Here is a 57671-nt window from a genome sequence, read left to right on the forward strand (position 1 = left end):
GATCATCTGAAAACCTGCCGGAACGACGGCGCAGCGACCGGCCCATCAAGCGGTCGCTGCGCGCGCCCTTCAGATATAGCCGCGCCGCGATCGATAGGCGGCGAACCGTTCCTCCAGCCCCGCGCGGGTCAGGCCGAAATCCTCCGGGCTGTGCTTGGGCCCGGTGCCGGGCCTGTGGGGATGCGCATCGAGCCAGGCCTGCATCGCGCCTTCGGTTTCGGCCGTCAGCGTCAGGCCGAGGCGATCATAGATGGAGCGGATCGTGCTCATCTGGTCACGCGTGAAGTCGCGAAACTCGACATCGATGAAAGTGGCGTCGCTTTTCGCCCGCACCGCTTCGGCACGTTCCAGCGCCTGCGCCCACATCTCCGCTTCCCGCCGTCCGACATCGGCGCGGTTCGCCTTGTCGCCGCAAAAGGCCCTGCGCGCCGAGAAGATAAGGTTGCTGACGGAGGGCGTCGAATCCACCGGGTCACGGTGGGTCTGGATGATCTTCGCGTCCGGAAAGACGTTCAGCACCTCCTGCAGGGAAAAGAGATCCGTGGGATTCTTGAGCAGCCACCGGCGATCGTCCCCTGCGCCGATCAGGCGCAGCACGTCGGCAAGCCAGCGATAGCTGTCGGTGTCGTCCCGGCCCCGGTACCAGCGGTCGTAATTCGGCACGTCCCACATGGACGGCCACATGTTGCTGGCGAAGCTGGAGCCCAGGATGAACAGGGATTCCTCGATCCCTTCCGCCGTCATCATATGGTCGTCGGCCGATTCCGGCGACGCCTCCAGATAGGCGTCGAGCGACGCCTTTTCGGTCCGGTATTCGGCAATGGCGTCCCAGCTGTCCCGCGGCGGGCGGGGCATGGGGTAGACGGTCAGCCAATGTTCCGGTCCCTGGAATTGCGGATCGAGCGACATCAGCAGGTGCAGCGCGGTCGTACCCGAACGGACCAGGCCGGCGATGATGATCGGTTCCCTGATCGGCGTCTCCAGCACCTCCGGCCGCGCCTTCAGCCCCTTGACGGCCAAGGCGCGGGTATCGAGCGACTGACCGATGCGCCATGCGGTCGCCTGCACGCAGGCAGGTTCCAGGTCCAGCGCGCGGATGTCGGACAGCAGCAGGTCCAGCCCTTCCCGGAAAGCAGGGTCGCCAAAGTCGCTGAGGCCGGTGCGGGCCGTCGAGCCAGCCAGCAGGACATCGAGGGTCAGTTGCGGCTGGTCCTGCAAAACGGCTTCGCTGCTCATCAGGCGACGCTCCACGGATCGACGTGAATCTTGGTCTCGTTGGCGCCCGCCCGCAATTGTTCGAACAGGTCGGGAAAGGCGTCCAGGCCCACCGTCCTCGACACCATCAGGCGCGGCTCGACATGCCCGGCGTCCAGTGCATTGGCGCTATGTTCGAATTCGCGCAGGTCATAGGCGAAGGAGAATTTGATCGTGACCTGCTTCCATGTGGCGAGCGAAGGCAGGATCGGATCGGGCGAGGAGCAGAAGCCCAGCGACACGACTGTCCCGCCGGGGGCGACCAGCTCTACCGCCTTCTGCGTCATGCCGACCGCGCCGACGCATTCCAGCACGATGTCAGGCATACCTCCCAGGGCAGCGGAGACGCGTTCCATTTCGCCCTCGCCCAGTGCCTCGAAACTGTTGGCGCCCATCTGGATCGCCAGATCGGCGCGTCGCGCGGAGCGGGAAATGGCCACGATCTTCCCAGCGCCCAGCAGGCGCGCCCAGTAGATGACGGCAAGGCCGATCGATCCGGCACCCAGCACCGCGACCTTCGCCCCCGGCTGCATCTGCGCCAGCCGCACGCCGCGCAGGCCGACGGCCAGAGGCTCGATCAGCGCGCCATCGGCAGGCGTCAGGGTTTCGGGCAACAGCACCGAACTTGCGGCGGCGATCCGCATATATTCGCCGAAACCGCCGACAAGTCCCTGCATCTGCGCGCAGGCCATCGGATAGCCGGCAAGGCAGGGCGGACAACGGCCGCAGCCGGCGACCGGCATCGCGGTGACGAACTGGCCGACCTTCAGCCTTTCGACGCCCTTGCCCAGGGCGACGACCTCGCCGCAATATTCATGGCCGATGACGCTGTTGACGGGGAAATCATTGCCCTTGCCGGATGTCATGCTCAGATCCGTGCCGCAGACGCCGCAACGCGTCACCTTGATCACCGCCTCGCCCTCGCCGGGTTCGGGATCCGCCACGTTTTCGACGACTAACGGCGTACCAGCGCCCTTGAATATCGCTGCCCGCATCGCTCTCTCCCAAAATCTTGTGCCACGTTATATAGATACTAACGGGTATCTAAATTAACAAGCTATCGGCTTTGAAAATGTCGGCCTCCGGCCGAACCTGCCCGCAGCGGCAAGGCTGGCGCAAGAGCGCGCCGGAGGGATCGCAGACATGATGCCGGACGCCGATTCTTTCCGATGGCGCCAGCCTGGCTTAACGCCCTAAGACAAGGGGACCGCGCGTTTCACCACGCCGGTCATGTGTCCAAGGCCGGGGAAATCATCATGGTCCATGTCACCTTCATCACCCCCTCCGGCGTCGTCACCACGCTGGACGGCGATGTCGGCCAGTCGGTCATGGACATCGGCAAGCGCGCGGGCGTCGAGAATATCATCGGCGAATGCGGCGGCAGCGCGGCCTGCGCGACATGCCATGTCCATGTCGATCCGGCATGGATCGACATGGTGGGGCCGCCGTCCCAGGATGAATGGGACATGCTGGATTTCGCGCATGGAAAGCGCGAGGATTCGCGGCTTTCCTGCCAGATCCGTCTGCGCCCGGCGCTGGATGGCCTGATCGTGCATACGCCCGAACGACAGGGTTGAAGTCAGCCGATCGCTTTCAATGCGGCGATGGCGGCGGCTTCTCCCTCGACGCCCTTCACCTTTGGCATAAATTCCGCCTCGACCAGGCCGGTCCAGCCAATCCGGCGCAGCGCCGCCATGATCGGCGCAAATTCGATGACGCCCGCGCCGGGCTGAACGCGGCCGGGCATGTCGGCGATCTGTACCGCGGCAAGGATGTCCGCATGCGCCAGGATCATCGCCGCCATGTCCTCCCCGCTACAATGGCAATGGCAACTGTCGAGGATCAGCCCCACGCCTGCCGATCGGGCCATGGCGGCCACCGCGTCCACATGCTCCACCAGCACCTGCGGCACGCGTGCCCGGCTCGCCACCTCGACCGCCAGCGCGACGCCGCGTTCCCGTGCCAGCGTCACGGCGCTCGCGAAATTCTCGGTCGCTCGCGCCAATTGTTCCGCCTGGGGTGCACCGCAATCCAGCAGGATCATGTTGATGCAGCCGCCGCCAATGCGCTCCGCTGCGGCCAGGCCGGGAGCCATTGCCGCTTCCATGTCCGCAATGGTCGCCCCCCAGAAAAAGGGCGGCTCCAGCCCTAGCGGATTATGGGTGAAACTGCCCATCGCCATTCCATGATCGCGCAGCGCCATACCCATGGCCTGCTGCACCATCGGCGGGCGTAGCTTCAGTCCATTGTCGGTGATGCCGGCAAAGCCCAGTCGCGCGGCGCATTCGATCTGCGCAACCGGATCGATCGACCCGGCCGTCGCCGCAAGCAAGGGCGCCGCGGGATCGACTATGCCCAGATGCGCCGCCAGCCGGATCAACGCGCCCTCACCTTTCGGCCCAGCGCTTCAGCACCGGCTCGACATCGGTGTGCAGCGGCGGGTTCACCTCCCCGATCCGCCCCGGCGTTTCCGACAGGCGCGGCGCAGGCGCGGCGAGCGCCAGATCGCCCAAGGCATCGTCCGAAACATGAACCAGGCTGGCGCGGGCGCGCACATGGGGGTCAGCCAGCATATCATCCAGGCTGTTGACGGGCGTCACGGGGATGCGCCGGGCGACAAGTTGCTCGACCAGCGCGGACTGCGGCACGGTGGCGATCCAGGCCGCCACCTGCGCGTCGGGGTCGGCGTCGTCTCCCGCTCCACCCGCCCCCTCGCCCGCCGCCAGCGCCACCAGGTCCGCGGCATGGCGTGCGGTGCTGGCGGAGATCGCGACATATCGCCGATCGGCCGTCCGATAGACGTTGCGCAGCACGCCCGGCAGGCGCGACCCCGTCCGTTCGGGCGACCGGCCCGGCTCCCATCTTTGCGCCGCATGGGCGACGATCTGGAGGATCGGTTCATAGAGGCTGGCGTCCACCTGCTGCCCCTGTCCGTTGCGGTCGCGCCAGTACAATGCGGACAGGGTTCCGATCACGGCGCTCATCGCGCCCACGGCATCGCCCAGCGCCACCGACGGCAGCATCGGCGCGCCGTCGGCTGCCCCCATCAGTTCCGTCAGGCCGCCAAAGCCTTCGCCGATCGTGCCCGAACCGGGACGGCCCGCATAGGGGCCGGTTCCCCCGAAGCAGGACAGGGAAAGCATGACGAGGCGGGGGTTGATGGCCGAGAGGACATTCCAGCCGATGCCGCGTCTGGCCAGCACGTCGGCGGGGTAATTTTCAACCACCACATCGGCATGTTCGACCAGCGATTTGAGCCGCGCAATTCCTTCGGCCGAACGCAGGTCCATCGCAACACAGCGCTTCCCGCGCGCGACGAGCGGCCACATCTTGCTGTTGCGGAACAGATCGCCTTCCGGCGGCTCGATCTTCAGGACGTCGGCACCGAAATCCGCCATGATCGTCGCCGCCAGCGGCGCGGCATAGAGCGACGCCATGTCGATGACCTTCAATCCCGCCAGCGCGCCGGGCGGGATGGCGCTGCTCCCCTGTCCGCTCATCCCTTGATGCTCTCCCCTGATGCGTCGGCGAGGAAATTGTCCCGCAGCCGCCGTTTCATGATCTTGCCCGTCTCTTCCCGGGGCAGGACATCGCTTATGACGACATGCCGTGGAACCTTGTATCCCGCGATCCGCGCACGCAGAAACGCCTTCAGCTCGTCGGGCTTCACCCCGTCTTCAGCCTCGACATACGCCACCAGCGCCTCGCCAAATTCGGGATCGGGAATCCCGAACACGGCACAGTCGGCCACGCCGGGATGTTCCAGCAGGGCGGCCTCGACTTCCGCCGGGTAGATGTTGACGCCGCCGGAAATCACCATGTCGACGCGGCGGTCGCAGAGGAAGAGATAGCCCTCTTCATCCAGCCATCCCATGTCGCCGCATGTGATGAGCCCGTCATATTCCACGGCGGCGCGCTTTTCGGGATCGCCGTGAAAGGTGAAGTCAGGCGTGCCGTGGATACGCAGATAGATGTCGCCCGTCTGCCCCGGTCCTGCCCACTGGCCGTCTCCGCCGCGAATACGAACCTCCCCGGTCAGCACGGGTCGTCCGACACTGCCGGGCTTTGCCAACCACTCCTCCGGGCTGATCTTCGTAACGACGCCGGTCTCCGTCGATCCATAGGTCTCGTAGAGCACAGGACCCCACCATTTCAGCATCGCGCGCTTCACCTCCGGCGCGCAGGGGGCACCGGAATGGACGACATGTCGAAGGGTGGAAAGATCATATCGTGTCCGCGCCTCCGGGGGCAGGCGCAGCAGCCTTACGAACAGGGTCGGCACCAGCGCGCTATGGGTGACGCGATGCTTCTCGATGAGGCGCAGGCACTCCTCCGGATCAAACCGCTCCATCACGACCACCGTGCCACCCGCGCCGAAGGTCGCCATCAGGATCGCCTGACTGAAGAGATGATAAAGCGGCCCGGTGACCAGCGCGACATTTCCCGGGGCCGTATCATGGATGATCGAGAGAACCCGCGCGCGCTGCGCCGATTCCTCGCCCGTCGCGGGCAGGCGCCGGACCGCCTTGGGTTTGCCGGTGGTGCCCGAGGTGTAGACCATCGAGGAGCCGAGACCATTGCCATTGCCGGCATGGGGTTCGTGCGCGCCGATCCAGTCGTCATAATCCGGCCAATTGCCCTTCCCGCCCACGGCGATGACGGGCAGGTGGTCCGGAATCTCGTTCCTTATCCCTTCCAGCAGATCGGCATGTCCGATCAGCAGCCGGGGCGTGGCGTCACGCAGCACGTAGCCGATCTCCGCCCCGTGCCAGTGCCAGTTGATCGGCACGCCATAGGCATCCAGCCGGCGAACGGCGAGATTGGCCTCCAGCACGGCAAAATCATTGCGCAGCAGCAGCGCGACCGCGTCGCCGGCGACCACCCCTGCCGCCGCCATGGCGCTTGCCAGCCGCGCTGCCCTGTCAAGCAATTCGGCCCGCCCGCGAACGCGATCGCCGATGATGACGTCACCGTTCATGCAGACGCGACCGGACGCGTAACCGTAAGGCAGGTGCCCCAACTGTGCAGCATCGCCGCGTGCAGGCCGCCCTCTCCTCCCGCAACCATCACCAGAACATCATCGGGACTGGGCACCAGATGAACGCGCCCGTCGGGCTTGATCCGGCCGAGATTGCCGATGGGGTCGCGATATTCGGGCCGAAACCAGTCGATGGGCAATGCGCATTTGTCCCAGATATAGGCCTGCACATCCTCCATCCGGGGATAGGCCCGCGCGATCACCTCTGCCCAGATCGGGTTGATCACGCACAGCGTTTCGGCAAAGGCGGAGGAAGGCAGGAAGCCGTTGGCGCCGGGATAGGCCATGGACTTGGCGATCATGTCCAGGAAGCCGTCGGCGCTGTTCGCCACGACATCGCAGATATTGGCCGTGCCCATCGCGCCATAGGCGGTGACGGCATCCCCCTGAACCCCGCGCCGTTCCGCCAGCGGCGCCCAGGGGGACCGTTCCTCCCATTCGCCGAAGAGGATGCCGGCAACCCGCCCCGGCGTGCCGTAGACGCTTTGCGACGTGGCGCCGATCAACTGGCCCGCCACATTGCGCATGATCAGACGAATGGCTCGGCCGATGGCCACTGCGGGTCCGGCGACTCCACCCAGGCAGCCGGCCTGGCAGGGAATGTCCAGCCGGTTGCGGATCTGGCCGTTGACGATCAGCGCCGGCACCACCGACCCGGTGGTGGCGTTGAGGCCCGCAAGATCGAATTTCGGGTCCGCCATGGCTTCGATCGCGGCGCACAAGAGCGGCATGGACTCGCCCGTACAGCCCGCCATGACGGCGTTGATCGCGATCTTTTCCACCGTGCATTCGGCGCGCAGCGGCGGCAGCACGGCAATCAGCTCGTCTGGAAATCGCCCGCCTGCGATCAGGAAATCCTGCACCCGCGCCTGCGTCGGCGGGATCAGCGGCAGCCCGTCCCCCCACCCCTGCGCCATGGCGAAATTGTTGAAGGCGACAATATCGTCGTCGACCTCATGCCGCCGACTGCTCAGCCAGTCCGCTTCGCACCCCGAAATCCCGCAGGAACGATCGATAGTGGTTTCTTGCAATGTCATGGACCTGCTCTTTCGGAAGGATATCGAGAGGATAGGGAAGGATGTGAAGGCGCAGACCCGATCGTCCGCCGCGCTTCGCCAGATTCCTGGCCAGACCTTCGAAATGGGCGGTGGCCACCGCGATGGTCGGCATTCCGGTGGCGGCCGCCGTCAGCGCGTCAGCGATGGTCCAGCTTGTGCAGGACCCGCAATTGCCCAGGCCGACAATGGCCATGTCGCTCTGCGCCAGCAACGCCTGATATTCACGGTCGGCCTGTTCGCCTTCCTCGCCGGTGCGGCCGCAGCTTCGCCAGAAGGTCACCTCCGCGCCTTCGGCGCGCAGCCTTTCGGCCCATATTTCACTGACCCAGTCCCAACTGCGCCACAGCATGTCGATGCGGATCGCGATCTTCCTGCCTTGAAGATCGCCCGCAGGGGGACCGGGATCGGCAATATCGTGGACCAGCGATGCGGTAGGATCGAGAATAATCGTCATGGGAACACCTCCAGCACTTATTTGCATGTTGCATGCAAAATATCAAGCCTGTTGATGATATATGTCAGGACGAGGCTGGTGCCGTGCCCCTCCGGTCAGCGGTCATAGAAGGCACGCCCTCCGTCCACGTGCAGTGTGCGGCTGGTGATGTAGCCGGCATTCTCGCTTGCCAGAAAGACGATGAGGCCGCCGACATCCTGCTCCCCCTCGCCCATTCGGCGCATCGGGATCATCGATAGCTGATGTTCGCGCTCGGCCTCGCTCAGGCTTTGCCACCAGCTGTCGAACAGCGGCGTCGCAACCATGGGGCAGACGGTATTGACCGTGATTCCATATTTGCCCCAGCCTGTAGCCGCAGTCTTGGTAAGCCCCCGGACGCCCTCCTTGGCGATCGCATAGGCGCCCACTTCCGGCAGGCCCATGGTCGCCCCGCCAGAGCCGAAATTCACGATCCGGCCGCCCCGCGCCTTCATCGTGGGGAAGCACGCCTGCATCATGTAGAGCGAGCCGTGGATCGCCGACCGCAGGACGAGGTCGAGATTGGCGTCATCCACATCCTCGATCGGCCGGTTGTCGGTCGATACGGCGTTGTTCACCAACAGCCAGATGGGGCCGAGTTCCGCCTGGGCGCGCGCCACGGTGGCGTCGACCTGCGCGCGGTCGGTGACGTCGCACGGCGCGACCATCGCGCGCCCACCGGCCGCCTCGATCTGCGCCCGCGTGCGTTCCAGCGTCTCAACCGTCCGTCCCACCAAGACGACGGCCGCTCCCGCCTTGGCGACTGCAAGCGCGATGCCCACGCCCATGCCCGATCCACTGCCGGTGATGAGCGCGACCTTTCCTTTGAGCGGTCCTTCCATATCTTGTCCTCCTGCTGTTCAGAACAGCCCCGCCCTGCCGCCCGTCCAGGGAATGTAGGCGAAATAGCGCTCTGTCTGCGCCCACAGGGTGGGGATGATGGTGGGTTGGCTCAGGTCGCGGATCAGGTCGATATTCGCGGCGATGCTCTCCGGCGTGATCGCCGGATCGAACAGACCGTCATTGTCGAAGATGGCCAGCCGCGCGACGCGCCCTCCCCCGACGTTGAAGACTTCGCCGCTGAAATCCAGTTCCTCGCTGCTCAGATAGGCGATCAGCGCCGATACCTTTTCCGGCTGGAAATGGGTTCGGTACCAGAGCGCCAGATCCTCATGCGATGTTTCCGTCAGGCGGGAGGCGCCGGTCGGGAAGACTCCGTTCACCAGGATATTATGCGGTCGCCCGTCAAAGGCGGCGTCATGGGTCAGCCCCAGCAACCCGGCCTTGCCCGCCGCATATGGGCCCAAATGCCCCGCCCCCAGCACCGCCGATGACATGACATTGACGATCCGGCCGAAACCCTGATCGCGCATCAGCGGCCAGACACGCCGCAACAGCATGTAGGGTCCGATGAAATTGGTCCGCAAAACACCTTCGATCTCTTCATCGGCGAAGGCATCGGGTTCGCCGATCAACGATCCCCCGGCATTGTTGACCAATATGTCGATACGGCCGAAAGCATCCAGCGCGTGCTGGACAATGTCCCTCGCGGATTCGCCCGTGCCGACCATGGCGGCATCCGCCTCCGCCTCGCCCCCTGCCGCACGGATTTCTTCCACCACCGACTGCGCATGGGAAATGCTGCCCGGAGTCAGGGTCGATTGCGCGCCGCCATAGTCGTTCACCAGCACCTTTGCTCCGCGCGCGGCGAGCAGGAGCGCATGGGTCCGTCCCATTCCCCGTCCGGCGCCGGTGACAATCGCGACGCGTCCATCCAGTCGAATCATCCCCGGTTCCTCCTGTCAGTCGCATCAGTATACATGCAACATGCAGAGGATCGACTGGCCCGGCGCATGGGCGTTCAAGCATCGCCTATGCGGTGAACACGCTGTGGACCGTTATTCAGCCTGTCCGGCTGACCGTTGCTGGAAAGTGCGCGTTCGCTCGATATGGGCGCGCATGTGGCGTTCGGCAGCGTCGGGATTGCCTGCCTCTATGGCATCGATGATCGCCTTGTGATCACGCAATACTGCACGGCCGCTCCATCCCCGCGCGCGCGACAGGCGGCTGTTGAGAACCCGCAACTGCTGATCGATCTGCACCAGTTGACGCGCCAGACGCCCATTGCACGCCCCCTCGCGGATCATGCCGTGAAAGGTAGCGTCCAGTTCGACATGGCCGGCCAGATCATTTTGCGCGACCACCGCCTCATGCTGCGCGAACAGCGCCTTGAGTTTGGCGATGCCATCCGCATCCATGCGCTCGGCTGCGCGGCGCACCGTGACGATCTCCAGCCCTTCGCGAATATCCAGCAGGTCGAGAATGTCGCGGGTACCGCCCGCGATCACGGCGACGCCGGCGCTCGCCCGCGGCTCCACCAGCCCCTCCCGTTCCAGGGCGATCAGCCCTTCCCGCGCCGGGGTCCGGCTGACGCCAAGCCGCTTGGCGATTTCCGGCACGCTAAGATGCGTGCCGGGAGCGAGGGCGCCCGACAGGATCGCGCTGCGAAGTCGATCAGCCACCATTTCCGTCAGGGCTTCCGGCCGAGCCAGGGGTTCAAGCTGTCCCGACGCATCGGCATGTCGCTGTTCATTATGCATGCAGGTTCCATGCTCTGAAACCCGACGAAATTCAATGCCGACATCGCCGCCCAGCCCGCCGCTGCAAGGCCGGCCGGCAGCATCGTTCATATAGGTGATCGCTTGGCGGCAACCGCGCTTTGATTTTGTTCCCGCCCGAACAACATGATAGCAGCCCGCCAGATCAGTTATGAGGCATATATGAAATATCTTTTCTCGCTTGCGGCCGCCCTTTCCCTTTCCTCCGTCGCGATCGCGCAGGAGGCTCCCGCCATCAAGACGCGCACCATGGTCAAGACCGCCGATGGCGTCCGCGTCGGATTCATCGACCGGATCATCCAGAATGGCGAAGGCGCGCCGGCATCGGTTCAGATCATCTACAGGGGCCGCTTCGTCTCCATCCCGGCCGCGACCCTGTCCGCCGGCGACAAGGGACTGGTCACAAGCCTGACCGCTGAGGATCTCAAGAAGCTCTGAAGCCACGAGCTACCGCATTGGCGCAGGCGATCGGCCACGGCCGGCCGCCTGTCATGCATCAGGGGAAGGAGCTGGACGGCCTCGCCCAGCTGTTCGCGGCCATGCTGGTCCAGCCCTTCGTCACCGCTCCGCGCCGGGTTCGAAGATCGCGGCCGTCAGATGCTGCCCGCCATCGGCCAGCACGCGGTGGCCCAGAATGAAGCAGGCTTCGTCCGACACCAGGAACATCGCCGCGCCGCCAACATCCTCCACCGGATCGGCGAGGCGCGGCATCGCCGTATTGGCGATCAGCGTCTCGACGCTTCTGCCCTTCTTCGCCCGATACTCCGCAAAGACCCCGATATCGGGCACTGCCGCCTGCAGGAAATTGACGAGTATGCCGTCCTTCCCCCATTCGACGCCCGCCGACCGGCTGAGCCCGGTCAGCGCGAAATCCATGGTGACGGCATCCGACACGCCCTCGTTCGCCGTCGGACCATAGATCGACCCCAGATTGACGATGCGTCCGGTGCCTGCCGCCTTCATATGAGGATAGGCGGCCTGCATCATGTTGAGCGCGCTGAGCAGCACGTCGTTGAACGCCGCCGTGAAGTCCGGCGCCGCCTGCCTGTCTGCCAGCCGGTCCCACTTCAGAGCCGCGTGGGCGCCGTTCAGCACTATGTCGATCCGGCCATGCGCCTGCACCACGGCATCGGCCAGCGCCCGCGCGGCGGCTGGATCGGCAAGGTCCGCGCTGCGCGCTTCCGCATCCGGGATGGCGCGCGCAGCCGCCTGCGCGGCGTCCTGATCGCGGTCCACCAGCACAACCTTCGCACCTTCCCGGGCGAAGCGGCGGGCAATGCCCTGGGTCAATTCATTGGCCGCGCCCGTGACGATCGCGACCTGCCCTTCGATCAATCCCATCCTGTCCTCCCCGCGCTCAAACCGTCAGTTCGACGGCGGCCTGGCTGTGGCCCTTGTGGATATCCGTGCCCTCCTCATGCATCTGGAGCGGTGCGGTCGCCCATACGCCGCCGTCGACGCAGAAGACCTGCCCGGTGATGAAGCGGCCATTGTCGCTGCAAAGACCCAGCACCGCGCCGGCAATGTCGACCTCGCAATCGCCCATGCGACGCATCGGGAACTGCCGCACGCTCGCTTCGGCCATTTCCCGGTTCTGGTCGGCCCAACTCTTGTAGGCCCAGCTATCGCCCGCCGGCGTGATGCAGTTGGCCGTGATATTGTCCTTGCCAAACTCCCGCGCGGCGCTGCGCGTCAGCGCCTCATTGGCAGACTTGGTGATGTTGTAGTCGCTGGCATAGGGTTGCCCCCAGATGTTCCAGTGGCTGGAAAAATAGATCAGCCTCCCGCCGCCCACCTTGCGCATGTGTGGAACCGCCGCACGACTGGTCCAGAGCGACTGGTAGAAACCAGTCATCAGCGTCATCGTATAGTCAGCATCCGGCTTGTTCTCTATCGATCGGACCGGCGCGATCCCCTGAGCATTGTTGACGACGATGTCCAGTCGGCCGAATTGTTCGGCCGCATTGTTCACCAGATCTTCCATCTGCTGCCGATTGCCGACATCGGCGGCGACGAAGCGGGCCCGATCCGCCGCGCCGGGGATGCTGGCGATCAGCGCCTCATTCTCCCGGTTATTCTCCGGGCTGCGCGAGCAATAGACCACCGCAGCCCCCTCCTTGAGGAAGCGCAGGACGATGCCCTGCCCTATGCCCTTGGTCCCGCCGGTGACCACCGCCACCTTGCCGTTCAGCCGTCCATGCGTCTGCATCCCGTCTCTCCTCACGCTGTCTCGACCAGCGGCTTGCCCGCCGCCATGCGCCACATATCCGCGACCACCGGCAGGTGGATGGTCTGTCCGCCGTCGACCGCCAGCAACTGACCCGTGATGTAGCGGGCCGCGTCCGACAGCAGGAACAGCGCCGCCTGCGCTATATCGTCCGGCTGACCCAGATAAGGCAGTACATTATTGTCCAGGGTCATCTGAAAGAACTGATCGCCCATGTTCCGCGTCGTGGGCGTATCGATGAAGCCGGGCGCTATCGTGTTGCAGCGGATGCCGCGCCTGCCATAGGCGGTGGCGATCGATTGGCTGAGGCTGTGCACCGCCGCCTTCGACGCCGCATAGGCGGGGACGGTGCCCAGCGACAATATGCCGGCGGTCGACGAGATATTGACGATCGCGCCACCGCCGCGCTTCAGCATCTGGGGTATGCAATATTTGGCGGCCAGCATCGGGCCGCGCAGATTGATCTCCAGCGCCCGGTTCCAGATTGCGGCATCCATCTCGTGGATTTCGCCGTCCGCGCCGGTCTGTTCGGGTGCATTGTAGGACACGGTGTTGTCGAGCAGGTCGACGCCGCCGAAATGTGCGACGGTCGCTTCGATCGCCGCCCGCACCTGGCCCTCTTCCCGCATGTCGGCGCGCAATGCCAGCGCCCGCCCGCCCGATGCCGTTATGGCATCCGCCGCCGCGCTCGCATTGCTTTCGTCCAGATCGGCGATCATCACGGCCGCACCTTGCGCCGCGAGCAGTTCCGCCGTCGCCCGGCCGATCCCCGATGCGCCGCCCGTGACGACAGCCACCTTGCCCGCCAATATCGGCTGCACGACTCTCTCCTTGTATATGTTTCGCCAAGTTTATTATATTTTCAGCGAATACAGTCAATATGCCAATTATTCGTGCAAATATTCGTATTCAATTCAGAGATGTTCGCGCATCGAAGGAACGATCGTTCTTATCACCCCGTCATGTTACGCGGCACGGCGCCAAAGAAGGCCTTTCCGCCCTCGTCCAGGCGGATAAATTCTGACCAGACTCCCAGATCGCGGCGTGTGTCCGCGTAAATATAGTCGAGAGCGCCCGGCATCGAGCCGGCCATGGGCACATCATAACCCATGTCCCCAAGGCGATCGAGCATCGCCTGATGATCGTCGATCAGATATCCGAAATGGTGCAGCCGGATCGGCCCGGCGACGGGAGGAAGATGATCGTCATAGATCGTCTTCTGCATGGGATCGGGCTCGATGATCTCCGTCATCACATTGTCGATCCAGGCGAGCGCTATGCGTCGGGTGGGCGCTGGCCGGCCGTCGATCGCCGGAGGATCGTTCACCATGAATTCGACCGCGCCGAACCTGTCGCGGAACGCCGCGACGGCCGCCTCCACATCGCGGGTTACATAGCCGAACTGGAAGAAGCCCTTGAAGAAGTTCTGCACCCATGCCTCCATATCCGATGTCGCCATCGAATTTAAAGGTACGCGTAAGAACCTATATTGGCAAGCCGGCGCGGCGTTCCGCTCAGCCGCTCATGCCTGGTCGAGGGCCTGGGCCGGAGGGGAGGAAGTGCCGGCATCTGGCCGCAGGAGCCGGTTCGTGAAGGTCGCGGAAAAGGCCACCAGGCCGATAAGGATGAATATCCCGCTGAAATTGGCCGCGTCCATCGAACCCCGGAGTTCGAGCAGGCTGGCGGCGAAGCAGATGCCCAGCGACAGGCTGATCTGCTGGAATGTCGCATAGAGGCTGGTCGCCGCGCTCATTTTCGACTGGTCGACATCGACAAAGGCCAGCGCATTGTACCCGGTGAACAGCAAGGACGTGAAAAATCCGGATATGAGCAGCACCGCGCCCAGTGCAGGCTGGGGCCAGGCCGGACTGAACAGGGCACAGCCGCTGATGGCGATTGCAGCCGCCACGCTTCCCGCCATCAGGCATGCACGATAGCCGAACCGCTGGATGACCGACGGCGCGATCGGCTTCATGGCCAGGGCGCCGATCGCTGTCGCCGCCATGATCGTGCCCGCCTGGGCTGCGGAAATGCCAAAGCCGATCTGGAAAAGCAGCGGCAGCAGGAAGGGTTGCGCGCCCTGCGCGATGCGGGTCAGCGTGCCGCCCGCCACGGAAAGGCCAAAGGTGCGGATGCGCATGAGCGAAAGATCGAGGATCGGGTCTTTCGTTCGACGGGCATGCACAAGATAGGCGATGAAGAACAACGCGCAGCATCCCAGAAGTGCGATGATGACCGGCAGCCCGACAGCATGGCTGCCAAGTTCCAGACCGAAGATGAGGCATCCGAGCGCCAGTCCCGACAAAACGAAGCCCCGCGCGTCGAACTGCGCCACGTCGTCTTCCCTTATCTGGGGAATGAGCCAGATCGCCAGCGCCAGCCCGGCCGCGCCGATCGGGATGTTGATGTAGAAGATCCAGCGCCAGTCCAGATAGGTCACGATCAGCCCGCCCAGCGGTGGTCCGACGATAGGCCCCACCAGGGCCGGCATGACGAGCCATGACAAGGCGGCGACCAAGTCATCCCGGCTGACGCTGCGCAGCAGGACCAGCCTGCCGACCGGCACCATCATGGCGCCGCCGATACCCTGAAAGAAGCGCGCGCCAACCAGCGTCGGAAGGCTGTTCGACCAGGCGCAGGCAACCGACCCCGCCATGAAGATGGCGATCGCGCTGCAAAAGATGGTGCGTGAGCCGAAACGATCGGCCGCCCAGCCGCTGGCGGGAATGAATGCCGCGAGCGCGACGAGATAGGATGTGAGCGCGAGGCTGAGGCCCGAAGCCGGGATACCGAAATCGCGCGACATGGCCGGCAGCGCGATGGTCAGAACGGTGGCATCCAGTTGCTGCATGAACAGGGCGAAAGCCACCACCAACGCAATGACGCGATAATTCCGCCGGCGCTCAGACACTCTTTTGCAAACTCATGCTTCCAGACCGTCGACCGCCCGAACTGTACCAGTGCCTTCATAGGCCATGTCGCGGCCGAAAGATATGTTCCAGGCGGAAAACCGTTTCCCGCTTTTCCGCACGATGCTGTGGGTTCTTTGTTGTCGCATCCTTTGCGCGGAAAACCGGTTCCCACTTTTCCGCACGATGCTGTGGGTTCTTTGTTGTCGCATCCTTTGCGCGGAAAACCGGTTCCCACTTTTCCGCACGATGCTCTACGTACCGCTCTTGCCCAGGATACGCTGCTCCAGCCGCTCCGCGACGGATTTGCGTATCGGGTCGCCGGCGCGGATCTTTCGCCAGGTATTGTAGCTGATTCCATATTGCATCATCAGCACGTCGCTCGTCTGGCCCAGCATGCCAGAGAGCATATGATCGACCACATGCCTGGATACGGGTCGCATGGTCGCAAGACGGTCGATGGTCATTTTCCATTCCCCGGATTGGCGGGGAGCGCGACGGGCCGGACGCGCTCCCCAAAGGATCAGAAGGATATGCGGACACCCGCCGTGATATAGCGACCTATCGGATCATAAGCGCTGCTGGCGGCCGTGGTGAACGTCGTCACCGGCGGAGGCGACAGCGGGGGATCGCGGTCGAACAGATTGGCCACGGACAGATAGACCTGCTGCTTGCCGCCGCCCATGTGGAGATTATAGGTCGCCGTGACATTGGTGTAGAACACCGCGGGCGTGCTGTTGTCGTTGATGTCGATGCCCTCTATCCGCGTGGCATCCAGCTTTGCTGCGCTGATGAAACGCTCCTGCACGAACAGCGAGAAGGCTTCGTTCGACCAGTTCGCCTGAAGCACGCCGCTCCATTTCGGCGTGATCGTCTCGCCCAGCGCCTCGCGCACCGGAGACCCGGGAGTCTGCGAATTATTTTCCGTCGCATGATTGCCGATCAGACGCACGTTGAGATTGCCGCCGGCAAAATCGGTCTTGTAGCCGATTTCGAAGTCGATGCCGGCGACGGTCTGCTCCGCCAGGTTGAGGTTGGGGCGCAGGATGCTGAGCGATCCCGAAGGCAGCACCGTGATGTTCGCGCACTGGGCCTGGTTGCCCGCCGCGCATTCGTCGACCACCCGCTGTTCCGCCAGCGTGGTGATCGCGTCCTTGAGCTTGATCTTGTAATAGTCGACCGACGCCTGGAAGCCGGGGAGCCAGCTCGGCTGATAGACGCCGCCGAAGGTGATGGTCCTCGCCCGTTCAGGTTTGAGATTGGGGTTGCCGGTGGCGAAATTGACCTGCGGCGTCGTCACGCCATTGTAGACCACATTGCCGTTCAACTGCGTCGCGGGGTTGAACAGTTCGAGCAGGTTGGGCGCGCGAATATCCTGCGACCAGGTGCCGCGGAAGCGGAGCGCGTCGTTCAACTGCCAGCTGCCGCCCAGTTTCCACGTCGTCGCCCCGCCCGACGTGCTGTAGTCGGCATAGCGGACCGCTCCATTGAGGTCCAGCGACTGGGCGATCGGGCTGTCCTTGAGCACGGGCACGGCAATTTCCAGATAGCCTTCGCGAATGTCATATTCGCCGGAAAAAGGCAGCGGATTGAAGAAACGATAGGGCCCTTGCCGCCCCTGAAGCGCGGCCGGGCCACCGCGAATGCCGGTGAAATCGATGCGCGTGGGGGACAGGGCATCAGTCGTCTGCTTCGCCGTCTCCTTGCGATATTCGACGCCGGCCGCGACCGAGATCGGTCCGGCAATTTGCAGATTGTCGCCCAGATCACCCCGGATGTTGATCGCGGCGACCTGCTGGCGCAGTCGCAGGTTCAGGACATTGTCACCGGTCACATAGTCGGTGATCGCCTGATTGGGGGCCTGCGGTCCGAACAGATTGCGCGGGGTGCAGCCCGGATCGAGGCCGGCGAGCGTCGAACGGCAGACAATCTGTCCGGCCTGGTTCCGCACGGCATCGGCCGAAGCATAGAGATTGCGCGCGATGGTGAGGTTGTTCGACCGCAGTTCCTGGTCCGACTGGCCAAAATTATAGGATGCGTCCCATTTCCATGTGCCGTCAAGCTCACCGCGCACGCCGATCGATCCGTGATAGACGTCTATAGTCGATTCATTCTCGACCAGCGGCAATTCGCCCTCGAACCGGCCGAGCTGGAAGGACTGGACATTGGCCGCCACCATGCGGGCCAGGATGTCCGCCGGCAGATAGGCGTTGTCGCGATAGATGGTGTAGGCCGCGTTGGAACCGACATTCTGGCTGACGAAAGCGCCCTGATTGGTATGGCTGCGGGCGTAGAGTCCCTCGACGAACAGCGTCGTGGCGGACGACAGGTCAAATTCGGCGCGGGCAAAGCCGTTATAGCGCTCCTGCGTCGGTTGAAGGCCGATATTCGCCCTCGCGCCGTCGCCGCCGCTCTGGAAAGCCGTGCCGGTGATCGTGCCATAATCGAAAGGCGCCGAAACGCCGTTGGCGAGGAATTGCGTGCCGCGCAGCGGACCGGCGCTGATCAGGCCACCATAGGTGCCGATCGAGCTGCGGATCGAGGGGATGATGAGGTTGAGCGGGCGAGCGCCGGCCACCGGGTTGACGATCTGCCCGGCATTGTCGTCGAACCAGTCGCGATGCGTCCTTTGGTCGGCGCGCAGCCCCTTCTGGTAGAAATAATCGATACCCGCGACGAAACGGAGCCGATCGTCCGCGCCCGCGGTGCCGAAGGCAAAGGAACCGCCGAACGAGGGCAGATCGCCATGGGTGGAAATGCCCGTCAGCGCCTCCGCCTTGAAGCCCCGCAATTTCGTGTCGAGCACGAAGTTCACGACGCCCGCCACCGCGTCGGAACCATAGGCCGCCGAAGCGCCGCCGGTCACGACATCGACGCGGCTGACAAGGCCCTGCGGAATGATGTTGATGTCGACCGAACCGCCGCTGTTGGTGGCGGGCAGGCGCCGGCCGTCGAGCAGGATCAGGGTCCGCTGCGCGCCCAGGCCGCGCAGGTTGAGCAGATTCTGGCCGCTGCTGCCGCCGCGGCTGTTGGTGGTTGACGGACTGGACGTCTTGGTGCTGCCGTTGAAGGCGGGCAACTGGTTAAGGCCGTCGGCAAGGTTGGTCGGCGCGGCCACGCGCAGTTGCTCGGAACTCGCCATGGTGACTGGCGTCGGCGTCTTGAAGCCGTTGGCGACGCGGCTGCCGGTGACGACGATCGATGCGTCGTCGACAGAAGCGGCAGCCGGATCGGCAGCCACATCCTGGGCCGCCACATCCTGCGGCGCCACATCCTGCGTCACGGCCGGATCAGCAGCAGGCGCGGCTGTCGCGTCCTGCGCCGCCGCGCCCGAAGGCGTCATCACGGTCAGCGCCATCGCCAGCGGCATCAACGCCGCCCCTTGCGCGAAAAGGCCCTTCAGTTGCTTGTGCATCAATAGTCTCCCAGATCTTATATTGTCAGGTTGAAGCGAGGAAAGTCTCAGTCCTGTTCGATGGCCTTGCGATTGGCGCGACTGCCGATCAGCAGGGCGAGCAGGGAAAGAAGCGCCGCTGCGGCGCACCAGGCGCCGGGGATCGCCTTGTCCCCGGTCGCGCCGATGAGGGCGGTGCTGATCGCGGGGGTGAAGCCACCGAAGATCGCGGTCGCCGTGCTGTAGGCCAGGCTGAAGCCGACAGTGCGGACATGGCCCGGAATGACTTCGGTCAGATAGACGATGAAGGCGCCGTTATAGGTGGCGTAGATCGCGGCCAGCAGCAGTTCCACCGCCAGCAGCTTGCCGAAGGTCGGATCAGCCACCAGCCAGCTCATCAGCGGATAGGCAAGCGCCGCGCCCAGCAACGTCGCGGTGATCAGCAACGGGCGGCGGCCGACCTTGTCCGACAGCGCACCCATGACGGGCAGCAGAATGAAGTTGGTGAGGCCGACGCAGGCAGTCACGAGCAGGCTGTCGCCCGCGTCCAGGTTCAGCACCTTGCTGCCGAAGGTCGGGGTGTAGGCGGTGATCATGTAGAAAAACACGGTGGTCATGACCGCCATCAGCGCGCCTTGCAGCACGATGCCCCAGTTCGCGCCGATGATGCGCACGATCTGGCCGATCTGCGGATGCTCCTTGCGGTTCAGGAACGCCTCGGTCTCTTCGACATGGCGGCGGATGATGAAGAGGAAGGGGATCATCACGCAGCCGATGATGAAGGGCACGCGCCAGCCCCAGGCCTGCATGGTTTCAGGCGGCAGGCTCGTCGAGACGATGAGGCCGATCAGCGCGGCGAACACCACCGCCGCCTGCTGGCTGGCCGACTGCCAGGATGTGAAGAAGCCCTTGCGATGCGGCGGTGCGATCTCGTTCAGGTAGACCGACACGCCGCCGACCTCGACGCCGGCGGAAAGTCCCTGGACCAGCCGGCCGACCAGGATGATGAGCGGCGCCGCAAGGCCGATCTGCTCATAGGTCGGGGTGATCGCGATGGCGAGCGTACCGAGCGCCATCAGCCCCAGCACGAGCAGCAGCCCCTTGCGGCGGCCATGATGGTCGACATAGGCGCCCAGAACCAGCGCGCCGACCGGCCGCATGAGGAATCCGGCGCCGAAAGTCATCAATGTCAGCAGCAGCGAGGCGAACTCGCTGCCGGTGGGAAAGAACGCCTTCGAGATGTAGGTGGCGTAATAGCCGAACACCATGAAGTCGAACATCTCCAGGAAGTTGCCGCTGGCCACGATGAAGATGGATTTGAAGGCCGACTTCTTCCTGTCGGTTGCCGCTTCAGTGAAATCGGCTGAGGCCGTGTGGGTCTGGGCGGTCATGGGGTCACCTTTTGCGATGCCGGTTCAAGGCCGCTTTCACGAATGATGCTGTAGGCCTTGGGCGAGGAGAGATAGTCGAGCAGGGCCCGCGCCGTTTCGGGCTGGGGCGAATAGGCGACGATGCCGCCGGAAAAGGGTGTCACCTTCTGGAGCGAGTCCGGCAGCAGCCCGACGATGCGGATGCCCTTGACCGGCTTGAGTTCGGAGAGTTGCTGGAAACCGATCTCGGCCTCCCCCCTCGCCACGATCTCGCCGACCGGAGTAGCGGGGATCATCCGCCCTTTGGGACGAACCTGATCAGCGACGCCCAGCCTGTCCAGCATGGTCGTCTGGATGTAGACGCCACTGGCGCTGTCGGACCATGCGACCGACTTCGCGTTGAGCAAGGCAGTCCGGACGGCATCCGCGGTCGAGATGTCGGGAATGGGCGCGCCGTCCTTGACCGCCACGGCGATCTTGGAGAGCCCCAGATCGATCTCCGTGCCGCGGCTGACCTGACCTGCGGCGACCAGCTTATCCAGTGCGGAACGCGCGAGTATGACGACGTCGGCCGGTTCATGGCGGGCAAGGCGCGCGGGAATCGCGTTGCTGGTTTCGCCCATGGATGGCCCATGTTCCGTCACGATCCGGGTGCCGGTTTCGGTGCGATATTGCGCGGCGAGCCTGTCAAAGGCCGCGCTGAAACCGCCCGATGTCAGCACGTGGATTTCGGCGGGCCGGGCGGCCATGTCGGCGGAGGTCTGGCAGGCGGAAAGCAGCAATGCCGCAAAGGTCGCCATGGATACGCGCGACACATTGCGGCGCAGGGCCGACAGCATCGCGGTCACGACGGATCGCTCCATGCCATTTGCATTGCACCTCTCCTTCAAATCCATTCTGTCCGCTGGCAGGAAGAAGATCCTGCCGGCGCCTGCATTCAGTTGACGATAGAAGCGGGTCCGAATATTTTTATCAAATGCAATGAATGGTCCATGTGATGCATTTTACGCATAAATGGGAGGCGGGGCTTGTTGCGACAGCTATATGTTCAGATGATCCTGGGGGTGGTTGCGGGGACCATCCTGGGATATGTCTGGCCCAATGCGGGCGTGGCCCTCGGCCCATTAGGCATAGCCTTCATCAAGACGATGCGCATGATGGTTCCGCCCATCCTGTTCTGCACGATCGTCGACGGCATCGTTTTGCATGGCGGCGCGCTGCGCACCGGTTCAACCATCGTCCGCGCGCTGATCGTCTTTCTAGCGATCACCATCCTGGCGCTTCTTTCCGGAACCGTCGTCGCCGGCCTGATGCAGCCCGGAGCTGGCCTGAACCTGCATGCCGTCGCCATGAACCAGGATATGCATCGGCAATTGGCGGGCCCACCAATCAACGGTCCCGGCGAATTCCTGCTGCGCATGATACCGGACACCTTCTTTTCCGCCTTCACGGCCGGCGACGTGCTGCCGGTCCTTTTCATTGCCGGACTGGTGGGATTCGGACTGGTCCGGATCGGCGCTTCGGGCGAGCCGATCGTCCGGGGCCTGCGGGCGCTCACGCAATTGCAGTTCACGATATTCGGCTTTCTGGTACGCCTCGCCCCCGTCGGCGCCTTTGGCGCGATCGCCTATACCGTTGGCGCCTATGGCATCGGTTTCATCGGTTCGCTCGGCATGCTGATCGCGACCCTCGCCATCGCGTGCCTGATGCTGGCCTCTTGCCTCCTCATGGCCGTTCGGCTCGCGACCGGCATGCCGATATGGAAGCTGATCCGTCATTTCCGCGACGAGTTGCTGATCGTCGTCGGCACATCGTCGAGCGAGGTCGTCCTCCCCCGCCTCATCACCAAACTCGAGCGACTGGGCGCAAGTCCTGCTGTCGTCGGTCTGACCGTGCCGCTGGGCTATACGCTCAACCTTGCCGGCACCGCCGTCTACCTGACCGTCGCCACCCTGTTTCTTGCAGAGGCTCTCGGCATTCCGCTGCCCCCCGACAGGCTCGCCCTGTACCTGCTCGTCATGCTGGTGACGTCGAAGACAGCCGCGGGGGTCACGGGCAGCGGCTTCTCGGCCCTGTTGCTGACATTGTCGCTGCTGCCGGACATTCCGGTGGGGGCTGCCGCCATGCTGATCGCCGTCGATCGCGTGCTGTCCGCCATCAGGGCGACCACCAGCGGCCTTGCCAACATCAGCGCCACATTGCTTCTGGCGCGCTGGGACGGCGCAACGATCGGAGAGGTCAGGCCGAAGCCCATGCCTCCGACAAAAGGGTGACGAGCCGTTCGGCCGCAGGTGAGATGGGGGCTGCAGGGCGCTTCAGCAGTCCGATCGTGCGGACGATCACCGGCTCGCCAAGAGGACGCCACACCAGATCGCGCGCTTCAGGGCCTGCGCAGGCAAGCCTTGGAAGAACGGAGGGGCCAAGGCCTGCGTCCACCAGGGCGAGCGCGGACGTAAGGCGGGTCACCTCGTAAAACCAGCTGAGCTGGATGCCCTGGGCCGCCAGCCCTGCTTCAAGGGTGGTGCGATTACCGCTCGCCCTGTGGACCGTGATCAGCCGCTTACCCACCAGATCGCCCCAGCCGACATTCGGCAGCATGGCAAGCGGATCGTCCCGGTGGCAGACAAGCCCGTAGGGATCATCGTGCAATGGCGAGAAGGAGAGGTCGGCGTCCGTCGAAACCGGCAGCGACAGGCCGAATTCCGCCTCCCCCGTTCTGACTGCCTCAGCACATTCGGTGGCCGACAGGTCCAGGATTCGGACGCGGGTGTTGCGATAATCCTCCCCGAATTTCTGCAGCACCTCAGGCATGAACCGCACCGTGGCGCTGGGCACGCTGGCCAGGGTGATGCGACCCGCCTGCCGCTCCCCCTGGGCCATGAGCCCGATGAGCGAGCCGTCGAATTCGTCCAACATGCGTCGGATCAGCGGAAGCACCTCACGCCCCGACGGGGTCAGCCGCACCGTTCGCGTCGTGCGTTCGATCAGCACCGATCCCACGGCGCTTTCCAGCTTCTGTATCCGCCGGCTGAGCGCGGGTTGCGACAGGTTGAGCTGCTGTGCCGCGCGATGGAAGCTTCGCCCCTCCGCCACCGCGACCAGCGCGCGAAGATCAAGCAATTCGCAATTTATCATTTCCATCGTCCCGCCGGCGAACAAACTCGATCAGCGTTTTAGCGGAGTTTGCCGAACCGGCACGCATTTTCGCGTTTCGAAACCCGCCCTAATGCCCGTCACCGGACGGCCGCTTCACCTTCCTGATCTGGCCGACCCCTATGAAAACGCCGATGATCGTCAGCGGGAAAAGCGCGACGTCGATCCAGCCGGGCAGATGCAATCCCTGATGCTCCAGCGCTTCCTTCAGATGATGCCAAAGGCCCAGTGCATAATAGCTGATCGCCACCACCGACAGCCCTTCAACCGTATGCTGGAGCCGTAATTGCAGCGCCGTCCGGCGATCCATGGATGCCAGCAGATCGCGATTCCGCCGCGCGAGAGCGGTGTCGACCCGGGTGCGCAGCAGGGCGCTGGTCCAGGCGGCGCGCTGCGCCAGATCCTCCAGTCGCCGGTTGAACGCATCGCAGGTCCGCATGGCCGGCAGCAACCGTCGCTCCGTGAAATCGTCGAGCGATCGGTAACCGCGCACGGGCGCGACCGCGAGGCGGCGGATGCGGTCGCGGCAGATTTCCGCATAGGCCTGTGTCGCGCTCATGCGGTAGCGGGTGCGCGCCACGATCTCGGCCAGTTCGGCGCTCAGGGCGGAAAGCAGCTCCAGCACCTGATCAGCGTCGGCATCCTTTTGGGCCACGCGGCTCGTGATCGCCGTCAGCCGCTGTTCAAGCCCGTTCAGCAGAGGCGTCGCCTGCTGCGCCTCGGGCAGGCCCAGCAGGGCGATCTTGCGGTAATTGCCCAATTCCTGAAGCCGCTGGACCAGTTGCGAACTTTCGTCGCCCACCAGTCCCCTATCATGGATGAGCAGTCGGCCAAAACCATCGCCATGCAGGCGAAAGTCGCTCCAGATGCGGGCATGACCGTCCGCCACGTCGGAGATGATAAGGTCTTCGGTGGCAAAATGCGCGGCGATGGCGGCCGGCGGCGGTTCATTCATGACCATCGCGATCTGTGTCGACCGGATCACCCGGCCCGGCATGTCGGCCATCCAGGCGGGCACATTGGCAAATGGCGCGAGGTCGAACAAGCTCGCACCTTCGACCGGCGCGAGGAAACTGTAGGTCATGAATTCGGTATGACGCTCCCAGGAGAAATGGAGGTCACCGACCCGGCCGGCGAGGAAGCGATCGCCGGGCTTGAGGGCAGGAAAACGTTCGGACAGCAGGGCAATGCCCTTTTCGGCCTGCGCTTCGTCCACCAGCAGCACGAACTGAAGCGCGAGGGCAGGCGCATCGAAGCGGGACAGGCCGCGAACATGCATTTCCCGCGAAAGGGATGCGCGCAGCGGATGATTGCGCTGGCCGAGCGCTGCAAAGGGATCGGCCGGGATGCTGGTCATGTCGTCCATGGCATTCCTTGGCGCCCTGCTTCATCAAGTCCGACAATATCGTCGCTGTCGATTCATAATGGCAGGATCGCGGTTGGCAATCCGCCCTGCCCGAAAGGATGAGGGGCGAGTGCAGGCTGCATGCGCACCTCGAAACAGAGGGGATGAACGCGCCGGCGGCTAGTTGAAGAGATCGAGCGGTATCGCCTCGGCCATGGCGCGATAGCCCTCCGGTGAGGGATGCAGCGCGTCGCCCACATCATAGCGCGGGAGCAGGCGGTCAGGACGGGCCGGATCGCGCATCGCCCGATCGAAGTCGACCACACCGTCAAAATTCCCCGGCTCGCGGATCCAGCGGTTCACGGCCTGCCGGTCGGCTTCGTTCCGGGCGTCGGGATGATAATAATCATTGCCCGCGAATGGCAGGATGGTGCCGCCGATCACCTTGATGCCCTTCGCCCGGGCGCGCAGCACGATCTGCCGGTAGGCGCCGATGATGCGCGATACCAGGCGGGCATGCTCCACGTCGCTGACCGGCGTTTCGCGGGTGAGCGTGCCGATGTCGTTAATGCCTTCAAGCAGGATCAGATAACGCACGCCCGGCTGCGCCAGCACATCTCGGTCCAGCCGGGCAAGCGCATTGGGCCCAAGACCGTCGTTCAGCAGGCGGTTGCCGCCGATGCCCTGATTGACGATCACCAGATGGCGCGTCGCCGGATCGGCCTGCAACCGCTGGGCGAGACGGTCGGTCCAGCGATCATTGCCGTTCGTGGTCGAGCCCCGGCCGTCGGTGATGGAATCGCCGAGCGCGACGATCAACTGCGCCGCCGTGCAGCGCTCCACCTCCAGCGCGGCGAGCGAAAACCAATGGTCGACGGCCTGCGCGCCCGCCATGGCGGCATCGCCCAGATGGTCGCCCCTGAGCAGCCAGGATGTCGCCCGCGATCCGGGATGAGAGGTCTGGCCCGACGGTTCCTCGGCAAAGGCGATGGTGATCGCCAGATCGTCAAAGGCGCGGACCGGCAAGCCTATCGGATCGGATAGATAATCGGCACCGGCCGGGATCGTCACTTCGCTGCGCCCGTCGAAGCGGAGCGGGATGACAGTCTTCGCGTCGATCGCCGCTGATCCGGCGCGCAGCGCCCGCGCGATGCTGGCGCCCTTCAAGTGCAGAGGCGCGGTGCCCGTCTGGTTGGAAAGGCGCACCCGCAGCCGGTTCCCCGCAATGGATGGGCGGACGATCTGCCGCAGGCTGCTGTCCGTCAATGTCCCCGGCGCCAGCGCATTGTCCCCGTTCGGCGCCATCTGGGCGGATGCCCAGGCCACGGTCCATTGCCCCCGGCACGGCGCGCCCCAGGCCGGCATCGCGACGAACGCCGCGAGGGGAAGCAGGACGGGAGCAAAGGTCAACCGCATGGACTTGTCCTTGACGATAGAAAAATGGGCCGGTCTTGCAACCGGCCCAGGGTCCTTGGGGGAGGATCAGAAGTTCGCGCGGATGCCCGCCAATATGGTTCGTCCCGGATAATAGATCGAATAGGGCGCATTATCATATTCGAATGTTGTGCGGATGGGCTCGTTCGTGATGTTGAGTACGTCGAGCGTCAGGCGCATCGCCTTGTTGAGGAACGGCAGTTGATAGCCTGCCGACAGATCGAGCTGGCCACGGGCATCATTGCGCAGGGCCGCGCCAGTAATGCCGTTCTGCGGCGCGTTGACTGCGATCGACTTGTCGTTCCAGACATAGTTCAGGCTGATCGAGAGGCCGTTATTTTCATAGAATCCCTGGAGATTATAGGACCATTTGGAAACGCCCGTTGCGACCAGCTTCGTCGCCTGCCCCGGCATCAGCTTCGAAGACTGCTTGAGATAGGTTCCATTGGCCGAGAAGCCGAGCCCCTTCACCAGGAAGTCGAGCGGCTGCACCCAGGTCGCCTCAATGCCCTTGATCTTGAGGTCGCTGAGGTTGATCGGCCGGTCCACGGAAACGGTCAGGTCATTGATCGGCACGCCGGTCGATGCCGCACGGTTGGTCAATGCCTGCTGCTGGGTCGCGAGGAGGCTGTCATAAGGGATATTGAGCGAGGCGAAGGTGACATCCCGCGGATCGATGACAGTGAAACCCTGAACGTTCTTCATGAACAGCGAAAGGCCGACATAGCCAATGCCGCCCGTATAGAACTCACCACCCATGTCATAATTGTCGGAAGTATAGGGCTTGAGATCCGGGTTGCCTGCATTGGCTACCAGTGCCGTAGGATCGGTGAAGGTCACGCCCGGCAGGATCTGGCTCGCATCCGGCCGCGTCATGGTCCGCGAGGCGGAGGCGCGCAGCTTCACATTGTCGGCAATGTCGTAGGTCAGGTTGATGGAGGGAAGGAAATTGTCATATTTCGACCGCGAGGTTATGTCGACGATCGCCGCGCCCACCTGGCTGGGTCCGACCACCAGTTGGTTGGTGGCGGCGTAGCGCATGCCGGCATTGATGTGCAGGTCGCGGTCCGCAATGGTAGTGACGCCGTTCAGTTCGAAATAGGCGCCCCACACCTTCTCATCCATGTCGCCCGTCGCGCCGCCCGTCACCGCGCCGCGCGTTTCCGGCGCGCTGTCGCGATAGCTGTAATAGTCGGTGGCGTCCTTGATCGCGCCGAAATCGGGCATGATGAAGGCGTTGTAGCCGATGTTGCGACCCGCCAGATGCCCGAAATTGCTGACCGTCATCGGCATCAGATATTGCGGAATGGCGCCGGTCGGGATCGATCCGGTGGCACCGGTGCAGCCCGTTCCGCAGACCGAGAGCTGATAGGCCTGGCTGTTATCATAGGCGCGGATGGAGCGGGTCGCCCGGTCATAGGCGGCACCGACCTTCACGTTGAACATCGCGTCGCCCAGGGTGACATCCAGATGCGCGCCCTTGGTCTCCGTCTTGCGGCGGACCAGCGCAACATTCTGGCGATACCATTGCCAACCCAGATTGGGATCGTTCAAGTCGATATTGGTCGTGATCGACGGATAATAGCCGTTGCTGTTGTCATAATAGACGTCCACGCCCGAATTGGGCGGCGTCTGGAACGCAAAGGTCGGCTGTTCGCGGAAGAAACGGCTCTTGGAATAATTGGCGCTGAGGTCGACTTTCAGCGTTTCGGTCGGCTGCCAACTCAGGCTGGGATTGATGTTCCAGAACTTCGTCGTCTGCTTGAACTGGCTCGCCTCCAGAAAGAAGGAAGAGTTGGCGAAGGTACCCGAAGTCACGACCCCGTTGTCGTCGACGGTGAGGTCGATGGGAATCATGCCGCCGGTCGCCTGCGCGCCGGTGCCGGGACCGGAATTGCGGACCTGCCAGTTCATGTTGATACGCGAATAGTCGCGCTTCGACTTGGCCCAGATGCCGTCGAGGGCAAAGTGCAGCGTGTCGCTGGGCCGCCATTCGAGCGAGGCCAGGGCGGAAATGCGCGAACGGTCGCCATCGGTCAGGGTGTTGCGGCCCAGTCGGGGAAGCAATGCCGTGCTGAGTTGGCTGCGGGTCAGGCCCGAAGTCGCGACGACATCGACCGGCTGACCGGGAATGAGGCCATGGCCTGCATTGGCGGGAACCGTCGAGGCCCAGAAGAAATTGTTGCCGCCGGGATCGGCCACGCCATTGACCATTCCCAGATTGCCGTCAGTCCAGCCGACCGTGTCAAAGCCGTCGACGCGCGTCTTCGTCTTGACGCCGGCCACGCCCACCAGGATGCCGAAACTATCCGTCGTGTGGCTGGCGACGATCGCGCCGCGCGGGCTCAGCTTCTCATTGCTGTCGGTATATTGGCCCTGCGCCACCACGGTGACATGGGTGCCCGGCTTGTCGAAGGGACGGGCGTTGCGCAGGTTGACGGTGCCCGCGATGCCGCCTTCCAGCGTCGAGGGCGACGGCGTCTTGGCAAGATCCAGGCGGGTGAAGAGTTCGGAGGGGAAGAAGTCAAGATCGACCTCCCGGTTGGCGCTGCCGCCATTCGTGCCGCCGTCAGAGGCGACCTGAAGCTGGGAGCCGTTTAGGAGAACACGGGTGAAGCTGGCCCCGAGGCCGCGGATCGCGACCTGCGTCCCTTCGCCGCTGATGTCGCGGGTCAGGCGCACGCCGGGCATGCGGTTCAGCGTTTCGGCCAGGTTGGTCGCGGGCAGCTTGCCGATATCTTCCGCAAAGATGGAGTCGCCGAAGGCGACTGCGTTCTTCTTGGCATTGGTGGCGCTTTGCAGGCTGCCGCGGATGCCGGTCACGACGATGTCGGCTGCTTCATCCTGCTGGGCGACGGGCTGAGGAGCGGGCTGGGCCGCGCTGTCCTGGGCGATCGCGGCCTGAGCCAGCGTCAGCGCGCCAAAGGCCGAGGCCGCGCAGAGCGCCAGGCGAAAAGAGCGAATATGAGAATCAACCATTTGAAAATCCCCTCCTGAGCGCGGCTCCCGCCTATCCGGTGAACCTGTCTGGTAGCGCTATCAGTTCGGCGTTGATAAACCCTGAGTTTATTTTGTCAAGACCGGAGCCATGATTATTGGTAACGGTACAAGCGGACCTTCTGGATCTGGAAATCGCCGGTGGGAAGCTGGATATGACGCCCCTGATGGGTCTGGTCGCCGTTCAGCAACCGTCCTGCGATCCAGGTGCCGTGGGCATCAAAATGCCCTTCCCAGGCGCTGTCGATCCCGGCGAGACTCGGGCCTGCTCCCACCGGAGCGAAGGTGACGGTGATGCCCTGCCCGGCGATCAGATAGTCTTCCGGCCCTGTCTGGATGATGATGCCGGCTGCGTTACCGGTATCAGGGGTGGCGACAGGCTTCTGGATATCGGCAAAGGCCACGGTGAAACGGTAATTGCCGATCGTCTCCGTAACCGGCTCATGGACCAGCGTTTCGTCATAGAGCGATTTCGGGCGAAAAGCCGACATGCGACCCATGCCCTGCGCGGCCAGGATATGGGGGCTGAGCTGTTCCAGCAGGTCGTAGGCTTCGCCCAATGCGCCCGGCTTCTCGTCGATCGACTCGATGGAGAAGGGGCCAAAGCCGATCGCGTCCAGCTTGCCTATGGCGTAAAAGGCGTTGCCCGGCACCTGGGGATGGTCGGCATTATTGGCTTCGGGGACGAACAGCGGATTGTCGGGCCGCTTGTAGATGTTCACGATGTCGACGAAGTTCGGGAAATAAATGTCCGGGGCCAGGAAATCTATCGCGGGTGCCCCCGCCTTCCAGATGTCGATCAGATGCGGCAGCGGTCCGCCGCTCGGATATTCGCCGGGCAGGCGGCCAGGGCGGTTGAGCGCCACATTGACATAGAGGGGCATCGGATAAACGGCCTTGCCCGCACGGGCCAGCGCATCGGCAAAGCGGGCATAGTGCCAGGCGGTGAAGATTTCCTCCGCCGCATGGCCTGGGCCAAACACTTCAGACCAGGTGCCGCTGGTCCTGCTCCCCTGTTCCTCCCACAGGCGCTTCATCTGCGGGACCAGAACGTCCCGATGATGCTGCAAATAAGTGGTGAGTTCGGCGGGCACCGGCGCCTTGAACGCCGCATCGGCCAATGCGCCATAGTCGCGGGCAACGGGCAGCATGCCGATCTCATTTTCCACCTGGGTCATGAGGACCGTGTTCTGCCTGTCATCCACCGCCTTGATATGCGCCATCAGCGCGGCGAAGGCTCTCTGATCGGCCTCCAGCGTCGCAGGCTCCATGGCGGAGAGGATTTCGACGCCCTGCCCATTGGGCAGCCGCGCGCGCGGAAAGCGGCCCTGGTCGCGCTTCACCCAGGCGGGCACATAGGTCGACATGCTGTTCTTCCAGGCGCCGAACCAGAGGATGACCAGCTTCAGATCATTGGCCCGCGCATCGCGGATCAGCGCATCCACCGAGGAAAAGTCGAATCTGCCCTCCTCCGGCTCGATCAGTTCCCAGGAGACTGGCGCCAGCACGGTGTTGAGGTGCATGGCCTTCAGCCGCTTCCAGTGCGGCGCCATATAGGCTGCGCTAGACGCGCTGCTGTTGCCCAGCTCGCCTGCGATCAGCAGCATCGGCTTGCCCTGCATGCTGATCTGCGTGGCGCTGCCCTGCCGGACCAGCCGGGGCGGTTCGGCCTGCGCCGCGGCGATCGCAAGCGCGGCGACGGCGGCGCCGATCTTCGCCCATTGCATCATATCTCTCCCTGAAAGGTCGCCAGCGTGGCCAGCGCGCCCTGCGTTTCGAGCATGGCGAGCCAGCGCGTCAGCGCCATGCGGAAGGCCCCATTCTCCGCCAATGCGGGCGGAACGACAGCGTCGACGCGCAGGATCGCGGCGACCCGCTCCTCCGTTGTGCCCGCACCCTTCAGGCGGGCGGCGATCATGCCTGCAAGCGGATCGTCGACGTCATGCGCGTTGCCGAGATCATCCTGTCCCGCCTGCCAACGCAGCCAGGCCGCCACGGCAAGCGAAAGCGCCTTTATCCCCTTCCCGGTTGCCAGCCTCGCAGCGATCGGGGCGAGCAGGCGCTGGGGCAGCTTCTGCGATCCGTCCATGGCGATCTGCCGCGTGCGATGGCGCAGCGTCGGATTGTCGAAACGGGCCATCAGCTCGCGGCGATAGAGGGCGATGTTCAGTTCGGGCGGCGGCGACAGCGTCGTCTGCGCCTCGTCCCACAGGGCCTCGACGAAGGCACGCGCCGCGGGCAGCGCCAGCACCTCATGCACATGCTCGATACCGGCCAGGCCGCCCAGATAGGCAATGCCGCTATGCGCGCCATTCAGCAGGCGCAGCTTCGCCTCTTCCCAGGGGGCGACGGCCGCCGTGAGTTGCACCCCCGCTCCGAATTCCGGACGCGGGCCGCAAAATCGATCCTCGATCACCCATTGGGTGAAGGGTTCGGTCTTGATCATAGCGTGGTCGGCCACATCAAGACGTGCCGCGAGGGCGGCCACATCCTCCGCCGTGGTGGCGGGCACGATCCGGTCGACCATCGTTTCTGGAAAGGCCCCTTCTTCCGCAATCCACTCCGCCAGCGGGGCATCGTGACGGTGCGCGAGCGCCAGTACGGCGTTGCGCAGCCTTCGGCCGTTATGCGGCAGGTTGTCGCAGGAGATCGCCGTGAAGGGCGGCAGGCCCAACGCCTTCCGCTTCGCCAGAGCCGCCACCAGATAGCCCGGCGCCGTCTGCGGCCGGGTGAGCGAGGCCAGATCCGCCGCCAGTTGCGGATCATGCTCGATCAACTCGCCGGTAGCGGGGTCCAGCTTGTAGCCCTTCTCCGTAATGGTCAGCGTCACGATATGCGTGTGAGGCGATGCGAGGGCATCCAGCAGCGCCAGAGGCTCCTCCGGCGCGACGATGACCCGCTGGACTGCGCCGATGATCTGGGCGTGCTCGGACGAGCCGTCCCGCACGAGCATGGTGTAGAGGCCGTCCTGCGGCGCCATCTGGTCGCGCACCCGCGGCGAACGCAAGGACGCGGCGACGATGCCCCAGCGCAGGTCGCCGGCATTCAGCACGTCGTCGAACACCGCCGCCTGATGCGCGCGGTGAAAGGCGCCGATGCCCAGATGAACGACGCCGGGCCTGACCGCAGCGCGATCATAGGCAGGCCGAATCACATCATCGGGCAACGCATCGAGCGTCGCGGAGGACAGCCGCCTCACAGCCTGTAGGCCTGCTTCACCAGATCGTAGGACAAGGCACGCACCAGTTCGAACGCCTCATCTTCCTCCAGCCGGTGTTCGGCCACCAGCCGCGCCAGCCAGGCACAGTCCATCCGGCGCGCCATGTCGTGCCGCGCCGGGATCGACAGGAAGGCACGGGTGTCGTCGTTGAAACCGACCGTGTTGTAGAAGCCCGCCGTCTCTGTCGCGCACTCGCGGAAGCGGCGCATCCCTTCCGGACTGTCATGGAACCACCAGGGCGGACCGAGCCTCAAGGCAGGGTAATGGCCCGCCAGCGGCGCGAGTTCGCGGGAGTAGACATCCTCGTCCAGCGTGAAGAGGATCAGCATCAGCCGGGGATCATTGCCATAGAGGTCAAGCAGGGGCTTGAGCGCCTGGACAAACTCGCCAGCCGCCGGGATGTCACCGCCCTTGTCCCTGCCGAAACGTGTCAGGACGGCTGCATTATGGCTGCGGTGCACGCCGGGATGCAACTGCATCACCATGCCGTCCTCGATCGACATGCGCGCCATTTCCACCAGCATGTGGCCGCGGAACAGTTCGGCATCGCTGGCGCTGGCGGGACCGGACATGACGCTGGCATAAAGCGCCTCGATCTCCGCCCTGCCCAGATGCGCGGTGAAGGCCGTGGGATGGCCATGGTCGGTTGAGGTGGCGCCGGCCTCGCGAAAGTCGGCGCGGCGTTTTTCATGGGCGCGCAGATAGCCCGCGAAGCTCCCCGCATCCTCCCCTGCCATGGCGCAGAACGCACGGACATTGTCGGCAAAGCCGCGCACGGACGGGTCCATCACCGGGTCCGGCCGATAGGCGGTGACGACCCTGCCGCCCCAGCCCGACGCCCGGATCGCGCGATGGTGATCGAGCGGGTCCAGCGGTCCTTCCGTAGTGGCGATGACCTCTATATCGAAGCGCTCGAAGAGGGCGCGGGGACGGAAGTCGGGCGTCTTCAGCGCCGCGTCGATGATGTCGTAATAATGATCTGCTGTGTCCGGGGACAGCCGGACGTCGATGCCGAAAACTTCGGCGAAGACCCAGTCGAGCCACATGCGGGACGGGGTGCCGCGGAACAGGTGATAATGGGCGGCGAACCTGTGCCAGATGGTTCGGGGATCGGTTTCGGTGGGGCTGCCGTCCCGGGTCGGCACGCCCAGCTCCTCCAGCTTGACGCCCTGGCTCATCAGCATGCGGAACACATAATGATCCGGGACGATCAGCAGTTCGGACGGGTTGGCGAAGGGATCGTCATAGGCGAACCAGCGCGGATCGGTATGGCCATGCGGGCTGACGATGGGCAGATCCCTGACCGTGGCGTGCAGTGCGCGGGCAATGTCGCGGGTACGCGGATCGGCAGGGAAAAGGCGGTCGGGGTGGAGCTTCAGCGGCTTCATGAACGGGATTCCGATAGGGTGACGGGCGCGTAGCGCGGCACGATGAGGTGGACGACCAGCAGCGCGACCAGATAGGCGCAGGCCGCGACGATGAAGATCGGCTGGAAGCTGCCGACGCTTTCCAGGATCATGCCGGCGAACTTCGCCATCAGCATGCCGCCGATGGCGCCCGACAGGCCGCCGAGGCCGACAACCGATCCCGCCATCCAGCGCGGAAAGAGGTCGCCGGGCAGGGCATAGACATTGGCGGAAAAGCCCTGATGCCCGGCGCAGGCGAGGCCGATCAGGCCGACCGCCACCCACAGGCCCGGCGCCTGCGCGGCGAAGGCGATGGGAAGGGCGCAGAGCGCGGCGCAGAACATCGCCGTCTTGCGGGCGCGGTTGATGCTCATGCCCCGGCCGATCAGGCGAGAGGACAACCAGCCGCCCGTGACCGATCCGACATCCGCCAGCAGATAGACGGCGATCAGCGGCGGGCCGAAGTCCAGCATCCTGACGCCATATTGCTTGTTGAAGAAGTCCGGCAGCCAGAAGAGGAAGGTCCACCACACCGGATCGATCAGGAAGCGGGCGGCGATATAGGCCCAGGTCTGGCGGTGGCGGAACAGGGTGCGCCACTTGACCGGGCGCTGCGGCTCCTGGGGGTCTGCCTCGATCCAGGCGAGTTCTTCCGGCGAGAGAGCCTTCTTCTCCCGCGGGCGGCGATAGAAGCCGAGCCATGCTGCCAGCCAGACCACGGTCAGCAGGCCGGTCAGGATGAAGGCCCAGCGCCAGCCCATGGTGACGGCGATGACCGGCACGATCAGCGGCGTCAGGATCGCGCCGACATTGGACCCGGCATTGAAGATGCCGATGGCGAAGGCGCGCTCCTTCCTGGGGAACCATTCGTTGGTCGCGGCGATGGCGGCCGGGAAGGTTCCCGCCTCCCCGATGGCGAGCGGGATGCGCGCAAGCAGCATGCTCGCCGTCGAGGTGAAGAAGATGTGCATGACATGGCCGACGGTCCAAAGCCCAACCGCCAGCGCATAGCCTGCCCGCGCCCCGATCCGGTCGATCAGCCGCCCGAAGAAGACATAGGAGATGCCGTAGCCCGCCTGGAACCAGATGGCGAGGTCGGCATAGCCGCTCTCGCTCCAGCCATAGCGGGCCTGAAGATCGGGCTTCAATGTCGGCAGGACCAGCCGGTCGACATAGCTGAGCACCACAGCCGCGAAGAGCAGGCTGCAGACCACCCAGCGGACTTTTCCTGAAGGTTTCGGGAGCGCCTGCATCATGAGATTCACCAATTATACATGGTGCCGTCTTCCAGCCGGTTCACCGGCAGGAAGGCGCGCTTATATTCGTACTTCGCGGCCATATCCTCGTCGATGTCGACGCCCAGGCCCGGCGCCTCGCCCGGATGCATCATGCCGCTTTCGAACGTGTAGGCATGGGGGAAGACAGCATCGGTTTCCGGCGTGTGCCGCATATATTCCTGAATGCCGAAATTGGGCACGCTGAGGTCGAAGTGCAGTGCGGCGGCCATGCAGACCGGCGACAGGTCGGTCGCGCCGTGGCAACCGGTGCGGACCTGATAGAGATCGGCCAGCGCGGCGATCCGGCGCAGATGCGTGATGCCGCCCGCATGCACCACCGTGGCGCGGATATAGTCGATAAGCTGGTTCTGGATCAGATCCTTGGCATCCCAGATCGAATTGAAGATTTCGCCCACGGCGAGCGGCGCCGTCGTATGCTGGCGGATCAGCCGGAAAGCCTCCTGATTTTCCGCCGGCGTCGCATCCTCCAGCCAGAAGGGACGATATTGCTCCAGATCTCTGCCCAGACGCCCCGCCTCTATGGGTGTCAGGCGATGGTGGATGTCGTGCAGCAGGTGCACGTCCCAGCCCAGCGCTTCGCGGGCTGCGTTGAAGAGTTCAGGCACGACGCGAAGATATCTGGACGTGTTCCAGACATTTTCGGTCGGCAGGTCGGCGTCGGCGGGTTCGTAGAAATATTTGTCCTTCGACACGCCATAGGTCGATGCCATGCCCGGCACGCCACATTGCAGGCGGATCGCCTTGTATCCCTGCGCCTGATATTCCAGCGCGGCGTTGATGGTATCCTCTATGGTCGCGCCATTGGCATGGCCATAGACCATCACGCCTTCCCGGCTGGCCCCGCCCAGAAGCTGATAGACCGGAAGACCCGCAATCTTGCCCTTGATGTCCCACAGCGCCATGTCGACCGCCGCGATGGCGGTCATGGTGACGGGGCCGCGCCGCCAATAGGCGCCCTTGTAGAGATATTGCCAGATATCCTCGATCCGGTGCGCGTCCCGCCCGATCAGGCAGGGAAGGACATGGTCGGCCAGATAGCTTGCCACCGCCAGTTCGCGGCCGTTGAGCGTCGCGTCGCCCACGCCATATACGCCTTCGTCGGTGATGATCTTGAGGGTAACGAAATTGCGGCCGGGGCAGGTGACGATGACCTTGGCATCGATGATCTTGGGCATTGAAATGGTCCTGTTCAGATAATTTCGAGCGTGATTTTCTGGAGATTCTCGCTGTCCGGCCCGGTCATGATGTCGAACAGGCCGGGTTCGACCACCTCCTCCATGTCGAGATTCCAGAGCGCGAATGCGGCCGGCGTCAGCGTGATGCGCACGGTGCGGCTTTCGCCGGGAGCCAGCGTGATGCGTTCGAAGCCCTTCAGTTCCTTGATCGGCCGGGTGACGCTGGCGGTCTGGTCCCGGACATAAAGCTGGACGACCTCATCCCCTGCCCTCTGCCCCGCATTGCGGACATCGACCTCCACCGTCACCTCGCCACCCGTGCCGATGCGCGGCGACGACAGGCGGGGCGGGGCGAATTCGAAACGGGTGTAGCTGAGGCCGAAGCCGAAGGGGAAAAGCGGCGAGATATCCTCGAACACATAGCCGCGCCGGGCCGACGGCTTGCGGTTGTAGAAGATCGGGATCTGCCCAGCGTCGCGCGCCACCGTCACGGGCAGCTTCGCGCCGGGATTGACGTCCCCGAACAATATGTCGGCCATGGCCGTGCCGCCCTCCTGCCCCGGATACCAGCATTCCAGCAGCGCATTGGCGCCCTCCGCCACCGCGGCATAGCTGGGCGGGCGGCCGTTGATGGCGCATACCACCACCGGCTTGCCCGTCGCCTTCAAGGCCGCGAAAAGATCGTTCTGCTCGCCCAGCAGGTCCAGGCTCGTACGATCGCCCAGATGGTTCTTCGCAAAGCCTTCCCGACTGGTCTGTTCCGTGTCGCCGATAGCCAGAAGGATGATGTCCGCCGTTTTCGCAAGCTCGACCGCCTGCGCGATCAGTTCGCGGTTCCGCCCCGGATCGGCCAGCAGCACCTCGTCCGCCGAGCGATCCTCATTCCGGGTGATGAAGACGCCCTGGGCGTGGACGACCTCCGCCTTGCCCTTGAGCTTTGCCCGCACGCCTTCCAGCAGGGAGACGGTCTGGCGCGGAATGCTGCTGTAACCGCCCAGTCGCGCGACAGCGGCATTGGGACCGATCACCGCCACCCTGCCATGCGCGCCAGGAGTAAGGGGCAACGTGCCGTCATTGCTGAGCAGGACGATCGAACGATGCGCAGCCTTCAACGCCAGGGCGCGCGCCTGAGCATTGCCGGTCAACTGCTCATGATCCTTGCGCGGCCAGGGATTTTCGAACAGGCCCGCACGGAACTTGAGCGTCAGCATCCGGGTGCAGGCCAGATCGACCGCCTCAAGCGGCACTTTGCCCGCACGGACCTGTTCGACGAGCGTCCGGTAGGTCTGGCCATCGGGCAGCTCGCAATCGACGCCCGCCCGCAGCGCGGCGCGTGCCGCCGCCTCCGGATCGGGCTGGACATGATGAATGCTGTCCAGTTCGTGGACGGCTCCATAATCGCTGACCACCGCGCCGTCGAAATGCCATTCGCCGCGCAATATGTCGTTCAGCAGCCAGCGGTTCTGATGCGAGGGCACGCCGTCTATCTCGTTATAGGACGGCATGACGGCGGCGATGCCCGTGCGCTTCACCACGGCGCGGAAAGGTGGAAAGAAATTCTCGCGCAGCTCCCGCTCGGAAATCGGCGCGGGCGCGATATTCTCGCCTCCCTGGGGCTGGCCATGGCCGGTCATGTGCTTGAGCGTCGCCATGACCTTGTCGGGGCCGATCTGCCTGTCTTCGCCCTGAAGGCCGCGCACCGCGGCCACGCCCATCTCGCCACAGAGATAGGGATCTTCACCAAAGCTTTCCTCGATGCGGCCCCAGCGCGGATCGCGGGCGATGTCCACCACCGGGGAAAGCGCCAGATGGACACCGCGCGCCCGGACCTCCCGGGCGATGACGGACTGGACATCCTCCATCAACTGGCGGTCGAAACTGCCCGCGAGCCCGATCGCCATGGGGAACATGGTCGCATCCGTCGCCATAAGCCCATGCAGCGATTCCTCATGGAACAGCACTGGGATGCCCAGCCGCGTTTCCTCCATCGCCCATTTCTGGACAGCGGTGATGAAGGCGACCGTATCCGCAGGCGTGCGCCAGCGCGCACCGACGCCGCCTGCCTGGGTCGATCCGTTGGGCGCGCCACGCCGGTCCGACGGGCGGGTGATCTGGCCGAAACCGTCAGGATAGGCCCTGCTCGCCTTGGCGGGCGAGAAGGTCAGATCGTCCATGATGTCGGCCTTGGTCGCCCAAAGCGCAATGATCTGGCCGACTTTCTCATCCAGCGTCATGCGCGCCAGCAGGTCCCTGACGCGCAGGTCGATGGGGGCGGAGGCATCCTTGTAGAGCGGTCCCGCCTTCCCCCTAGCGGCAGCGGGTGCCGCCGCCATCAGCGATGTCGAGGCGAACAGGCCCAACGCCTGGCGACGCGCAAAGTCCCTCATGGCGCCACCGTCAGCGTTGCCGATTTCAGTGCGACCGAACTGTTGCCGGTCATGATCTCGAAATCGCCCGGCTCAACCACGCGGTCCATATGATCATTCCACATCTGCAGCGCTTCCGGCCCGACCGTGAAGGTGACGGTGCGGACCTCTCCGGGCTTCAGCGTCACGCGCCGAAAGCCCTTCAGCTCCTTGATCGGCCGGGTGACGGAACTGACCTTGTCGCGGATGTAGAGCTGCACGACCTCATCGCCTTCGCGCTGGCCACTGTTGCGCACGTCGACCGACACGCTGGTCGTTCCGCCCACGCCGATCTTCGCGGGCGACAGGCGCGGCGCGGACAGGTCGAAGCTCGTATAGCTGAGGCCGAAGCCGAAGGGATAAAGTGGGTCGGTGGTGTCGAACAGATAGCCGCGCCGCGCGCTCGGCTTCACATTGTAGAATATCGGCAATTGCCCGACCGAGCGCGGGATGGTCACCGGCAGCTTGCCGCCCGGATTGACGTCGCCGAACAACACATCCGCCACGGCATTGCCGCCCTGCTCGCCCAGATACCAGCCTTCGAGAATCGCGTTCGCCTGTTCCGACACCCTGACGGTGGAGGCAGGGCGGCCGTTGATCAGGACCACGGTGATCGGCTTGCCCAGCGCCTTGAGCGCATCGAACAGTTCCTGCTGTTCGCCCACGAGATCGAGGCTGGACCGGTCGCCCAGATGATTGTCTGCCCAGCCTTCGCGGCTCGATTGCTCCGTATCGCCCAGCGTCAGCACGATGCGGTCTACATTGCGCGCTACCTCAACGGCCTCGGCAATCAGCCGGCGATTTTCGGCGGGGTCGGATTTCGTGACCTTATCCTCCCACCAGTCGTCATTTTCGGTGATCTTGACGCCCTGCGCGAAGACGATCTTCGCCTTGGCGCCGGCCTTGGCCTTTATGCCGTCGAGGATCGAAACCTTGTGCGGCGGCTGGCCATAATAGCCGCCCAGACGCGCCACCGCGGCGCTCGGCCCGATCACGGCGATGGCGCCTTCGGGCTTCAGCGGCAACATGCCGTCATTCTTGAGCAGGGTGATCGACCGCTGCGCCGCCTTCAGCGCCAGGGCGCGGGCTTCGGGGTTGTTCGTGATCTTTTCCGAGGCAGCAGCGTCCGCATAAGGATTTTCGAACAGGCCGGCGCGGAACTTCAGTTCCAGCATATGCCGTACCGCCTGATCGACCTGTGCCTCGCGGACCAGCTTGCCGAGCGTCGCATAGGACAGGCCATCGGGCAGGTCCGCGTCCACGCCCGCCTCCAAAGCACGCTCCGCCGCCTGCTCCAGATTGCCGGCGATATGGTGGATGCTCATCAACTGGTCAATCGCCGAATAGTCGCTGACCACCGCGCCCCTGAAGCCCCATTCGCCGCGCAGCACATCATGCAGCAGCCAGTGATTGGCATGCGAGGGCACGCCGTCTATCTCATTATAGCTGGCCATCACCGCCTCGATCCCGGTGCGTTTCACCACCTGTTCGAAGGGCGGAAAGAAATTCTCGCGCAGTTCGCGTTCGGAAACCGGCGCCGGACCGACATTGGTGCCGCTTTCGGGCTGGCCATGGCCCGTCAGATGCTTGAGCGTCGCGAACACCTTGCCCGGCAGCAGCAGGCGCGCATGGCCCTTGCCCTGCAGACCCTCCACGGCGGCCACGCCCATCTCTCCGACCAGATAGGGGTCTTCGCCATAGGTTTCCTCGATCCGCCCCCAACGCGGATCGCGGGCGATGTCGACCACCGGCGAAAGGACGAGGCTGACACCGCGCGAACGGATTTCGCGGGCGATGACCGCATTCACCTCGCGCAGCATGTCCGGGTCCCAGGACGAGGCCATCGCGATGGACTGCGGAAAGCTGGTAGCGCCAACAGCCGCATAGCCGTGCAGACCTTCCTCATGGAAAAGGATCGGAATGCCCAGCCGCGTCTGCGTCGTCGCCCAGCGTTGCAGCGCGTTGACCAACGCCACGGTCTGGCGTGGATCGCGGCCGGGCACCTCTCGAGGGGAGAAGGCGCCCTTGGCGTCCGAAGGGCGGGTGAACTGCCCGATACCATGAGGATAGACCTGCGCCAGCTTCGGCGGATCAAGTTGCAGCCGGTCGTCGAATATCTTGACCTTGTCGGTCCATACCGCCGTGATCTGCGCGATTTTCTCGTCCAGCGTCATGCGCGCCAGCAGATCATCGACCCGCGATTCGATGGGAGCGCTCGCATCCTTGTAGAGCGGCCTGGAGGTCGCGGATGTGGGCGCCGCCGCGACGGACGCAACGGGCGCGGCAAAGGCCAGGGCTGCCGCCGAAACCGCGCATGACAGCGTACAGGACCGGATCACGAACACCTCTCCCCCCTTTTTCGCCAAGGCCGCGCTTTTCGCTTGCCGGATTGGAACTGGCCGGATTAAAACTGATAACGGTAACATTGCTCATGCAATAGGAACCTGTCAATGGCCTTCGATGCGGCCGTGACGCAGGAGAGGAAGGGGAGCCATGATCGCGCGCCTGTTTTGTTGGACGGTGGCAACCGCCCTGATGACCACGCCGGCACTGGCGGAGGACGGCTATGATCTATGGTTGCGTCACGCAAAGGTGGCAGACGACGGCGAACTGGCGCGTCACGCCACGGCCCTTGTCGCGCCCGGCCGCAGCGCGACGGCGATCGCCGCGCGGGATGAACTGCTGCGCGGCCTTTCCGCTGCAATTGGTACGGCGCCGCTGCTCGTCGATGGACCGAGGGCCGGCGCGATCTGGCTCGCCACGCCAGCGTCAGCACCTGATCTGCCGATCAAGCTCGATGGGCTGGGCGAGGAGGGTTATGCAATCCGCAGCATCGCCGTGGACGGCCAGCCAGTAACGCTGATCGCGGCCAATGGCGATGCGGGCCTGCTCTATGGCGCCTATGCCTATTTGCGGCTGGCGGAAACCGGCGCTTCGCTCGATCGGCTGGACATCCGCAGCGCCCCGCGCATGAAGCTGCGGCTGCTCAACCATTGGGACAATCTGGATGGCACGGTGGAGCGCGGCTATGCCGGACAATCCATCTGGGACTGGTGGCGCCTGCCCGACTGGAAGGGGCCGCGATACACCGACTACGCCCGCGCCAACGCCTCGATCGGCATCAACGGCACGGTGCTCAACAATGTGAACGCCAGGTCGGACAGCCTGACGGCACCCTATATCGCCAAGGCGGCGGCATTGGCGGACGTGTTCAGGCCCTATGGCATCAAGGTCTATCTGTCGGTGAAATGGACAGCCCCGATGGAGCTTTCCGGCCTGAAGACCGCCGACCCGCTTGATCCCGCCGTTGCCGCCTGGTGGAAGGCGAAGGCCGACGAAATCTACAGGGCCATCCCCGATTTTGGCGGCTTCCTGGTGAAGGCAAACAGCGAAGGACAGCCCGGACCCCAGGATTACGGGCGCACCCATGCCGACGGCGCGAACATGCTGGCCGCCGCCGTGAAGCCGCATGGCGGGATCGTGATGTGGCGCGCTTTCGTCTACGCGCATGACAATCCGGACGACCGAGCGAAACAGGCCTATGACGACTTCAAGCCGCTGGACGGCCGGTTCGCCGACAATGTGCTGGTGCAGGTGAAGAATGGCGCGATCGACTTCCAGCCGCGCGAGCCATTCCATCCGCTGTTCGGGGCGATGCCACGAACGCCGCTGATGATGGAATTCCAGATCACCAAGGAATATCTCGGCCAATCGACCCATCTCACCTATCTTGGCCCCCTGTTCCAGGAGACGCTGAAGAGCGACACCTTCGCCCGTGGCAAGGGATCGACGGTGGCAAGGGTGATTGACGGATCGCTGGAGGGCCACAAGCTGACCGGCATTGCCGGTGTCGCCAATATCGGCGCCGACCGCGACTGGAGCGGATCGATCTTCAACCAGGCGGACTGGTATGCCTTCGGTCGCCTCGCCTGGAATCCCGATCTCCCGGCGGAGGCGATCGCCCGCGAATGGGCGGCGCAGACCTTCTCGACCGACGCCAGGCTGCTCGATCCTGTCGTTGCAATGATGATGGGATCGCGTGAGGCGGCGGTCGATTACATGACGCCGCTTGGCCTCGCCCATGTCATGGGCACTGGCCATCATTACGGCCCTGCGCCTTGGATTTCGGACCTGGCGCGGCCCGAATGGAACCCGGTCTATTATCACAAGGCGGACGCCGGCGGGATCGGCTTTGACCGGACGAAGACCGGCAGCAATGCCGTCGCCCAATATGCGCCGCCGGTCGCGAAGATGCTGGCAAACCCGAAAACGACGCCGGAACGCGACCTCCTCTGGTTCCATCATGTCGGTTGGGACGCGAAGCTGAAATCGGGCGAGACACTGTGGAACGGTCTCATCCATCATTATGATGCAGGCGTGGCCTATGTCGCGGCCATGCGCAGGACATGGGACAGCCTGCGCCCCTTCATCGACGCGGAACGCTTCGCCCAGACCCGGACATTCCTGGGCATCCAGCATCGTGAGGCGAAATGGTGGCGCGACGCCAGCATCGCCTATTTCCAGTCCATATCCAAACGTCCACTGCCCGCTGACGCGGCGGCGCCGGACCATGATCTGAATTGGTACAAGTCGCTCAACTTTCCCTACGCGCCGGGCAATCCATGACTGGCATTCAATGGCCACAAAGGCTAAGCGGTGAGCGATCATGAACGAACGAAAGCCGCCGACAATCCGGGAAGTCGCTGCGCGAGCCGGCGTGTCGGTGATGACCGTGTCGCGCGTCGCCAACAAGCAGAGCTGGGTCAGCCCCCAAACCCGCGCCCGGGTGGAAAAAGCGATCGCGGACCTGAATTATGCACCCAATGCCTCCGCGCGGGCGCTGGCAGGCGGAGAGGATCGGCGGATAGCCCTGCTTTACCGTAACACCACCACTTCGGCCTATCTGGGCGAACTGCTGCTGGGTGGGCTGGACGAGGCCGCGAAGCATCATCTCCATCTGGTGGTCGAACTATGCGAAACCGACGCCGCCGTGGAAGATATCATCGCCCAGATCCTGCAAGCCCGCGTATCCGGCGTCATCGTGCCACCGCCCCTGTGCGACTGGGACGAGCTGGCGCAGGCGCTCTCCCGGCACGGCATTCCATGGGTCGCGATCGCGCCGGACGAAAGCCGTGGCATGATGGTGGTCGCGATCGACGACCGGCAGGCCGCAGGCGAGATGACGCGGCATCTGATCGACCTGGGGCACCGGCGCATCGCCTTCATCCAGGGCAATCCCCAGCATCGTTCCAGCGCGCGGCGGCTGGAAGGCTTTCGCGCCGCGATGACGGCACAGGGCCTGCCGGTCGAAGAGGACTATATCGTCGAAGGCGATTTCAGCTACCGCTCCGGGCTGGAAGCGGCAGCGCATCTGCTCAGCCTGGAGACGCCGCCGACGGCCATCTTCGCCTGCAATGACGATATGGCGGCCGCGACCATCACCATCGCGCATCAGCGGCAGATCAACGTGCCGGCCGATCTGACCGTCTGCGGTTTCGATGACACGCCGCTTGCCGCCGCGATCTGGCCCACGCTCACCACCATTCGCCAGCCGATCCGCGACATGAGTCGCGCCGCCATGACGCTGCTGGCCGAAGCGATGAAGGGCGGAGACGAGTTGGACGTCAAGGGATTGGCGCAACTGAACTGCAGTCTGATCCGCCGCCAGTCCGACGCGGTTCCGCGCCTGCATCACCGACGGGGACCTTGACGGGGGCCTTGAGGGCACTGCTTCCCGGTGCTCGCGCGCTTACGGCAGCGCGCAAATGACTGTCGCATGATCCTGCGGCGGCTTCGCCGTCAGTTGCCCGATCGAACACGGCAATGCACTGCTCTATGCAAAGCGCGCCAGCAACTGGTTGAGCAAGGGGCGCAGCCGGCGGATCTCGTCCCGATGCGTGGCGGACAGCTTCGCCAGCAAGTCCAACGCATCCGGCGTCAAACGCAGTTGCGATCGCCGCCGGTCGGTGGCGCTGGCATGGCGCGTCACCAATCCCAGCTTTTCCAGCCGATCCACCAGTCCGGTCGCGCTATGGGGTTTCAACAACAGGCGCCGCGCTACATAACCGACAGTGGCATCTTCCGCAGGAGCGGCCCGCAGCGCGAGCAAAGCCTGATGCTGCTGCGGGGTAAGCCCCATCTGGGCCGCCCGGTCGCTGCTGAACGCCTGAAACTGCCGCAAGGCGAAACGGAATTCCGCCAGCGCCGCGTAATCCTCATCCTTCAATATGGCGCCGTCTGCTTCCATGAGCCCTTCATCTTCATATATCGCGTAGCGACCTGATCGCGCCGCATCCTGCACCAAAGAAGGATTCGCCCGATTCGGAAAGCCCGTATCGTCGCAATCACGCGGTTTCTTCCGCCGGCCGCTGTCCGATTGATGTGGAGTGGGCTCATCCGCCGCGACGCGATGATCCACGAGGGCAGCAAATATCCGGTGAGGAGATTGATATACTCCAATATCATAACAACCACTGACCGCCGCAACGTCATCGTCCTGTTGGAAAATACTGCGAGCGGCAGGTCGTGGATACCGTTGACAGAAACTATTCCGTAAATCCGTAAAATATGATGAATCTCTTTCACCTTTTCGCAATTTCACTGGAAAATTGAAACGGATTTTCACGCAATGCTGCTATTATCTCGGCATGGCACATATGGATGCACCGCCGCCCGGAGCGGCAGCCGACTGGACCGTCCCCCAGGACTGGGCGTCCTATAGCGCGGCCGAACATGCGATGTGGGACCGGCTGTTTGCCCGCCAGGCCAATATGCTGCCGACCAGGGTCATACCTGCCTTCATGGAAGGCCTTGACGTACTTCGCATGTCGAAACCGGGCATTCCTGATTTCGACGAACTCAACGATCGTCTGTTCCGCGCAACCGGCTGGCAGGTCGTCGCCGTGCCGGGCCTCGTTCCCGACGAGATATTTTTCGAGCATCTCGCCAACCGCCGCTTCGTCGCGGGGCGCTTCATCCGTACACCCGAGCAGCTGGATTACCTGGAGGAACCGGACATCTTCCATGACGTGTTCGGGCATGTGCCGCTGCTCGTGCATCCGGTGTTCGCCGATTATATGCAGGCCTATGGCGAGGGAGGGTTGCGCGCCGCCAGGCTGGGCATGATCGATGCCCTTGCGCGGCTCTACTGGTACACGGTCGAGTTCGGACTGATCCGGGACGGCGGCGATCTCAAGCTTTATGGCGCAGGTATCGTGTCGTCCTACGGAGAAAGCCTGTTCGCCATCGATGATCCGTCACCCAACCGCATCGGTTTCGACCTGGAACGGGTCATGCGCTCGCTGTACCGCATCGACGATTACCAGCAGAATTACTTCGTGATCGACAGCTTCGAAGACCTACTGCAGCAGACGCGAGACGCTGATCTGGGACCGATCTACGATCGCCTGCGCGATCAGGAAGCGATCGACGTAGGCTGCTTGTTGCCGACGGATCGGGTCCTCCATGCGGGCACGCAGGCCTATGCCCACGGGAAGGCGAACGCGTGACGTCCCCCCGCCATTCTCCACTGCACCGCGGCGGAAGGCTGTGACGCGATCGCGGAAGGGCCGCCCTGAGCCCAGTGACCGACAGCGTCGCCAGCCAACCAGAACCAGAACCAGAGAGGAAGAAGATATGAGCCTGTTCGACAACCCCATCGGTCTCGACGGCTTCGAGTTCGTGGAGTTCAGCGCGCCCGAAAAGGGCCTGCTGGAGCCGGTCTTCGCCGCCATGGGCTTCACCCTGATCGCCCGTCACCGCTCCAAGGACGTGCAACTGTGGCGCCAGGGCGGCATCAACCTGATCGCGAACTACGAGCCGCGCAGCCCGGCCGCCTATTTCGCCGCGGAGCATGGCGCATCCGCCTGCGGCATGGGCTGGCGGGTGAAGGACGCGGCCAAGGCATATGACCTTGCCATCGCGCGCGGGGCGGAGCCGGTGGAGGTCCGCACCGGCCCCATGGAACTGCGCCTGCCCGCCGTGCGCGGCATTGGGGGATCGATCATCTATCTCATCGACCGCTACGAGGACGAGAATGGCGGCCTGTCGATCTACGACATCGACTTTGTCTATGAGCCGGACGTGGAACGTCACCCCGAAGGAGCGGGCTTCAGGATCATCGATCACCTCACCCACAATGTCTATGGCGGCCGCATGGCCCATTGGGCCAGCTTCTACGAGCGCGTATTCGGCTTTCGCGAGATCCGCTATTTCGACATCAAGGGCGAATATACCGGCCTGACCAGCAAGGCGATGACCGCGCCCGATGGCAAGATCCGCATCCCCCTGAACGAGGAAGGCAAGGCGGGCGGCGGCCAGATCGAGGAGTTTCTGCGCGCCTATAATGGCGAGGGCATCCAGCACATCGCGCTGCTGTGCGACGACCTGATCGCTGCCTGGGACAGGCTCAAGGCGCTGGGCGTGCCGCTGATGGCCGCGCCGCCCGCCACCTATTACGAGATGCTGGAAGAGCGACTGCCCGGCCATGGCGAGCCGGTGGGCGAGTTGCAGGCGCGCGGCATCCTGCTCGACGGATCGACGCAGGACGGCGACCCCCGCCTCCTGCTCCAGATCTTTGCGCAACCGCAGATCGGCCCTGTCTTCTTCGAATTCATCCAGCGCAAGAAGGACGAGGGCTTTGGCGAGGGCAATTTCACCGCGCTGTTCCAGAGCATCGAGCGGGACCAGTTGCAGCGGGGCGCGCTCCATGTCGATCAAGTGGAATGAGCGCCCGGCCGTTTCCGGCGTAGCCCTGGCTGTTGATCGGCGATGGTGCCAGTCAACTGGCGTCATCGCGGGCAGGACGACCGGTCAGGCCATATCATCCTGCCCGGCCTGCGCGATCGTCAGAAGCGCCGTGCGCAGCGCCGCCTGATCCTGCCCCGCCAGTGATCGCGCAAAGCGCGCTTCGTGCGCGTCCATGATCTGTTCGACCTGCCGACGCATCGCCTCCCCCGCCTCCGTCAGCGTCAAGGCCAGAGACCGTCCGTCGACCGGCGTCTTTTCAAGATAGCCGCGCCCTGCGAGCCCCGATACGAGAGGCACCATATTGGCGCGCTTGATCCCCAGCATCCGTCCCAGTTCGATCTGGATGCACCCCGGATTGGCGCCGACCAGAATCAGGATCGTGCCTTCCACCGGCCGCAGCCCGACCTCCGCCAGCGCGCCGCCAAGATCCGTCATCATCGCAGAAGATGCCCGGCGCAACAGATAGCCCAGCCGCGAAACGACGGGATCCTGCAGGGTTTTGGCGGCGATCGGCTTTTCCATGACCTTCGAAATAGTGCTATTGCCCAGAACAATCAATATTGCTATGTTACATAACAATAATGAGGAGCCAGGATATGCCTGCATCGGAAATTCTCTTGGTTATTGGCGGCGAATCGCGTGCCGCCATGTCCACCTTCGACCGCGCAAATCCCGTGACCGGTGACATCGCAACCCGCGCCGCTGCGGCCACCGTGGATGACGCCATCGCCGCCGTGGAAGCGGCCAAGGCGGCGTTTCCGGCCTGGTCCGCGCTTGGCCCCAACGCCCGCCGCGCCGCACTGATGAAGGCGGCCGATGCACTCGACGCAAGGGCTGGCGACTTTGTCGATGCGATGATGGAGGAAATTGGCGCGACCGAAGGCTGGGCGCGTTTCAACATCGCCCTTTCCAGCGCCATGGTGCGGGAGGCCGCCAGCCTCACCACGCAGATCGGCGGTGAGGTCATTCCATCGGACAAGCCCGGATGCATCGCCATGGCCGTCCGCGAAGCGGCAGGCGTGGTGCTGTCCATGGCGCCCTGGAACGCTCCCATCATCCTTGCCACCCGCGCGATCGCCGTGCCGCTCGCCTGCGGCAACACGGTGGTGCTCAAGGCGTCCGAACAATGCCCGCGCACGCACGGACTCATCATCCAGGCCTTTGTCGAGGCGGGACTTGGCGGCGGCATCGTCAACCTCATCACCAATGCGCCGCAGGACGCCGCGGACGTGGTGGGAGCGATGATCGACCATCCTGCGGTGCGTCGCGTCAATTTCACCGGCTCCACCGCGGTGGGCAGGATCATTGCGCGCCGCTGCGCCGAACATCTGAAGCCGGTCCTGCTCGAACTGGGCGGCAAGGCGCCGCTGATCGTGCTGGAGGACGCGGATCTTGACGAAGCCGTGAAGGCGGCGGCCTTCGGCGCCTTCATGAACCAGGGCCAGATCTGCATGTCGACCGAGCGGATCATCGTCGTCGATGCCGTTGCCGATGCCTTTGCGGAAAAGTTCCGGGCGAAAGCAAGCACCATGGCGGTTGGCGACCCGCGCCTGGGCCAAACGCCGCTGGGCGCGGTGGTCGACACCAAAACGGTCGCGCATGTGCGCTCGCTGATCGAGGATGCGGTCGCGTCCGGCGCGAAGCAGCTCAACGGCGGCGACGCGAACGGCGTCCTGATGCCCGCCCATGTCATCGATTACGTGACCCCGAACATGAAGCTGTTCCGCGAGGAGAGCTTCGGCCCGGTCGTGGGCATCGTTCGCGCCCGCGACGAGGCACATGCGATCGAGCTGGCCAACGACAGCGAATATGGCCTCTCCGCCTCCGTCTTCACGCGCGACACCGCGCGCGGGCTGAAGGTCGCGCGCCAGATCCAGTCGGGCATCTGCCATGTCAACGGCCCGACCGTCCATGACGAGGCCCAGATGCCCTTCGGCGGGGTCAAGGCATCGGGCTATGGCAAGTTTGGCGGCAAGGCCGGCATCGACAGCTTCACCGAATTGCGCTGGATCACGATGGAGACCCAGCCCGGCCATTATCCCATCTGAATTTGGCCGAACCGATCTTTCCTGATTTTGCCGGAGATTTTCCCATGACCAACATCCTGCATGTCGACAATGTCGAACAGTCCGAGCTTGAAACCGTCGCCTTCACAGTCGAGAACGGCATCGCCTGGGTCAGCTTCAATCGACCCGACAAGCGCAACTGCATGTCGCCGCGCCTCAATCGCCAGATGATGCGCGTCCTGGACGAATTGGAGTTTCGGGCCGATGTCGGCGTCCTCGTTCTCTCCGGGGAAGGATCGGCCTGGTCGGCGGGCATGGACCTCAAGGAATATTTCCGCGAAACCGAAGCGCATGGAATGGCCGGCACGCGCAACGCACAGCGGGAAAGCTATGGCTGGTGGCGGCGCCTGCGCTGGTATCAGAAGCCGACCATCGCCATGGTGAATGGCTGGTGCTTCGGCGGCGGCTATGGTCCGCTTTTTGCCTGCGACCTGGCCTTTGCAGCCGAGGAGGCACAGTTCGGGCTTTCCGAAATCAACTGGGGCATCCTGCCTGGCGGCGGCGCGGCCAAGGTCGCCACGGAGCTGACCAATTTCCGCAATGCCATGTACCATTCGCTGATGGGCGAGAATGTCGATGGCAAGAAGGCCGCCGAATGGGGCTTCGTCAATGAAGCGCTGCCGCTCGCGCAGTTGAAGGATCGCGTCACCCAGGTCGCCAATGTGCTGCTGACCAAGAATCCGGTGGCCCTGAAGGCGACCAAGGATGCCATTCGCCGGGTCCGCGAGATGACCTATGACAATGCCGAGGATTATCTGGTCCGCGCGCAGGAGGCCGCCAACAGCTACGATAATGAAGGCCGCAAGGAAGGCATCAAGCAGTTCATCGACGAAAAGAGCTACAAGCCGGGCTTGGGCGCCTATGACAAGTCGAGGCAGAGCGCCTGACGACCGATCGGGCCGCCCCGCCCCGCGGCCCGTCCTGACAGACAGATTTTGGAGAGACAGGCCATGACGGTCGACACCCTGAACCTGCCCGATGCGCCCGCCGCCTCGCTCGACCGGCTGTTGCGGCCCCGCTCGGTCGTGATCGTCGGCGCGTCGGACAAGCCGGGCGCGCTGGGGGCGTCAGTGCTCTCCAACCTGACCCGCAACGGATTTGCCGGGGACATCCACCTCATCAACCCCAAAAGGGCGGAGATTGGCGGACGCCCCTGCCTGCCCTCCGTCGATGCCTTGCCGGAAGGCGTGGACGCCGCTGTGCTGGCCATCCCGCGGGTCGCAGTGCTGGAAACGGTACAGGCGCTCGCCGCCCGCAAGGTGGGCGCGGCGGTGATTTTCTCGGCAGGGTTCGCCGAAGGCGGCGAGGACGGCCTTGCCGAACAGCGGGCAATCGGCCGGATCGCGGCGGAAGCGGGCATGGTGGTCGAAGGCCCCAATTGCCTTGGCATGACCAACTTCATCGACCGCGTGCCGCTGACCTTCGTCGAGACGGAGGCCAGGCCGCTGGGCGACCGCGCCGGTATCGGCATCGTCTCCCAGAGCGGCGCCATGGCCTGTGTCCTCGGCACCACGCTGGCAAGCCGTGACCTGGGCCTTTCCTTCTCCATCTCTACCGGTAACGAAGCCGCCTCCGGAGTGGAGGATTATGTCGACTATCTGCTGGACGATGCCTCCACCCAGGTCATCGCCATGATCGTCGAGCAGTTCCGCAAGCCCCGGCGCTTCCTGGCCGCCGCTAGGCGCGCGCGGGCACTGGGCAAGACCATTGTGCTGCTTCATCCCGGCAAGTCGAGCGCGGCCCGCGAGTCCGCCGCGACTCATACGGGCGCCATGGCGGGCGATTATCAATTGATGCGCGTGAAGGTTGAACGCGCCGGCGTGATCTTCGCCGAAACGCTGGAGGAACTGGGCGACATTGCGGAAATCGCGCTGCGTTGCCCGACCATTCCCGCTGGCGGCGTCGCGGTGCTGGGAGAGAGCGGCGCGTTCAAGGCGCTGACGCTCGACCTTTGCGAGGCGCTCGACCTCGATCTGCCGAAGGTGGACGATAGCAATGCCCCCGCCCTGCGCGCCGCCCTGCCCGATTTCGTCGGCGTCTCCAACCCGCTCGACCTGACGGCCCAGGGGCTGGTCGATCCCGACCTCTATTACCGTACGCTCGCCGCCCTGTTCGACGACGACCGGTTCGGCAGCATCGTCGCGGGGATCATCCAGACCGATCCCGTGACCATCGGCATCAAGCTGCCTCCGATCCTGCGTGCCGTTGGCGAACTGCGGCCTGCCAAGCCGGTGATCTTCGCCGGGCTGGACGAGGGCGCCGACGTGGCGCAGGACTATATCGATCAGCTTCGCGCCTTCGGCATCCCCTATTTCCCTTCGACCGAACGCGCGATGCGGGCATTGAAGCGCCTCAACGACCATGCCCGCCGTGACTTCAGCGAAGGCGACACCAGCCCGCTCGCCGCTGCCGCCCTGCCCGACCAGGGCGGCGTCATTCCCGAATATCGGGCGAAGGCGATATTGGCGCGGTTCGGCATCCCCTTTCCCCAGGGCGCTTTCTGCACCAGCGTCGAACAGGCAACGTCCGCTGCCGAAACGATCGGCTATCCGGTCGCTCTCAAGGCGCAGTCGGCCGACCTCAGCCACAAGAGCGACGCGGGGGGCGTGGTGCTCAACCTGCGCGATGCGGACGAGTTGCGTGCGGGCTGGGCGCGCCTGTACGCCAATGTCGCGGCTCATGACCCGGCACTGACGCTGGACGGCGCCCTGCTGGAGGGCATGGGCGAGCGCGGCGTGGAACTGATCATCGGCGCGAAGGGCGATCCCGATTGGGGCCCGGTGATCCTGGCCGGTTTCGGCGGCGTCACGGCGGAGATCCTCCAGGATGTGCGCCTTTTCACGCCCGACCTGCCGGTGGACGCGATCGTGCGCGAACTGCATCAGCTCAAGCAAGCCGTCCTGCTTCGCGGTTTTCGCGGATCGCCGGCACTTGACGTGGAGGCCGTGGCGCAGATCATCGCGACGCTGGGCCGCGTGCTGCTGGCCGAACCGTCCATTCGCGAGATCGACCTCAACCCGGTGATCGTCTACCCCGAAGGCAAGGGAGCGGTGGCGCTGGACGCATTGATGCTGACGGCCCCCAGGGCGGGCTGAAAAGGCCGAACGGAGGGAATCATGGCAGCCACGCGCGCGGATTTCGCCAAACTCGGGGCCATCGACATGCACGTGCATGCGGAGGTCAGCTGCCATGACCCCGAAGACCCGATCTTCGGTGAATTTGCCGATGCGGCCACCCGCTATTTCAAGGCGCCTCGCCGCCGGCCGACCATCCCGGAAACCCTTGCCTATTATCGCGAGCGGCAGATCGGCTTCGTCATGTTCACCGTGGACATGGAGGCGGGCACCGGCATCCAGCGCATCCGGAACGAGGAAATCGTGGAAGCGGCGGCAGAAAACAGCGATATCATGATCGCCTTCGCCTCCATCGATCCGCACAAGGGCAAACGGGGCGCGATAGAGGCACGGCGGCTGATCGAGGATCATGGCGTGCGCGGCTTCAAATTCCATCCGCCGCTGCAGAATTTCGATCCCGGCGACCGCATGGCCTGGCCGCTCTATGAGGTGATCAACGATCATCAACTGCCGGTCATCTTTCACACCGGCCATAGCGGCATGGGATCGGGAATGGCGGGCGGGGGCGGCATTCGCCTGAAATATGGCCAGCCCATATTGGTGGATGACGTTGCGGTCGATTTTCCGGGCATGAAGATCATCCTTGCGCATCCCGGCTGGCCCTGGACCGACGAGTCCCTCTCCATGGCGCTGCACAAGCCCAATATCTTCATCGATCTGTCGGGATGGAGCCCGCGCTATTTTCCTGACCAGATCGTCCGCTACGCCAATGGGCAGCTTGGGCATAAATTCCTGTTCGGCTCCGATTTCCCGCTGATCCCGCCGGACAAGTGGATCGCCGCCTTTGACGAGGCCGGGTTCAAGCCGGAAGTCCGGGCGCCGATCGTGAAGCAGAACGCGATGAGGCTGCTGTTCGGCCCGGAATTGCCGGAATGACCGACGAAGTCGGCCGCCGCGCGCTGCTGAAGGCCATGCCCGGCATGGCGCTGGGCGGGACGATCGCCCCCGCGACAAAGGCCGCAGAACCCGCGCTGGCGGTGCCCGCGCTGAGCCTGGCGATGCGCCTGCGCGTACTGATCGGCGAGCCGCGGGAGTTGGGCATGGTCGATGGCGTACGCAAGCGGATCATTCCGATCACCGGCGGCACTGTCGAGGGGCCACGGCTTGAGGGCAAGGTGCTTGCCGGCGGTGCGGACTGGCAATCGATCCGCGCAGACGGCACCGCCGACATATTTGCCCGCTATACGATTGAAGCAAAGGACGGGACGATCATCTCCATCGTCAATCCCGGCTATCGCCATGGGCCCGCCGCCGTGCTGGCGCGGATCGCCGCAGGCGAGGATGTCGATCCGGCGCTCTATTATTTCCGCACCACACCGCGGTTCAAGGTCGCCCAGGACAGTGTTCACGGCTGGCTTGGGCGCACCATCTTCCTTTGCACGGCTGCACGCTATCGCGACCATGTGCGGCTGGATATATTCGCGGTCGATTGAAAAAAGAAGGCAGGACGAGGATGACGGGAGAAAAGGGGGACATCAGACGCCTGCTGGATGAGGCGCCGATGGCGCGCCCGCAGATCGCGGCGATCGTCCTGTGCGTTCTGCTCAACGCGCTGGACGGTTTCGACGTGCTGGCGATCAGCTTCGCCGCGCCCGGCATTGCGGCCGAATGGCGCGTGGACCGCGCCGCGCTCGGGCTGGTGCTGTCGATGGAGCTGATCGGCATGGCGGCGGGATCGGTACTGCTGGGCGGGCTTGCCGATCGCGTGGGCCGGCGCCCGACGATCCTCCTATGCCTGGTCATCATGGCAGGCGGCATGCTGGCCGCCACGCAGGCTTTCAGCATATTTTCCCTGTCCGCCATCCGCCTGGCGACGGGCCTTGGGATCGGCGGGATGCTTGCGTCCACCAATGCGATGGTGGCGGAACTCTCCAATGCCCGATCCCGCAGTCTGGCGGTGGCGGTCATGGCGGCCGGATATCCGATCGGCGCGATCGCCGGCGGTTCCATCGCCTCCCTGATCCTGGTTTCGGGCGAATGGCGCAACGTGTTCCTGTTCGGCGCCATCATGACGGGCTTCTTCCTGCCTCTCGCCTATATGTTGCTGCCTGAATCGATCGGCTTCCTGCTCCAAAGGCGGCCCGAGGGCGCGCTAGGGCGCGTCAACGCGCTGCTCGTCCGCTACCGGCATCAGCCGGTGAGCGCCCTGCCTCCACCCGACGGGATCGCGCCCAGGGCATCGGTCGCGGCGCTGTTCGCGCCTGGGCTGGCTCGCGTCACCATCCTGCTGACGGCCGCCTATTTCGCGCATATCATGACCTTCTATTTCATCCTGAAATGGGTGCCCAAGATCGTGGTCGACATGGGATATGCCGCGTCCGCCGCGGGCGGAGTGCTGGTCTGGGCCAATGTCGGCGGCCTGGCCGGAGCGATGCTGTTGAGCTTGCTGAGCTGGCGGATTAGCATTCGGGCGCTGGTCATCGCCGCGATGCTGGCTTCCACGGTCATGGTCACGATCTTCGGCCAGGGGCAATCCAGCCTCTCAGGCCTTGCCGGTGTGGCGGCGGCGGCCGGCTTCTTCACCAATGCGGGCGTGGTGGGCCTTTATGCGATCATCGCGCAATCCTTTCCGACCTCCGTGCGCGGCGGCGGCACCGGGGTAGTGATCGGCTTGGGCCGGGGCGGCGCCGCGCTGGGGCCGATCATCGCCGGTTTCCTCTTCAGCCTGAATTTCGGCCTGCCCATCGTCGCGCTCGCCATGGCGCTGGGATCGCTGACGGCGGCGGGCGCACTGCTGCTGCTGCGCCCTGTGCAATCATAGGCGGCGATGAATCGGCCACCGACGCATGTGCGATCTGCCGCACAGAGAGAGGTCGGCTGGCCGTTTGTCGCGGCCTTGGCCCCGGCCGCCCGCCCGAGCCCGAGACATGATCAGGGAGCTGATGCCGCCGCCCGAACGGACCTTGCCCACCCCTCAAATGGCAAGTCCCGGGACGGATCGGCATTCAGCCCGTTGATGCCCGACAGGCAACAGGCGTGATCCATCAGAAGCGGGGAATGGAGGCGAGCCAGTCGCTCGCTCCATCGTCAAACACGATGCCTTCGACAAAGTGGCCCAACAGGTTTCGCATGTCGCAATAATAATAGCTGCCCACCCCGTCGACATCACCGCGGATCGGCAGCGTCCGGCCCGATGCCTGGAGCTGGTCCAGTTCCGCATCGAATGCCTCTCGCGTCGCAAAGCGCCGGCAAAGATGATGGAACCGAACGACAGGGCCTTCAGCCTGGGGCAGGCCCTCCACGTAAATGGCCACGTCCCCGTCGATCGGTTGAATGATCTCGATTTCCGTCGCGCCGACATAGGCCAGGGAAACATGGCAATGCGCTTCGCGGCCCGGCCCCGTGGGGTAGCGTATGTCGCGCATCTCCAGAAAGCGCGCTATGCCATGGGTGCCGGCGAACTGCGCCTGCGCCCTGTCGATATCGCGGGTGACATAGGCGACCTGGAAGAAACCTGGATAAGGCGGCGTGTCGGCTGGCATCATTTTCTCCTATGTAATTGGCTTGTCATTGCGGCTCCAGCCGATCCGCTGCTTCCCGCGCCGGCGCTCCATTCCCGGAAACCCACGCGACGCTCCAGCGGCTGTCCCTGGATCATCAAGGTCAGGCAGCCTCCTCCACCGAACGGCTGATCGGGGCGGGCGCCTTGTGCCATTGCCCCCCCTTCATCACCGCCCGGAGCGCCCTGGCATCGGCGAGGAGCCGCGGATCAGCAATGGGATCGCCGTCGATCAGCAGCATGTCAGCCAACATGCCCGGAGCAATCCGCCCGGCGCCCTTGCCCATCAGTTCGCCTCCATTGGCGGTCGCGGCGTACAGCGCTTCAGCCGGCGTATAGCCGAGGTAGCTCACGAAATGCTGCACGTCACGGGCATTGGCGCCATTGGGCTGCCAGGGCATGCCATAATCGCCGCCAATCACCGCGCGGACGCCCCGGCGCCGTAATTCACTATGCACTGCAATGTTGCTTTCCATCGCAGGTTCAACACCCATGCGATCAATTGTCGCGCGGTCAAACGGGCTGTCATGCAGCAGACTGTGGTAATATCCTATTGTCGGCGCGACAAAGATGCGATCCTTGGCAGCCTCCAGCATGTCCAGCGCTTCATCGTCGGCGAAGTCGGCATGATTGATGAGCGTGGCCCCGGCGCGCAGCGCCCGCTTGATCGATTCCGCCGAGCGCGCATGAACGCTGACCAGCAGACCAAGTTCCCTCGCCGCCTCTCCGATCGCCTGCGCTTCGTCCTCTGCCAGGGTCGTGGTTCGGCCGGTCGGGCGCGGAAAGAAATCATCGCCCGACATGTTGACCTTCACCACGTCGACCCCCTCGCGAAAACCCAGCCGCACCATCTTGCGGCATGCTTCCGCGCCATCGACGACAGCCGCCGCAACATCGCGCCGCTGATGCAGTTGCGCCGTGTCGTTAAGCCCGCCGGTCGCAGTCAGGGTGGGCGTCGAGGCCAGCAGGCGCGGCCCCGGAATGCGCCCCGCCTCGATTTCGTTGCGGATCACGATCTCCGATCGCAGCTTGGGCGATCCCGCACCGATCACACCTGTGAAACCCGCATCCAGCATGATCCGCGCATTGTGCATCGTGATAAGAACAGTTTCTTCAGGCGGGGTGTCCTCTATCTCGTAAGCATAGGTGACTGTCGGAAAGCTGAGATGACCATGCGCATCGATCAAGCCGGGAATCACTGTCGCGCCGCTTGCGTCCACCTCTTGCGCGCCGGCCGGCGCAGGCGTGCCAGGCAGCTGCGTAGCTGCAATTCGGTCGCCCGTCACCAGCACGTCCGCCCGCTCGCGAACATCGCCGGTCTCGCCGGACCAAATATGTCCGCCCCTTATTATCCATGATTGTGCCATGTCCACCTTCCCTTCGCGCATCCCGTGAATGCGCTGCCACCCTCCCGCGACGATCGCTCCTCGACAGCAGGTCCGGGCGGGACC

General features: G+C 64.3%; 48 protein-coding genes (1 of these 48 running past the window's edge). 14 read left to right on the plus strand and 34 right to left on the minus strand.

Annotation, left to right across the window (positions count from 1 at the left end; genetic code table 11):
• Positions 1-10 carry the final stretch of a CaiB/BaiF CoA transferase family protein gene (locus MRBLMC3_RS11840; protein ID WP_363828975.1) on the plus strand. It extends 1220 nt beyond the left edge of the window, so only the last 10 of its 1230 coding nucleotides appear in the window; the start codon falls outside the window, past its left edge; it ends in the stop codon at positions 8-10.
• Between the two features lie 59 nt (positions 11-69).
• Here the strand turns inward: MRBLMC3_RS11840 and MRBLMC3_RS11845 are convergent, their stop codons facing one another.
• Both MRBLMC3_RS11845 and MRBLMC3_RS11850 read right to left on the minus strand, forming a co-directional pair.
• On the minus strand, positions 70-1236 hold the full coding sequence (locus MRBLMC3_RS11845) for a sulfotransferase family protein (RefSeq protein ID WP_363828977.1): 1167 nt from the start codon (positions 1234-1236) through the stop codon (positions 70-72).
• Positions 1236-2249, minus strand: coding sequence for an alcohol dehydrogenase catalytic domain-containing protein (locus MRBLMC3_RS11850; protein ID WP_363828978.1), 1014 nt, complete (start codon positions 2247-2249; stop codon positions 1236-1238). The genes MRBLMC3_RS11845 and MRBLMC3_RS11850 overlap by 1 nt, the downstream gene beginning before the upstream one ends.
• A 261-nt stretch (positions 2250-2510) precedes the next feature.
• Between MRBLMC3_RS11850 and MRBLMC3_RS11855 the strand changes: the two genes are divergently transcribed.
• Positions 2511-2831: a 2Fe-2S iron-sulfur cluster-binding protein gene (locus MRBLMC3_RS11855; RefSeq protein ID WP_133651347.1), complete on the plus strand. Its 321-nt coding sequence runs from the start codon at positions 2511-2513 to the stop codon at positions 2829-2831.
• 2 nt (positions 2832-2833) lie between these two features.
• Here the strand turns inward: MRBLMC3_RS11855 and MRBLMC3_RS11860 are convergent, their stop codons facing one another.
• The 8 genes from MRBLMC3_RS11860 to MRBLMC3_RS11895 form a co-directional block, all read right to left on the minus strand.
• Positions 2834-3634 carry a TIM barrel protein gene (locus MRBLMC3_RS11860; RefSeq protein WP_363736307.1) on the minus strand — a complete coding sequence of 267 codons (801 nt, stop codon included), beginning with the start codon at positions 3632-3634 and terminating at the stop codon, positions 2834-2836.
• Positions 3635-3641: 7 nt separating this feature from the next.
• The gene (locus MRBLMC3_RS11865) at positions 3642-4754 is read right to left on the minus strand and encodes a CaiB/BaiF CoA transferase family protein (RefSeq protein ID WP_363828980.1); all 1113 of its coding nucleotides are present in this window, start codon (positions 4752-4754) and stop codon (positions 3642-3644) included.
• Positions 4751-6232: an AMP-binding protein gene (locus tag MRBLMC3_RS11870; protein ID WP_363828983.1), complete on the minus strand. Its 1482-nt coding sequence runs from the start codon at positions 6230-6232 to the stop codon at positions 4751-4753. Before MRBLMC3_RS11870 ends, MRBLMC3_RS11865 begins: the two co-directional genes overlap by 4 nt.
• Positions 6229-7329, minus strand: coding sequence for a hypothetical protein (locus MRBLMC3_RS11875; RefSeq protein ID WP_363828985.1), 1101 nt, complete (start codon positions 7327-7329; stop codon positions 6229-6231). Before MRBLMC3_RS11875 ends, MRBLMC3_RS11870 begins: the two co-directional genes overlap by 4 nt.
• Positions 7247-7804 carry a UGSC family (seleno)protein gene (locus tag MRBLMC3_RS11880; protein ID WP_133651350.1) on the minus strand — a complete coding sequence of 186 codons (558 nt, stop codon included), beginning with the start codon at positions 7802-7804 and terminating at the stop codon, positions 7247-7249. The genes MRBLMC3_RS11875 and MRBLMC3_RS11880 overlap by 83 nt, the downstream gene beginning before the upstream one ends.
• A 95-nt stretch (positions 7805-7899) precedes the next feature.
• Positions 7900-8664: an SDR family NAD(P)-dependent oxidoreductase gene (locus MRBLMC3_RS11885; RefSeq protein ID WP_363736314.1), complete on the minus strand. Its 765-nt coding sequence runs from the start codon at positions 8662-8664 to the stop codon at positions 7900-7902.
• Between the two features lie 18 nt (positions 8665-8682).
• Complete coding sequence (locus MRBLMC3_RS11890) at positions 8683-9609, minus strand: SDR family NAD(P)-dependent oxidoreductase (protein WP_363828987.1); 927 nt, start codon at positions 9607-9609, stop codon at positions 8683-8685.
• 111 nt (positions 9610-9720) lie between these two features.
• Complete coding sequence (locus tag MRBLMC3_RS11895) at positions 9721-10422, minus strand: GntR family transcriptional regulator (protein WP_363828989.1); 702 nt, start codon at positions 10420-10422, stop codon at positions 9721-9723.
• Between the two features lie 180 nt (positions 10423-10602).
• Here MRBLMC3_RS11895 and MRBLMC3_RS11900 point away from each other — a divergent pair, with 180 nt between their 5' ends.
• Positions 10603-10878 (plus strand): hypothetical protein, encoded by a 276-nt coding sequence (locus tag MRBLMC3_RS11900; protein WP_133651354.1) that lies wholly within the window; start codon positions 10603-10605, stop codon positions 10876-10878.
• A gap of 120 nt (positions 10879-10998) precedes the next feature.
• On the opposite strand, the gene MRBLMC3_RS11905 is transcribed toward MRBLMC3_RS11900, so the two are convergent.
• The 9 genes from MRBLMC3_RS11905 to MRBLMC3_RS11945 all read right to left on the minus strand — a co-directional run bounded on the left by MRBLMC3_RS11905 (position 10999) and on the right by MRBLMC3_RS11945 (position 21203).
• Positions 10999-11781 carry an SDR family NAD(P)-dependent oxidoreductase gene (locus tag MRBLMC3_RS11905; RefSeq protein ID WP_363828991.1) on the minus strand — a complete coding sequence of 261 codons (783 nt, stop codon included), beginning with the start codon at positions 11779-11781 and terminating at the stop codon, positions 10999-11001.
• Positions 11782-11797: 16 nt separating this feature from the next.
• A complete protein-coding gene (locus MRBLMC3_RS11910; protein WP_363828993.1) occupies positions 11798-12649 on the minus strand; it encodes an SDR family NAD(P)-dependent oxidoreductase in 852 nt (283 codons plus the stop codon).
• Between the two features lie 11 nt (positions 12650-12660).
• Positions 12661-13488, minus strand: coding sequence for an SDR family NAD(P)-dependent oxidoreductase (locus MRBLMC3_RS11915; RefSeq protein ID WP_363828995.1), 828 nt, complete (start codon positions 13486-13488; stop codon positions 12661-12663).
• Positions 13489-13619: 131 nt separating this feature from the next.
• Positions 13620-14099: a VOC family protein gene (locus MRBLMC3_RS11920; protein ID WP_363736325.1), complete on the minus strand. Its 480-nt coding sequence runs from the start codon at positions 14097-14099 to the stop codon at positions 13620-13622.
• A 90-nt stretch (positions 14100-14189) separates the two neighbouring features.
• A complete protein-coding gene (locus MRBLMC3_RS11925; RefSeq protein WP_363828997.1) occupies positions 14190-15578 on the minus strand; it encodes a DHA2 family efflux MFS transporter permease subunit in 1389 nt (462 codons plus the stop codon).
• A gap of 252 nt (positions 15579-15830) precedes the next feature.
• Complete coding sequence (locus tag MRBLMC3_RS11930) at positions 15831-16043, minus strand: hypothetical protein (protein WP_133651359.1); 213 nt, start codon at positions 16041-16043, stop codon at positions 15831-15833.
• Positions 16044-16099: 56 nt separating this feature from the next.
• Positions 16100-18991 (minus strand): TonB-dependent receptor plug domain-containing protein, encoded by a 2892-nt coding sequence (locus MRBLMC3_RS11935; RefSeq protein ID WP_363829000.1) that lies wholly within the window; start codon positions 18989-18991, stop codon positions 16100-16102.
• Between the two features lie 47 nt (positions 18992-19038).
• Positions 19039-20361 (minus strand): MFS transporter, encoded by a 1323-nt coding sequence (locus tag MRBLMC3_RS11940; protein ID WP_363736331.1) that lies wholly within the window; start codon positions 20359-20361, stop codon positions 19039-19041.
• On the minus strand, positions 20358-21203 hold the full coding sequence (locus MRBLMC3_RS11945; RefSeq protein ID WP_363829001.1) for a substrate-binding domain-containing protein: 846 nt from the start codon (positions 21201-21203) through the stop codon (positions 20358-20360). The genes MRBLMC3_RS11940 and MRBLMC3_RS11945 overlap by 4 nt, the downstream gene beginning before the upstream one ends.
• A gap of 168 nt (positions 21204-21371) precedes the next feature.
• On the opposite strand from MRBLMC3_RS11945, the gene MRBLMC3_RS11950 reads away from it, so the two are divergent.
• Positions 21372-22613 (plus strand): cation:dicarboxylate symporter family transporter, encoded by a 1242-nt coding sequence (locus MRBLMC3_RS11950; RefSeq protein ID WP_363829004.1) that lies wholly within the window; start codon positions 21372-21374, stop codon positions 22611-22613.
• Here MRBLMC3_RS11950 and MRBLMC3_RS11955 read toward each other — a convergent pair.
• The 11 genes from MRBLMC3_RS11955 to MRBLMC3_RS12005 all read right to left on the minus strand — a co-directional run bounded on the left by MRBLMC3_RS11955 (position 22579) and on the right by MRBLMC3_RS12005 (position 41112).
• On the minus strand, positions 22579-23481 hold the full coding sequence (locus MRBLMC3_RS11955; protein WP_363829007.1) for a LysR family transcriptional regulator: 903 nt from the start codon (positions 23479-23481) through the stop codon (positions 22579-22581). The genes MRBLMC3_RS11950 and MRBLMC3_RS11955 overlap by 35 nt on opposite strands.
• 82 nt (positions 23482-23563) lie before the next feature.
• Entirely contained in the window at positions 23564-24859 is a 1296-nt protein-coding gene (locus MRBLMC3_RS11960) for a DUF3422 domain-containing protein (RefSeq protein WP_363829009.1), read from the minus strand.
• Between the two features lie 159 nt (positions 24860-25018).
• Positions 25019-26254: an SGNH/GDSL hydrolase family protein gene (locus MRBLMC3_RS11965; RefSeq protein ID WP_363829012.1), complete on the minus strand. Its 1236-nt coding sequence runs from the start codon at positions 26252-26254 to the stop codon at positions 25019-25021.
• A 66-nt stretch (positions 26255-26320) separates the two neighbouring features.
• The gene (locus tag MRBLMC3_RS11970; protein WP_363829015.1) at positions 26321-29251 is read right to left on the minus strand and encodes a TonB-dependent receptor; all 2931 of its coding nucleotides are present in this window, start codon (positions 29249-29251) and stop codon (positions 26321-26323) included.
• Positions 29252-29364: 113 nt separating this feature from the next.
• Positions 29365-30999, minus strand: coding sequence for a DUF5597 domain-containing protein (locus MRBLMC3_RS11975; protein ID WP_363829018.1), 1635 nt, complete (start codon positions 30997-30999; stop codon positions 29365-29367).
• Positions 30996-32468, minus strand: a complete 1473-nt coding sequence (locus tag MRBLMC3_RS11980) for a mannitol dehydrogenase family protein (protein ID WP_363829021.1) — start codon at positions 32466-32468, stop codon at positions 30996-30998. Before MRBLMC3_RS11980 ends, MRBLMC3_RS11975 begins: the two co-directional genes overlap by 4 nt.
• On the minus strand, positions 32465-33877 hold the full coding sequence (uxaC, locus tag MRBLMC3_RS11985; protein ID WP_363829024.1) for a glucuronate isomerase: 1413 nt from the start codon (positions 33875-33877) through the stop codon (positions 32465-32467). Before uxaC ends, MRBLMC3_RS11980 begins: the two co-directional genes overlap by 4 nt.
• Positions 33874-35148, minus strand: a complete 1275-nt coding sequence (locus MRBLMC3_RS11990; protein ID WP_363829448.1) for an MFS transporter — start codon at positions 35146-35148, stop codon at positions 33874-33876. Before MRBLMC3_RS11990 ends, uxaC begins: the two co-directional genes overlap by 4 nt.
• Positions 35149-35156: 8 nt before the next feature.
• A complete protein-coding gene (gene manD / locus MRBLMC3_RS11995; protein WP_363736349.1) occupies positions 35157-36368 on the minus strand; it encodes a D-mannonate dehydratase ManD in 1212 nt (403 codons plus the stop codon).
• 14 nt (positions 36369-36382) lie between these two features.
• A complete protein-coding gene (locus tag MRBLMC3_RS12000; protein ID WP_363829027.1) occupies positions 36383-38755 on the minus strand; it encodes a glycoside hydrolase family 3 N-terminal domain-containing protein in 2373 nt (790 codons plus the stop codon).
• A complete protein-coding gene (locus MRBLMC3_RS12005; RefSeq protein WP_363829029.1) occupies positions 38752-41112 on the minus strand; it encodes a glycoside hydrolase family 3 N-terminal domain-containing protein in 2361 nt (786 codons plus the stop codon). Before MRBLMC3_RS12005 ends, MRBLMC3_RS12000 begins: the two co-directional genes overlap by 4 nt.
• Positions 41113-41266: 154 nt before the next feature.
• Here MRBLMC3_RS12005 and MRBLMC3_RS12010 point away from each other — a divergent pair, with 154 nt between their 5' ends.
• Together MRBLMC3_RS12010 and MRBLMC3_RS12015 are read left to right on the plus strand one after the other, a co-directional pair.
• Complete coding sequence (locus MRBLMC3_RS12010; RefSeq protein ID WP_363829032.1) at positions 41267-43399, plus strand: alpha-glucuronidase family glycosyl hydrolase; 2133 nt, start codon at positions 41267-41269, stop codon at positions 43397-43399.
• Positions 43400-43439: 40 nt separating this feature from the next.
• The gene (locus tag MRBLMC3_RS12015; protein ID WP_363829035.1) at positions 43440-44483 is read left to right on the plus strand and encodes a LacI family DNA-binding transcriptional regulator; all 1044 of its coding nucleotides are present in this window, start codon (positions 43440-43442) and stop codon (positions 44481-44483) included.
• A 123-nt stretch (positions 44484-44606) separates the two neighbouring features.
• Here MRBLMC3_RS12015 and MRBLMC3_RS12020 read toward each other — a convergent pair whose 3' ends face one another.
• A complete protein-coding gene (locus MRBLMC3_RS12020; protein ID WP_133651376.1) occupies positions 44607-45020 on the minus strand; it encodes a MarR family winged helix-turn-helix transcriptional regulator in 414 nt (137 codons plus the stop codon).
• Positions 45021-45420: 400 nt separating this feature from the next.
• Between MRBLMC3_RS12020 and phhA the strand changes: the two genes are divergently transcribed.
• Complete coding sequence (phhA, locus tag MRBLMC3_RS12025; RefSeq protein WP_363736889.1) at positions 45421-46281, plus strand: phenylalanine 4-monooxygenase; 861 nt, start codon at positions 45421-45423, stop codon at positions 46279-46281.
• A 127-nt stretch (positions 46282-46408) separates the two neighbouring features.
• Positions 46409-47500, plus strand: coding sequence for a 4-hydroxyphenylpyruvate dioxygenase (hppD, locus tag MRBLMC3_RS12030; RefSeq protein ID WP_363829037.1), 1092 nt, complete (start codon positions 46409-46411; stop codon positions 47498-47500).
• Between the two features lie 84 nt (positions 47501-47584).
• On the opposite strand, the gene MRBLMC3_RS12035 is transcribed toward hppD, so the two are convergent.
• On the minus strand, positions 47585-48043 hold the full coding sequence (locus MRBLMC3_RS12035) for a MarR family winged helix-turn-helix transcriptional regulator (RefSeq protein ID WP_363736355.1): 459 nt from the start codon (positions 48041-48043) through the stop codon (positions 47585-47587).
• Between the two features lie 74 nt (positions 48044-48117).
• Here MRBLMC3_RS12035 and MRBLMC3_RS12040 point away from each other — a divergent pair, with 74 nt between their 5' ends.
• From MRBLMC3_RS12040 to MRBLMC3_RS12065, 6 genes are all read left to right on the plus strand, one after another.
• Positions 48118-49569, plus strand: a complete 1452-nt coding sequence (locus MRBLMC3_RS12040; RefSeq protein ID WP_363829040.1) for an aldehyde dehydrogenase — start codon at positions 48118-48120, stop codon at positions 49567-49569.
• Between the two features lie 44 nt (positions 49570-49613).
• Positions 49614-50474 (plus strand): p-hydroxycinnamoyl CoA hydratase/lyase, encoded by an 861-nt coding sequence (locus MRBLMC3_RS12045; RefSeq protein ID WP_363829043.1) that lies wholly within the window; start codon positions 49614-49616, stop codon positions 50472-50474.
• A 63-nt stretch (positions 50475-50537) separates the two neighbouring features.
• Positions 50538-52682, plus strand: coding sequence for an acetate--CoA ligase family protein (locus MRBLMC3_RS12050; protein WP_363829046.1), 2145 nt, complete (start codon positions 50538-50540; stop codon positions 52680-52682).
• A gap of 21 nt (positions 52683-52703) precedes the next feature.
• A complete protein-coding gene (locus MRBLMC3_RS12055; RefSeq protein WP_363829049.1) occupies positions 52704-53597 on the plus strand; it encodes an amidohydrolase family protein in 894 nt (297 codons plus the stop codon).
• On the plus strand, positions 53594-54154 hold the full coding sequence (locus MRBLMC3_RS12060; RefSeq protein WP_363829052.1) for a DUF3237 domain-containing protein: 561 nt from the start codon (positions 53594-53596) through the stop codon (positions 54152-54154). Before MRBLMC3_RS12055 ends, MRBLMC3_RS12060 begins: the two co-directional genes overlap by 4 nt.
• Before the next feature lie 20 nt (positions 54155-54174).
• Complete coding sequence (locus tag MRBLMC3_RS12065) at positions 54175-55482, plus strand: MFS transporter (RefSeq protein ID WP_363829054.1); 1308 nt, start codon at positions 54175-54177, stop codon at positions 55480-55482.
• Positions 55483-55705: 223 nt separating this feature from the next.
• On the opposite strand, the gene MRBLMC3_RS12070 is transcribed toward MRBLMC3_RS12065, so the two are convergent.
• Together MRBLMC3_RS12070 and MRBLMC3_RS12075 are read right to left on the minus strand one after the other, a co-directional pair.
• The gene (locus MRBLMC3_RS12070; protein WP_363736365.1) at positions 55706-56206 is read right to left on the minus strand and encodes a VOC family protein; all 501 of its coding nucleotides are present in this window, start codon (positions 56204-56206) and stop codon (positions 55706-55708) included.
• Between the two features lie 118 nt (positions 56207-56324).
• Positions 56325-57587, minus strand: a complete 1263-nt coding sequence (locus tag MRBLMC3_RS12075) for an amidohydrolase family protein (protein ID WP_363829056.1) — start codon at positions 57585-57587, stop codon at positions 56325-56327.
• Between the last annotated feature and the right edge of the window lie 84 nt (positions 57588-57671).

Origin of the sequence: Sphingobium sp. LMC3-1-1.1, assembly GCF_040676285.1 — a bacterium.
GTDB lineage: Bacteria > Pseudomonadota > Alphaproteobacteria > Sphingomonadales > Sphingomonadaceae > Sphingobium.

Bases quoted from the DNA above. Each gene is read 5' to 3' on its own strand.
- MRBLMC3_RS11970 (WP_363829015.1), bottom strand. From the start codon at position 29,251: ATGGTTGATTCTCATATTCGCTCTTTTCGCCTGGCGCTCTGCGCGGCC.
- MRBLMC3_RS11930 (WP_133651359.1), bottom strand. From the start codon at position 16,043: ATGACCATCGACCGTCTTGCGACCATGCGACCCGTATCCAGGCATGTG.
- MRBLMC3_RS11945 (WP_363829001.1), bottom strand. From the start codon at position 21,203: ATGGAGCGATCCGTCGTGACCGCGATGCTGTCGGCCCTGCGCCGCAAT.
- MRBLMC3_RS11960 (WP_363829009.1), bottom strand. From the start codon at position 24,859: ATGGACGACATGACCAGCATCCCGGCCGATCCCTTTGCAGCGCTCGGC.
- MRBLMC3_RS11975 (WP_363829018.1), bottom strand. From the start codon at position 30,999: ATGATGCAATGGGCGAAGATCGGCGCCGCCGTCGCCGCGCTTGCGATC.
- MRBLMC3_RS12055 (WP_363829049.1), top strand. From the start codon at position 52,704: ATGGCAGCCACGCGCGCGGATTTCGCCAAACTCGGGGCCATCGACATG.
- MRBLMC3_RS11885 (WP_363736314.1), bottom strand. From the start codon at position 8,664: ATGGAAGGACCGCTCAAAGGAAAGGTCGCGCTCATCACCGGCAGTGGA.
- MRBLMC3_RS11850 (WP_363828978.1), bottom strand. From the start codon at position 2,249: ATGCGGGCAGCGATATTCAAGGGCGCTGGTACGCCGTTAGTCGTCGAA.
- MRBLMC3_RS12045 (WP_363829043.1), top strand. From the start codon at position 49,614: ATGACCAACATCCTGCATGTCGACAATGTCGAACAGTCCGAGCTTGAA.
- MRBLMC3_RS11905 (WP_363828991.1), bottom strand. From the start codon at position 11,781: ATGGGATTGATCGAAGGGCAGGTCGCGATCGTCACGGGCGCGGCCAAT.
- MRBLMC3_RS12070 (WP_363736365.1), bottom strand. From the start codon at position 56,206: ATGATGCCAGCCGACACGCCGCCTTATCCAGGTTTCTTCCAGGTCGCC.
- MRBLMC3_RS12010 (WP_363829032.1), top strand. From the start codon at position 41,267: ATGATCGCGCGCCTGTTTTGTTGGACGGTGGCAACCGCCCTGATGACC.
- MRBLMC3_RS11900 (WP_133651354.1), top strand. From the start codon at position 10,603: ATGAAATATCTTTTCTCGCTTGCGGCCGCCCTTTCCCTTTCCTCCGTC.
- MRBLMC3_RS11880 (WP_133651350.1), bottom strand. From the start codon at position 7,804: ATGACGATTATTCTCGATCCTACCGCATCGCTGGTCCACGATATTGCC.
- MRBLMC3_RS11940 (WP_363736331.1), bottom strand. From the start codon at position 20,361: ATGACCGCCCAGACCCACACGGCCTCAGCCGATTTCACTGAAGCGGCA.
- uxaC (WP_363829024.1), bottom strand. From the start codon at position 33,877: ATGAAGCCGCTGAAGCTCCACCCCGACCGCCTTTTCCCTGCCGATCCG.
- MRBLMC3_RS11935 (WP_363829000.1), bottom strand. From the start codon at position 18,991: ATGCACAAGCAACTGAAGGGCCTTTTCGCGCAAGGGGCGGCGTTGATG.
- MRBLMC3_RS11990 (WP_363829448.1), bottom strand. From the start codon at position 35,148: ATGCAGGCGCTCCCGAAACCTTCAGGAAAAGTCCGCTGGGTGGTCTGC.
- MRBLMC3_RS11865 (WP_363828980.1), bottom strand. From the start codon at position 4,754: ATGAGCGGACAGGGGAGCAGCGCCATCCCGCCCGGCGCGCTGGCGGGA.
- MRBLMC3_RS11910 (WP_363828993.1), bottom strand. From the start codon at position 12,649: ATGCAGACGCATGGACGGCTGAACGGCAAGGTGGCGGTGGTCACCGGC.
- MRBLMC3_RS12075 (WP_363829056.1), bottom strand. From the start codon at position 57,587: ATGGCACAATCATGGATAATAAGGGGCGGACATATTTGGTCCGGCGAG.
- MRBLMC3_RS11955 (WP_363829007.1), bottom strand. From the start codon at position 23,481: ATGGAAATGATAAATTGCGAATTGCTTGATCTTCGCGCGCTGGTCGCG.
- MRBLMC3_RS11895 (WP_363828989.1), bottom strand. From the start codon at position 10,422: ATGCATAATGAACAGCGACATGCCGATGCGTCGGGACAGCTTGAACCC.
- MRBLMC3_RS11870 (WP_363828983.1), bottom strand. From the start codon at position 6,232: ATGAACGGTGACGTCATCATCGGCGATCGCGTTCGCGGGCGGGCCGAA.
- MRBLMC3_RS11965 (WP_363829012.1), bottom strand. From the start codon at position 26,254: ATGCGGTTGACCTTTGCTCCCGTCCTGCTTCCCCTCGCGGCGTTCGTC.
- MRBLMC3_RS11845 (WP_363828977.1), bottom strand. From the start codon at position 1,236: ATGAGCAGCGAAGCCGTTTTGCAGGACCAGCCGCAACTGACCCTCGAT.
- MRBLMC3_RS11855 (WP_133651347.1), top strand. From the start codon at position 2,511: ATGGTCCATGTCACCTTCATCACCCCCTCCGGCGTCGTCACCACGCTG.
- MRBLMC3_RS12020 (WP_133651376.1), bottom strand. From the start codon at position 45,020: ATGGAAGCAGACGGCGCCATATTGAAGGATGAGGATTACGCGGCGCTG.
- phhA (WP_363736889.1), top strand. From the start codon at position 45,421: ATGGCACATATGGATGCACCGCCGCCCGGAGCGGCAGCCGACTGGACC.
- MRBLMC3_RS12040 (WP_363829040.1), top strand. From the start codon at position 48,118: ATGCCTGCATCGGAAATTCTCTTGGTTATTGGCGGCGAATCGCGTGCC.
- MRBLMC3_RS12015 (WP_363829035.1), top strand. From the start codon at position 43,440: ATGAACGAACGAAAGCCGCCGACAATCCGGGAAGTCGCTGCGCGAGCC.
- MRBLMC3_RS12050 (WP_363829046.1), top strand. From the start codon at position 50,538: ATGACGGTCGACACCCTGAACCTGCCCGATGCGCCCGCCGCCTCGCTC.
- MRBLMC3_RS11875 (WP_363828985.1), bottom strand. From the start codon at position 7,329: ATGACATTGCAAGAAACCACTATCGATCGTTCCTGCGGGATTTCGGGG.
- MRBLMC3_RS12065 (WP_363829054.1), top strand. From the start codon at position 54,175: ATGACGGGAGAAAAGGGGGACATCAGACGCCTGCTGGATGAGGCGCCG.
- MRBLMC3_RS12035 (WP_363736355.1), bottom strand. From the start codon at position 48,043: ATGGAAAAGCCGATCGCCGCCAAAACCCTGCAGGATCCCGTCGTTTCG.
- MRBLMC3_RS12000 (WP_363829027.1), bottom strand. From the start codon at position 38,755: ATGAGGGACTTTGCGCGTCGCCAGGCGTTGGGCCTGTTCGCCTCGACA.
- hppD (WP_363829037.1), top strand. From the start codon at position 46,409: ATGAGCCTGTTCGACAACCCCATCGGTCTCGACGGCTTCGAGTTCGTG.
- MRBLMC3_RS11890 (WP_363828987.1), bottom strand. From the start codon at position 9,609: ATGATTCGACTGGATGGACGCGTCGCGATTGTCACCGGCGCCGGACGG.
- MRBLMC3_RS12060 (WP_363829052.1), top strand. From the start codon at position 53,594: ATGACCGACGAAGTCGGCCGCCGCGCGCTGCTGAAGGCCATGCCCGGC.
- manD (WP_363736349.1), bottom strand. From the start codon at position 36,368: ATGCCCAAGATCATCGATGCCAAGGTCATCGTCACCTGCCCCGGCCGC.